Here is a 57,671-nt window from a genome sequence, read left to right as displayed (position 1 = left end):
TTCACCAGCCGGCTCAACAACGACATGACCACCGGTGCCGCGACCTTGAGCAGGCTGCCGCCATTGGCGCTGCCGCCACCGAGCGCTGCAGACACCAGCTCGCCGACGCGGCCGGCCTTGCTGCCGAAAATACCGTCCAGCATATTGGCGCCGCTTTTCTGCAGGGCGCCCATCTGTTCCGGATCTTTGAAGATATCGGTGATGGAGGAGAAATCTACAACGCCACTGTCGCTGATCATGTTGAACAGGCCGGCCATGCCGGTCTTGCTGCTGCCCTTGTTCAACATGCCGGCCAGCACGGAAGAGAGACCGGTATTTACCGCGGGTTCGCCGCGGTCGGCCGGCAGGCCGAGGGCGCCGGCCAGCGCGCCAATACCGTCAGAGCCCAGCTGGCGTATTGCCATGTCCAGTAGATTGTCCGCCATAGAAGACCTCGTCGTTTAATACCTCTAAACGTCTCCAATGAGTGTATGGCAGCAAAGTCGGCGGATTAGTTTGATTCCGAATAACCAGTAACCGGAAACCGCCGGTGTCTTTATGGTCACCCGCTGTCACCGGCGTCATCGTCCGTGGCGTCTTTCATCATTGCACCAGCGGCGGGCGCAACTAAGGTAATAACCACGAAATAATAAAGAGGCCTGAACCGTGCCGACAGAAGCTTTTATCTACGATGCCATCCGCACGCCCCGGGGCAAAGGCAAACCCGGCGGTGCCCTGTACGAAGTCAAACCGGTCACCCTGCTCGCCAACCTGCTGCGCGAGCTGCAGCAGCGCACGCAACTGGACACGCAGAGAGTCGATGACGTGGTCATGGGCTGTGTCACGCCGATCGGCGACCAGGGCGCCGATATCGCCAAGACCGCGGCTTTAGTAGCAGGCTGGGACTGGGATATCGGCGGCGTCACCCTGAACCGCTTTTGCGCCTCCGGTGCCTCGGCGGTGAATTTCGCCGCCGCCAAGGTGCGCTCTGGCTGGGAACAGCTGGTCGTCGCCGGCGGCGTCGAGTCCATGTCGCGGGTGCCGATGGGCAGCGACGGCGGCGCCTGGGCGGCGGATCCGCGCACCGCGCTGGACACCGGTTTCGCCCCGCAGGGCATCGGCGCCGATTTGATCGCCACCCTCGGCGGCTTCACGCGCGAGGATGTGGATGCGTTCGCGCTGCAGTCCCAGGAGAAGGCAGCCGCCGCCTGGGCCCGCGGCGCCTTCGCCAAGTCCGTCGTACCGGTGCGCGATCAGAACGGCCTGCTGATCCTCGATTCCGATCAGCTGGTGCGCCCGGACACCACGATGGAAGGGCTGGGACAACTGAAGTCCTCCTTCGCCGGCCTCGGCGAACTGGGCTTCGACAGTGTTGCCCGCGCCCGCTATCCCCAGGTGGAACGCATCAACCACGTGCACACCGCCGGCAACTCCTCCGGCATCGTCGATGGTGCCGCGGCACTGCTGATTGGCAGCGAACAGGCCGGCCGCGATCTCGGCATAACACCGCGCGCGCGCATCGTCTCCGCCGCGGTGGTCGGTACCGATCCCACCATCATGCTCACCGGCCCGGCGCCGGCCACGCGCAAGGCGCTGAAGGTCGCCGGACTGACCGCGCAGGAAATCGACCTGTACGAGGTCAACGAGGCGTTCGCCGCGGTGGTCATGCGCTTCCAGCGCGAACTGGATATCGATCCGGAAAAAATCAATGTGAACGGTGGCTCCATCGCCATGGGCCATCCCCTCGGTGCCACCGGCGCCATGCTGGTCGGCACGGTACTGGACGAACTGGAACAGCGCGGCCAGCGCTACGGCCTGGTCACCCTGTGCGTCGGTGGCGGCATGGGTGTGGCAACCATTATCGAACGTCTGGGTTAACGGGGGGGCTACAACATGAAATCCATTCGCCTGGAAAAAGACAGCGACAACATCATTCACCTGATCCTGGACAACCCCAACGCATCCGCGAATGTGATGGACCGGGATTTCGCCGTATCGCTGCGCGAGGCCGCCGAGCGCCTGAAGAAGGACGACTACGTTGGCATTATCGTGCGCTCGGCCAAGAAAACCTTTTTTGCCGGTGGCGACCTCAACTGGCTCTACGCCGCCGACCGCGAAGAGGCCGCGGAATTTTTTGCCTACTGCGAGGCGCTGAAAGCGGAACTGCGCTGGCTGGAATCCCACGGCAAGCCGGTGGTGGCGGCGATCAACGGCGCCGCGCTCGGCGGCGGCTGGGAACTGGCGCTGAGCTGCCATCACCGCATCGCGATCGACAGCCCGGCAGTAAAAATCGGTCTGCCGGAAGTCACCCTCGGTCTGCTGCCCGGCGGCGGCGGTTGCGTGCGCATGCCGCGCCTGCTCGGTATGCAGAATGCCCTGCCGTATCTGCTCGAAGGCAAACAGGTGGGCCCGCAACAGGCGCTGGAGGCGGGCCTGATTCACCAGACCGCAAAAGACGCCGACGAACTGCTCGAGCACGCCCGCGCCTTCGTGCTCGCCAACGCCGACACCGAAGTGCAGCAACCCTGGGATCAGCCCGGCTATCGCATGCCCGGCGGCGATGCCAGGAACCCGAAGAATGCGCAGCTGCTGGTCGTCGCACCGGCAATGCTGCAACAGAAGACCAAGGGCTGTTTCCCGGCGCCGGAAGCCATACTCGCCACCGTGGTCGAGGGCTCCCAGGTGGATTTCGATACGGCTAGCCGCATCGAGTCGCGCTACTTCGTCGAACTGGCCTGCGGCCAGGTGGCGAAGAATATGATCGGCACCCTCTGGTTCGGTCTCAACGCGATCAAGTCCGGCGCCTCGCTGCCCGAGGCTGCGCGCAGCTCTTTAAGCAAGAACGACGGGGAAACTACACCGCTCAGAAGGATCGGTATTCTCGGGGCCGGCATGATGGGTGCCGGCATCGCCTACGCCTGTGCGAGCAAGGGTGTCGAAGTGGTTCTAAAGGATGTCTCGCTGGAAGCCGCCGAGAAGGGCAAGGGCTACGCCGAGAAATCCCTGCAGAAACGGCTGCAGCGCGGGCGCATCGACGAACCCCGCATGCAGGCCATATTGTCCCGCATCCAGCCGACCGACAGCGCCGCCGAGCTGGAAGGCTGCGAGCTGGTTATCGAGGCGGTATTCGAGGACCGCGAGCTGAAGGCCAAGGTCACCGCGGAGGCCGAGGAACAGCTCGCCGACAGCGCCGTCTTCGCCTCCAACACCTCGACCCTGCCGATCACCGGCCTCGCCAAAGCCTCACAGCGGCCGAAAAATTTTATCGGCCTGCACTTCTTCTCGCCGGCCGACAAGATGCCACTGGTGGAAATCATCTGCGGCGAGCAGACCAGCGACGAGACCCTCGCGCGCGCCTTCGCCTTCGTGCTGCAGATCGGCAAGACGCCGATCGTCGTCAACGACAGCCGCGGCTTTTTTACCTCGCGGGTATTCGGTTGCTTTACCAACGAGGGTATTGCCATGCTCGGCGAGGGGGTTGATCCGGCCACCATCGAAAGTGCCGCGGCACTGGCCGGTTTTCCGGTCGGCCCGCTGGCGGTGAGCGATGAGGTGTCGCTGACATTGATGAGCAAAATCCGCCAGCAGACCATCAACGACCTGCAGCGCGAGGGCCAACCGGTGCCGTCGCACCCGGCGGACAAGGTCATCGACCATATGCTGGAACTGGGCCGCGCCGGCAAGGCCGCCGGTGGTGGTTTCTACAGCTACCCGGAAGATGCAAAGAAACACTTGTGGCAGGGACTGGCGAAGGAATTCCCCGCGGGTGAGCAACCGCCGTTCGAGGATGTGAAGGAGCGGCTGCTGTTTATCATGGCGATCGAGACGCTGCGCTGTTACGAGGAGCAGGTACTGCGCAGCGTGCGCGATGCCAATATCGGTTCCATCTTCGGCATCGGCTTCCCGCCGTGGACCGGCGGCGCGCTGCAGTACATCAACCAGTACGGCCCCGAAGCATTCGCACAGCGCGCGCGGGAACTGGCCGAGCAATACGGCGACCGTTTCGCGCCGCCGCAGACGCTGGTACAAATGGCCGAGGCCAACCTGCCCCTGACTGATCAATAATACGAATAATATTGCGGAGAAAAGCGATGATCCCGAGAACAGTCTTCAACGAAGATCACGAACAGTTTCGCAACACCGTGCGCAAATTCCTGGAAAACGAGGCCGCGCCCTATCACCACCAGTGGGAGAAGGACGGCCAGGTGGATCGCGAGCTGTGGACCAAGGCCGGCCAGATGGGTTTCCTATGCCCGCAGATCCCGGAGGAGTACGGCGGTCTGGGGCTGGACTTCGGCTACAACGCCATTGTCGCCGAGGAGATTTCCCGCGCCAATCTCACCGGTATCGGCTGGGGCCTGCACTCGGACATCGCCGTACCCTATATCGTCAACTACGGCAGCGAGGAGCAGAAACAGAAATACCTGCCCAAGTGCATTAGCGGCGAGATCATCACTGCGATTGCGATGACCGAACCGGGTACCGGTTCCGACCTGCAGAATGTGCGCACCACCGCGATCAGGAACGGCGATCACTATGTGCTGAATGGCTCCAAGACCTTTATCACCAACGGCCAGCTGGCCGACCTGGTGATCATAGTCGCGAAGACCAATCCGGACGAGGGCGCGGCCGGTGTCAGCCTGCTGCTCGTAGAGACCGCCAGCCCCGGGTTTAAGAAGGGCACCAACCTGGAAAAGGTCGGTATGAAGGCCCAGGACACCTCCGAGTTGTTTTTCGACGACGTCAAGGTGCCGGCGGAAAACCTGCTCGGCGGCGAGGGCCAGGGCTTTATCTACCTGATGCAGGAACTGGCACAGGAGCGCCTCGGTGTCGCCATCGGTGCGATTGCCAACGCGGAGGCGGGACTGCGCTGGACCGTCGACTATGTGCGCGAGCGCAAGGCCTTCGGCAAACCCATCGCCGCCTTCCAGAACACCCAGTTCAAGCTGGCGGAACTGGCCAGCGAGCTGACCGCGCTGCGCGTGTTCGTCGACCGCTGCATGGAACTGCACTACGAGAAGAAGCTGGACGCCAGCACCGCCGCCAAGGCCAAACTGCTGGCCACCGACTTCCAGTGCAAGCTGCTCGACGAATGCGTACAGCTGCACGGTGGCTACGGCTATATGTGGGAATACCCGATCGCCCGCGCCTGGGCCGACGCGCGCGTGCAGCGCATCTACGCCGGCACCAATGAAATCATGAAGCTGATCATTTCCCGCGATCTATTGAAGGACTGACAGCGAGCCCCGGGGCTCTCGTAGGATGGGCAAAGCGCAGCGTGCCCATCAGCCGCCACTTGATGGGCACGCTGCGCTTTGCCCATCCTACACAGCTGACAGCGAGCGACCCTCGTAGGAGCCTGCTTGCAGGCGAAAACAATGCACCATCGTCATTCCGGCCCAGGCCGGTATGACGACAACAAACACCCATGAAAATAATCAGCATATGCAGAACATTAACGGCCCACTAAAAGGCCTGAAAATCCTCGACTTCTCCACCCTGCTGCCCGGCCCCTACGCCACCATGTTGCTGGCGGATATGGGCGCGGAGGTGCTGCGCATCGAATCGCCGACGCGCCCGGATATGCTGCGCGGCCTGCCGCCGATGGTCGGCGGCGAACACCCCGTCTCCGCCGTCCACGCCACCATCAACCGCAACAAACAAGCCCTGGCCCTGGACTTGAAAGACCCGCGCGCCAAAGAAATTGTGCGGCGCCTGCTGGTGGAGTACGACATCATCGTCGAGCAGTTCCGCCCCGGTGTGATGGACAGGCTCGGCCTCAGCTATCACGCACTGCGCGAAACCCGCAAGGACCTTATCTACTGCTCCATCACCGGTTACGGCCAGACGGGTCCGCTCAAACAGCGCGCCGGCCACGATATCAACTACCTGGCCCTGTCCGGCCTCGCCAGCTATTCCGGCCGCGAACAGAGCGGCCCGAGTCTCAGCGGCACCCAGGTCGCCGATATCGCCGGCGGCTCGCATCACGCGGTAATGGGCATTCTCGCCGCCGTATACCAGCGCCAGCAGAGCGGCAGGGGCAGCCACATCGATATCAGCATGACCGACTGCGCCTTCGCGCTGAACGCCGTCAGCGGTGCCAATGCGCTGGCCGGCGCCGGCGACCCGATGCCCGAGCAGGAATTGCTGAATGGCGGCAGCTATTACGATTACTACCGCACCGCGGACAACCGCTACCTGTCCGTCGGCAGCCTGGAACCGCAATTCGCGGAGCAGTTTTTCACGGCCATCGGCCACCCCGAGTGGCTGCAGCGGGTACTGGAACCGGACCAGCAACAGCTCAAACAGGATATTGCCGCGGCCATTGCCATGGCCAAGCTCGATGACTGGATGCGCGTATTCGAAGCCTGCGATGCCTGCATCGAACCAGTGCTGAATTTCTCCGAGGCAACCGAGAGCGTGCTGATCAAAGAGCGGCAGATGTTGTGCGAAGCGGTACTCGCTAACGGCGATATCCAGCAACAGATCAATACACCGCTGACGTTCGATGGCCACAAGCCACGGCGCCACACCGCCGGCGCGCCGCTTGGCCAGCACACCCACGAACTGCTCAACGAACTCGGCTATACCCAGGAGGAAATCGAGCAGATGCAAGCGCAAGGAGTGGTTGCCTGACGAGGTAAAGCTGCGGCGCGCGCCCGCGCCGCCATGCCACACCGATCAGCCGCTATCCGCCGCCCCGCTAGGCGGGCCTGCAGGCTGGCGCAGCGCAAAGCGCAGCACGCCATAGCCGACGACGCCAGACAGGATGGAGCCAATCAGAATACCCACCCGCTCGTCGAAGAAACGGTCGACACCGGTTTCCTCGAACGCCAGCGAGCCGATAAACAGACTCATAGTGAAACCGATACCGCAGATCACCGCGACGCCGTACATGACCAACCAGGACATCCCCTTCGGCAGCTTCACGAGCCCGAGGCGCACGCCCAGCCAGCACAGGGAGAAGATGCCGACCTGGTTGCCGACAAACAGGCCCAGCGCGATTCCCAGCGGTACGTCGTGCAGGAAATAGCGCTCGTCCGCGCTGGCAAAATCCACGCCGGCGTTGGCAAATGCAAACAGCGGCAGTATCAGGTAGGTGACCGTAGGATGCAGGTCACGCTCCAGTTTCTTCAGCGGAGAAAATTCCGGATCGCGCCGTGTATACATCGGGATAAAAAACGCCAGCACCACCCCCGCCAGAGTCGCGTGGACGCCGCTTTTCAGCAGTGACGCCCACATCACCATTCCCACGGCAAAATAGGCGCGACGATGCTCGACGCCGGCCACCTTCATGATCGACAACACCAATACACAGCCCGTCGCCATCGACAGCGCGAACATTGAGATATTGTCGGTGTAGAAAAAGGCGATGATCAGGATGGCACCGATATCATCGAAAATAGCCAGGGACGTCAGGAATACCTTGGCGGAGCGCGGCACGCGGGAACCGAGCAGTGACAGCACGCCCAGCGCAAAGGCGATGTCCGTGGCCGCGGGGATCGCCCAGCCTTTCAGGGCCTCTGGATCATCCCAGTTGAATGCGACATAGATCAGCGCCGGCACTATCATGCCGCCGATCGCACCCAGCCCCGGCAGTATCACCTGCGAGCGCTGCGACAGCTCGCCCTCGATCAGCTCGCGCTTCAACTCCAGGCCGATCAGGAAGAAGAACACCGCCATCAGGCCGTCGTTGATCCACAGCAGCAGTGGCTTGTCGATCGAGAAATCGCCGACACTGATCTCCATCGGCGTCTGCAGCAACAGTGCGTAGATGTGTTCCAGTGGCGAGTTGGCCATCAGCAGCGCCAGCGCTGCCGCCAGAATCAACAGAATCCCACCCGCAGACTCAAGCTGGAAAAAGCGGCGTATAAAGCCCGTGTCCGGCCCCGGCATGGACCCTCCATGATTTATCGCGAACTTATATCTACGATAGCTCCCCGACTTCGGCTCACAGCGCTGCGTCGTTTTCTCCATCGCGGCTGGGCTAGGCTGTGCGTAACCACATCAACCCGCTGCGGCGCGAGCGACGGCGGCACGCGACAGGTGACGACCCGTGAAAACCCTGAGGCTGATTCTCGGCGACCAGCTCAATCACAAGCACTCCTGGTATCGCAATGACGACGAGGACACCCTGTACTTCATCGCCGAGATGCGCCAGGAAACCGACTACGTCAAACACCATATCCAGAAGGTGGTGGCCTTTTTCGAGGCCATGGCGGACTTCGCCGACTGGCTGCGCGCTCGTGGCAAAAATGTTATCCACTGGCGGCTCGACGATGCGGACAACACGCAGCACCTCGGCAAGAACATCGCCAAGTTGATCCAGCAGCACGGGATCGAAAAATTCGAATACCAGCTGCCCGACGAATACCGCCTCGACCAGCAACTCCAACAACTTGCCGACGATCTCAGCATCGACTGCGAGGCCTGCGACAGCGAGCACTTCCTCACCAGCCGCGGCGAACTGGCAGAATTCTTCGCCGGCAAACAATCGCTGCTGATGGAGAGCTTCTATCGCCATATGCGCAGGAAGCACGACATCCTGATGACCAGGGACGGAAGGCCCGAGAGCGACCAGTGGAATTTCGACCAGAGCAACCGCAACAAGTGGAAGGGCCAGCCGCAGATTCCCCACGAAAAAGGTTTCCGCAAGGATGTGCGCGCGACACTACAGCGCATTGAAGATGCCGGAGTGCAAACGTTCGGCGAAATTGACCCGCAACACTTCAACTGGCCCACCAGCCGCGAAGATGGACTGAAGGTACTGCGCTACTTCTGCGAACAGTTATTGGTCCACTTCGGCGATTACCAGGATGCGATGGACCCGCAGCAGGTCTACCTGTTCCACAGCCGCTTGAGTTTCGCGATGAACAGCAAGCTGCTGCACCCGCGCGAAGTCATCGATGCGGTCATCGAGCACTGGCAACAGAACAAAGACTCCATATCGATCAACGAGGTAGAGGGCTTCGTGCGGCAGATCCTCGGCTGGCGTGAATATATGCGCGGCGTCTACTGGCGGGAGATGCCGAACTACGCCCGCTGCAACCGCCTCGGCAACCGCAACGACCTGCCGCAGTTCTACTGGACAGCAGACACCAAAATGAACTGCCTGCACCACGCGATCAAAAACAGCCTGGAGCACGCCTTCGCCCACCATATCCAGCGGCTAATGATCACCGGCAATTTCGCCCTGCTGACCCAGGTGCACCCGGACCAGGTAGACGCCTGGTACCTGGGGATCTATATCGACGCGATCGAATGGGTCGAGATCACCAACACCCGCGGCATGAGCCAGTTTGCCGACGGCGGCCTGGTGGCGACCAAGCCGTATATCAGCAGCGGCAGTTACATTCACAAGATGAGCAATTACTGCGAGGGCTGCCATTACAAAGTGCAGGAAAAAATCGGGGACGACGCCTGCCCGTTCAACAGTCTGTACTGGAATTTCCTGGCGGAGAAGCGCGAGCGCTTCGAGCACAATCCGCGCATGGCGATGATGCTGAGCCTGCTGGACAAGCTACCGGCTGACGAGCTGCAGGCGCTGCGCACGCGGGCGCAACAGATTATCCGCAACCCCGATAATTACTAAATTCAAATGGCAAAACGATGACCGCGATGTGGCAATGCACTCGATGAAACAGCTCTAGAAAAACGCTTTCTCGCTATCGATCATTGGCCGCATGAGAAATTTTCCCGAGCGGGCCAACACTGCGTTAAAGTCGCCGGTCAGAGCACTTCAGACATCAACCTCCAAAAAGTGAGGCCTTCATGGCAAACAAGGAAATCAGTGAGATCAAGCGCATTTTCACCACAAGACTCGATACGCTCGATCACATTCTGTCGGTAGGCGAACAACATTTCCCGGATATGGACGCGATCATGCAGGAGCGTCTCGCCGAGGATATGTACCCGTTCGGCGCCCAGATCGCTTTCGTCTGCAATCAGCCCCTGGGATTTGCCCAGTGGTGCGCCGGCCAGCCGATAGAAAACCTCAGCAAAGAAGTGGACTCTCTGGCAACCGCGCGCCTATACATAGCGCAGTCCCGCGAGCAGGTTGGAGCCATTGCCGCGGATGACAGCAAGCTCGAAGAAATCAAGCGTATCGGTCTCGGGCCAGGTAGACACTGCGAGCTGCCGGCGCGACAGTATCTGAACGATTTCTTGATGCCTAACCTGTATTTTCATATCAGCATCGCCTACGCGATTCTGCGCAAGCTCGGCGCCCCCATCGGTAAGCTCGACTTCATGACTTATCTAGCGCCCCACGTCGTCGTGGAAGAAGCCTGATAAAGGCAGAAACGCGTGATTCTGTAGGATGGACAAGCACAGCGTGCCCATCGGAGATCCCGCTGATGGGCACGCTGCGCTTTGCCCATCCTACCGAAGAAAATTGCTTCACTTGGCGGCATGCGGGCCCGGAATTTTCCGGGTCCGCGCAGCGTTCAACTCGCTGCAGACTCCTCCGCCTGCCACGTCAGCGTCTCGCCATCCAGCAACTTCGGCTCACCCAGGCCCAGTTCCTGCAGGCGGCTGAACTGAGTCGCGCGATCGCCCACTACCACCCAGATCATCGAATCCGGCTGCATGTAGTTACCGGCAATGGCTTTCACCTTATCCACCGTCATGGCTTTGGTGATGGCCTCGCGCTCACGCACGTAGTCGGCGGGCCAGTCGTAGCGGCTCATATTTTCCAGCAGGCCGAGCTTGGCGGACGCGGTTTCAAAGGCGCGCGTGTTGCTGCGGATCAGGAAGGAGCGCGAGTTGTCCAGATCCTGCTCGCTATAGGTGGGCGCGTAGTCTTCGAGCATGTTGCGGATCAGCTGCACCGACTCCGCGGTGACGTTGGCACGCACGCCGCTGGCGATCCCGAAGTCGCCGCCGCTTTTGCCGGCGTCTATATCGGAATAGATGCCGTAGGTGTAGCCTTTGCCCTCGCGCAGCTGCTGCATCAGACGCGAGGCAAAGCCGCCACCGCCGAGAATGTAGTTGGTGAATACTGCCGGATAGTAATCCTCGGACAGCGCGGACATGGCCGGGCGGCCGATGCGCAGTACCGACTGCTTGGCCCCCGGCACGTCCACAAAGTAGATGCCCGGCGCCGCCACGACGGATAGCGGCTCGGGGATTTTCACTTCCCTCGCCGGCCAGCGCTTCGCCAGTGACTCAGTCGCCTTGAGGAAATCCTCGCGGCTGATATCCCCCACCACATGGGTGCGGCTCACCGACGGCGACAGGTAATCGCGGTGGAAGGCCTTGAGGTCGTCCATGGTTATCGCCGCGACAGATTCTTTGGTGCCGAGCAAACTGTAACCGCGGATGCTGTCCTTGCCGTGCAGCAGCCGCGCGAAGGCCTTGCCGGCAATCGCATTGGGCTCGGCCGCGGCGCGCTTGATCTGGCTGGTGACATTCTTCTTCGCCAGCACCAGTTCATTCGCATCCCAGCGCGGCTCCAGCAGCATCTCCTCCAGCAGCGCGAACACCGGCTCGAAGTTGCGCGCCAGCGTCGTGACATCGAAGCGGATCGCCTCCTCGTCGGCCGACACCTCGATGCTGGCCCCCAGTTTCTGGATCGCCGTTTCCAGTTCTTCCGGGGTGCGCTTGGCGGTGCCGCGCTCCATCAGCATCGCGGTCAGGTTGGCCACGCCTGTCCTGTCGAGTTGCTCATGCAGCTGGCCGCCGTCGATCACCAGGCTGAAGGTGACTGTCGGCACCTCGTCGCTCTCGATACCGGACACCTGCAGGCCGTTGGCGAGCTGCTGCTGCCACACCTGCGGCACCGCGGTTTCTGCCGGGTCGCCGTAGGAGGGCTCCACACTGCGGTCGAAGCTGGAAGGGGTCTGTTCATAGTCCGCCTGGGCCGAAGCATCGAACTGCTCCTCGGCGCCGTTGACGATCTGCTCTTCCACCACCTCCGCGACGCTGGAATCCGCCAGCGCCAGTTCTTTCTCACCGCGCGGCACGAAGCTCGCCGCCACGTAGGGCTTGTCCTTGAGGTACTTGTTGTACACCCGCTCGACATCCTCGGCGGTCACCGCCAACAGGCGCTGGATATCCTCGCTCACATAGCCGGCATCGCCCTGGTACACCTGGTACTGGGCCAGCTGGAAGCCCTTGCCCAGCACGCTGGCGAGGCCGTTGTAGAACTCAACCTCCTGGCCCGCCTTGATCCGCTCCAGGTCCTCCTCGGCGATGCCCTCCTGCTCGAACAGCGCGAAGGCCTCTTCGATACCGGCATAGACATCGTCCAGGTCGCGGCCCTCGAAGGCGTGCACCTGCAGCTGCACCTGGCCGGCCAGCTCGGATTCGTAACTGTCCATGGACACGTCCGCGGTCAGCTGCTCGTCTTCCACCAGCACCCGGTACAGGGGCGCGCGCTTGCCGTCGGACAGGTATTCCAGCAGCACCGCCAGCGGGTAGCTGTCCGGGTGGTAGCGCTCCACGGTCGGCCAGGCCAGCGTCAGCGCCGGCTCGCGGGCGAAGTTGTCCTCGTGGTAGCGGCGCACTGACTCTTTCAATACCGCCGGCTGCTTGGGCGCGTGCTCGATGGCCTCGCCCACCGGTACCTCGCCGAAGTACTTCTGCACCCACGCCTTGGCCTGCTCCGGATCGAAATCCCCGGCCACCACCAAAGTCACGTTGTTGGGCACATACCAGTGGCGGAAGAACTCCTTCACATCGGCAAGGGTCGCGTTCTGCAGGTCTTCCAGCGAACCGATCACCTGCCAGCTGTAGGGGTGGCCCGCCGGGTAGAGGTTGCGGTCGATCACGTACTGGGTGTGGCCATAGGGACGGTTGTCGTAGCTCTGGCGCTTCTCGTTCTTCACCACCTGCTTTTCCTTCGCCAGCACCGGCTCGGTCACGGTGTTGATAAACCAGCCCAGCTTGTCCGCCTCGGCCCACAGCATCTTTTCCAGCGCGTCCTTCGGTACCGTCTGGTAGTAGTTGGTGACATCGCGGGAGGTGGAACCGTTGGCCCCGGAACCGCCGATGCGCGCACTCATCGCATCCAGCCCACCCTTGCCCAGGTTCTCGGACTCCAGAAATAGCAGGTGCTCGAACAGATGCGCAAAGCCGGTGCGGCCTTCCTTCTCCCGCGCCGAACCGACATGGGCCGTCAGCGACACCGCCACCACCGGATCGGAGCGGTCGATATGGAACAGCACATTGAGGCCGTTCGGCAGCTGGAACTGCTGGTAGTCGATGGCGAACTGGGACGCGTGTTCCGGCTGCAGCTTGGATTCGGGTTTGGAGCGATCGCAGCCGATCAGGCCGAGCGCCGGGATGGACGCGGCGGCCAGCAGGGCCACGGAGGCCGTAAGGTTCCTGAGCATGGGGGGTCCTGTGCATTGCTATGGGCAGGAAGATAGCAGGAGTGGTGGGATTGGGCGACTAGTGGCTAAAGACGTATAGCTGACTTTACCCTTAATAGAGTAAACCTGAAGACAGCCTAGGGCAGTCCACACCCACTTGACCACTACAGGCCAGCCCATGGGCGAACTCTATTTTTGAAACCGGTAATGCCAGACCTGTCAACGCGTTAAAATACCCAACGAGCGTGCCTTTACTACAAGCGAGATCGAATTGAGAGAAGAGCAGGATATAGACGAGTTCCGCTATCTGGGATTCCGCCGATTTTTGCCGGTGGGCGCCCTCAGCCACAGAGTAGAGTGTTACTGGTCTACGGGGAGTATTTTGTCCCCCCAGACAGTCTTCACGGAAACGCTGTATCCGGACGGGGGCGCCAGTCTTTCGATTGATCTCGGAAGCCCGGATCGCAGCTCCTGCTTTCAGTTCAACTCTGCTATTTCCCGTTCTCAATTTTCCTCCAGCAGCCTCATACTGAGTATCCGATTCAGGCCCGGCGCCCTTTTCCATCTGTTTGGTATAAGCCCCCAGGACTGCAACGACATTGTAGTGCCAGTGCAACACCTGCTGACGCCAATACAACTATCACGGTTTTTTGCGCTAGTTGACAGCCTGACCCCCTCAGACGTCATATCGTCACTGACGAAAATTGAAGAGTGGCTGTTGGAAATAGAGCTCAGTACGGAAAGAAGCACAGGTCGAGTCGAACGTGCACTAGCCCAACTTGCACCCACCGACACCGTCGAGAGCATGGCGGAAGCGGCCGGAACCAGCGTCAGGACACTGGAGCGGCAGTTCAGGCTTGAAGTCGGCATGACCCCGTCACAGGTATTGCAATACCGCCGGATGAAGCTAGCTCGCGCACAACTGTCCCTATCAAATACCCATTTGGCAAAAGTAGCACTGATTTGTGGCTTTTACGATCAGGCACATTTCACTCGAACTTTTACCCGCTTTGTAGGGGAGACCCCTAGCACCTACCGGTCACGTAAATTGTCGGATATTTACAAGACCTAACATCCTTCAGCAGAGATACTTTGGCCCACCAACAGCCGAGGGCAAATCAATGACTGCCAGAATGTCAGCTTCCGACTTATACCAATCCTCCCCCGACATACCCAATGCATTGGAAATGCTCAGTAACTTTGCAGCCCAAGAGGGCACAATTGATGCCGGCCTCGGCCATTTGACCAGGCTGCGCGTTTCCCAGATCAACAATTGCTGCTATTGCCAGCGTTTACATGCAGAAGATGCGCGCAAAAGTGGTGTCCCCCAAGCTCATCTCGATGTTCTGCAGGCCTGGAGAGAAGCCAAATGTTTTAGTGCACGTGAAAAATTGGCGTTTCGCTGGGCTGAAGCGCTAACCTGCTTGCTCCCTGACGGCGTTACTGACACCCTATACCAGGCAGTGGAGCAAGAATTCGGCCGTCAAGGATTGCTTGCTTTGACGGCGTTGATACTGGAGATCAACAGCTGGAACCGGGTATCGATCAGCTTGGCATTACAGCCCGACTTCTAAATTTAGAATTGAGTATTAATTGGACACAGTGTCCATCAATGTTCTTACAACATGAGCAACACGGACAGACCGCGCGCCCGTGAATTTGGATCAGGAATCTGTTAATGATTAAGCGAATAGTCCATATGGTTTTGATGATTTTCGCCAGCGTGTTTTTCCTGGTAGGCAGCATTCTATTCCTGCCCAACTTCGCCGACCACTCCGTGACTGGCGTCTGGTGTTTTGCCACCGGATCTTTTATCCTGCTGATCACTTCGGTGACAGATTTAATTGAGGAAATATTCTTCAAAACTTAATAGCTCAAGATGAGCCGGCTGCGGCAGTGGCATCAGACTGCACACTGGCAGCCGGCCTAGCTAATTATTCAAACCTTGTCATGGATCAAGAAGTCAGCCGCCCAATAAATTGATCCTTTGGGTCAATTATCGATATAACAATATTAACGATATGAACTTCGATCCACTTATAAATCAAGCACTATCGGTTGCATATTGGCTTCTACCAATTGCATTGATTGCCGCCATCTTGAAAAACCCCTGGTTCAAGGGGATTTTTGGCGAAGCATTGGTAACTTTCTTTGGCTGGCTTCTCCTGCCAACCAATGTATATCAACGAATACACAATGTTACCCTGCAGACCCAGGACGGGACTACACAAATAGATCACATCTTCGTTTCCCGTTTCGGCATCTTCGTGGTGGAAACCAAAAATATGCAGGGTTGGATACTTGGCGGGGAACACCAGGCGCAGTGGACGCAGCGGATCTACAAAAAATCCTTCAAGTTCCAGAATCCACTTCGGCAGAATTACAAGCACGTAAAATCGCTGCAAGCAATATTGAACGTACCACAGGACACGATTCACTCCGTGGTAGTCTTTGCCGGCAACAGCACTTTCAAGACACCGATGCCCGCCAACGTCACCAAAGCTGGCGGCTATATCCGTTATATCAAATCCTTTCAGATCCCCGTGCTGACAGAAAGCCAGGTCCAGGCAGCGGTAAGTCAGATCCAATCCGGTCGCCTAGCGCCCACGCGAGAAACGCACCGGCAGCACGTACAGCAGCTAGAAGCTCGCAACAATCCCAATGCGGAAAGACTCTGCCCCAAATGCGGCAATCAGATGATCAAGCGCACTAGCAAACGAGGATCGAAAGCGGGCAAACAATTCTGGGGTTGTTCGGCATTCCCGCAATGCAAGACGATTCAGCCAATCAACTGAGCAAGTGGGGGGGGGACATACATGAGATCTCCCATTTATAAATAGGTTTATATTTTTCAGCAATGCCAAGCAAAACGGCTGTACGGAGTGTACTTTTTCACGAAGAAATACGGCTCACCTCACAGCAGCATTCAAACTAGCAATACATTTACGAGTGATTAACGATTATGAGATATGAGTATAAAAGCGAAGCTTCCGCAATTATCACATTCGACGCCAAGGGAACATCGGGATTAGCGGAGAACGTAGAGCTAAAATTCAGCACCGTCCATATTCGCCTGTATAAGTCAGAGGACAAGCCTGGTTTTTTCAGTGGGGCCCTGGCAGTTGCTGCCCACAAGGACGATGAGGGCTATGTTTTGGAACTCTCCTTGAATGACTCGCTTAGAAGTAGGAACTGGGAGCACGAAGAGATTCCGAGCTTTGACTATGATTTTGATACAGGAGAGCCAAGCGGATTTTACTACGAGACCCAACTCAACGACCATGATTTCAACAGCATAACCAATGCCGTGCGCTGCCACTTCAGCGAAAAAATTGAGGACGGCCGTCACCTACTGTTTTTTGATGTGAAAATCGATGGTACGTCGTTTCGGGGTCACGCACTGATCGACGAGGAGCTATACCACATAAAAAGCAAAGAAATTAGCGGGAGATAATTGATCTTAAACCAGATCGGCGGCAATAAACAAAACGCTTTAATTTCATTCTGTCAAATATATGATACTAGATGAAGGTTCTGGCATTACACGCACTCCAACAAATTAAAGTTATAAAATTTATCTAACCCCGATAAAGCAATTGAAATCAGAGTAAAATTTCGGCAGGTAACTCACCCAGAGAACCTGCAGTAAGCGTTCTAGCAACACTCTTCTCTATTGACCCCAAGCTTGAATACTGGAAGAGTGGTGTAAACCTCATAAAACCATCATACAAGCAGAACAGGGAAATTTAGAGTGAAAAAGATAATACCTTTTGCAATTGCACTAAGCGCATTTATTTCTGGATGCAACTCCGCACATGTTAAAGAGCAGAGTGATGGCAGCTTGCATGGCGGCATTATCACTATAAAAGGACAGAGTAAGGTATATGCAGAAGTCACGATCAATGAAGGCAAGATCGTAGACGTTACCCAAGTAGAGAGTGTTCTAAACCCAGAGAAAACTGTCGCTTTTGAGTTCAGTGAGACCGAGAACGGAACCATGCTGTCCGTTAAAAATCCTTTCGAACTGCCCATCAAATACCATATCAACATGGTTGATTACTCTGGGAACTTCCATAAGACAAGCAGCTGTCCGGTTATGGCTGGCGGAGGTGCTTTTGAAAGCTGGCCTCACCCCATACCACAACTGGTGATATCCAATTTCCGCTTTCTGGGAGAAAACCAGGCTTTTACTTGCACTTATTAGCCCAAACGCCTCCTGTAGCAGAACGCAGAGCTTTCGATCCAACTCTTGGCATATAAGTACTTCTACAGGATTTATCCACGCCTAGGAAAATCCCTCTAAGACGGATTCTTGAAGAAGACTCAGAACCCAAGTAGCTGGGCGGCCAAAGAAGGCCGCCCTAACGGTTACAGATGGCGGGTTTCCGCCGGTGTGTTCCACCAGTTGTCGTTACGCCCGTCGAAGTATTTAACCGGCGTATCGATCAGCTCCTGCGGAGTGATATTGTCCAGCGCAGACAAATAGACGGCGACATAATCGCCACCAAGTTCCTCCACATGTCCCTTGCCGAACGAGCGCACACCGCAGTGCTTGCAGAACAGGTGGTGTGCCTGCTTGCTGCCAAACTGATAGTTGCTGAGCGCCTCCTCGCCCCGCAGCAGGCGGAAGTCGCCCGGCTTGATCAGCGCACCCCATTCGCGGGTCTTGGTGCAAATGGAACAATTGCATTTGCCGGTGCCGGCGCTCAGGTCGATATCCGCCTCATATTGCACCGCGCCGCAGTGGCAGCTGCCCTGGTAGGTCTTTTTCATCAGACCGTTGCCTCAAGTGCGTCATCTTTTTCCGTGGCGCGGCGATAGGCATCGCGCGCCGTAACCCGCTTCGCGTAGTCGATGAATTCGATGCGCTTTTCGATGGTGCCGAATTCCAACCCCCAGGCGATCTGGGATCCCACGTAGACATCGGCGGCGGTAAAGCGCTCGCCCGTTACGTAGGTGTGGCCCATAAACCAGTTGGAAAGGTTGTCCAGCGCTGCCGCGTAGCTGCCGTAGCCGACCGTCATTTGCTTCTCTGCATCCGGCTTCACCCCGAATATCTTGAAGTCGGTAATCGCCGCCTCCAGTGGTCCGGCGGCAAAGATCAGCCAGCGGTAGTAGCTGGCGCGCTCTTCGGGCAGCGGTGCCAGTCCCGCTTGCGGGAAAGCTTCCGCCAGATAGGCACAGATGGCCGCGCCCTCGGTCACCACCTGGTCGCGGTGCACGATGGCCGGCACCTTGCCCATCGGGTTGATCTTGAGATAAGCGGGCGCCTTCATGCTGCCGCCGTATTCGAGAATCTCCGTGCGATAGGGCGCACTCACCTCTTCCAGCATCCAGCGCGTTGTGCGACCGCGGGACTGCGGGTTGGTATAGAACATCACTTCATCTTGCATAGCAGCTCTCCGTTGCTCTTCATTTCTCTTCGGTTGTTAGTGCCTGTGAAAGGAACGGGAGCACTGTATTTGTTAAATAGGCTATATTCCGCCCTAATAAATTTTGCGGGATGCAAGTCATGTCGAATCCGACGACACGGGTGCTGGCACTGCTGGAGCTGCTGCAGATCCACGACAACGCCAGCGGTAGCGAACTGGCGCAGATGCTCGGCGTGGACGGCCGCACGCTGCGTCGCTACATCGCCACCCTCGAGGAGATCGGTATTCCGTTGACGGCCGAGCGCGGGCGCTATGGCGGTTACCGACTGGTGTCTGGCTACAAGCTGCCGCCGATGATGTTCACCAACGAGGAGACGCTGGCCATTTCCCTGGGCCTGCTGGCGGCGCGCAGCCTCAGTGTGGGCGAGGTCTCCACCGCCGTCGCCAGTGCTCAGGCCAAGCTCGAGCGGGTCATGCCGCAGAAACTGAAACAGCAACTGCGCGCACTCGGTGACAGTGTCACCCTGGATCTGGTGCCGTCGTCGGCACCGGACAGTGTCACGCTGGCAACCCTGGCCGCCGCCACCCAGAATAGATGCCGCACGGTGTTCGACTACACCGGCGGTAGCGGTAACGGCAAGGGTGATGGGAGTGCGACGCGGCGCGAATTCGACCCCTATGGTTTGGTGTTCCGCCGCGGTCGCTGGTACGCGGTGGGACACTGCCATTTGCGCGCAGATCTGCGCACCTTCCGTCTCGACCGTATGCAGCAGTTGCGCCGGCTGGAAATTCCTTTTCAGCGGCCGCAGGATTTCGATGCCGCCGCTTATCTCACCAGCAGTTTTGCCAGCATGGACTCAGGCATTGAAGTGGAGCTGTTGCTGCATACGGACCTGGCGAATGCCAGCGCCGTGCTCGGCGACGAGCTGGGCCTGCTGACACCCAAAGGCGACGCGGTGCTGTGGCGCGCGCACACCGGCTGCCTGAACTGGTTTGCCACGCAACTGGTGCGACTGCCATTTACCTTCGAGATTCTCACGCCGTCGGAGCTCAGGGGTGAGTTGCGCCGCCAGGCCGAGAAACTCCTCGGCATCGCGATGGCTTAATTGATATGAATGTCGACGAGTGCGGCGACCGAAATAGTCCCGCCACTGCTACTTAGAAAATTCCCAGTTCAATACAAATCCGCCCCGATGAGCATGGATTGCATTCGCGTCAAGTTCTGCTTAAATAGCCAGCACGAACAACAATAAATACCATTTCGAACTTTTGCGTAATAGGTTCACTCCACAGGTTCTCTTTGCCAACTGGAAGCTCGCCCATGCCGACCAGCAGCACTAAGCCCGACCTTCTCGGCATCGATTCCCACACGTTCAAAGATCTGGAAATCTTGGAAGCCGATACGGGTGATGCGAGCCTGTTCGACTTCTGTAATCGGACGCGCTCCGCCGGCGGCGCGGCGGCACTGCGGCGGCGCATGCAGAATCCCTGGGCCAGCGCGAAACGTATTGATGCTACCCAGCAAGCCATTCGCTTTATCACCGAGCAGCGCGCGCTCTTCAAAGAAATGCCCTCCGTGTATGCCATCGAAGGCACACAGGCTTACCTGCATGAAATTCTGCCAAGCCTGGATTTCCGCAACCAACTGGAGTTTGCGTTAGGCGCCCTTCAGGTCTGGATCAACCAGGACAGCCACTATTTCAGCATTGTGCGCGGCGCCCAATCCGCCTGTCGATTGATCCGGGGACTGCGCAATTTTGTCGTACTGCCACACCTACAAAAGGCCACGGGTGAACTGGGCCCGCTGCTGCGCCAGTTGCGCGTGCTGTTGACGCGCCCGAACTTCCGCCTGGTGCCGGATTTTGATATTGGGAGCCAGAGCACCTGGAGAATCCTGAGGCTCGACCAGGACCTGCGCGTCAAAGAAAAGGACACGCTCAACCGCCTGCTGACACTGGTCTATGAACTGGATGCACTGGTATCGATGGCCGATGCCAGCGCCGAACACGGCTTTGTCACGCCGGAAATCTGCACCGGCCCGATGCAGGTTAAGGCCGAGGGCCTCTACCATCCGTATCTCACCAATCCCGTCGCCAATCCCGTGTCGCTCAACCAGCAGCACCGCATTCTATTTCTCACCGGCCCCAATATGGCCGGCAAGACCACCTACCTGCGCGCATTTGCCACCGCGCTGTACCTCGCCCACCTGGGCATGGGTGTACCGGCGCAGTCTTTCCGGTTTGTGCCGGTGCAATGGCTGTTCAGTTCCATTTCGCTGGCCGACGACCTGCGGCGCGGTGTGAGCTACTTCCGCGCGGAGGCGCTGCGCGTAAAGACGGTGGCCGAGGCCGTCGCGCAGGGTGAACGGGTGCTGGCGCTGATGGACGAACCATTCAAGGGTACCAACGTCAAAGATGCGTTCGAGGCATCGCTGGCCATCCTCGAGCGCTTCTCTACTCGCGAGAACTGCCTGTTTATGTTTTCTTCCCACCAGATCGAACTCAGCGATCACCTGCACCGCCTGCACAACCAGGTGGACTGCCGCTACTTCGAGGCCGTGGAGAGTGGCGAACGGCTGCACTTCGATTACCAGTTGCGTGCCGGTATTTCCGACCAGAGACTGGGAATGCGGGTACTGCGAGAAGAGGGAATATTTGACCTGCTGGATCGGGAAGTAAACCAGATCGCAGACTCCTCACAGACAGAACCGCTTGAGAACAGTTAGTTTTTTATTTTCCAGTACCAGAATTTGAGTGGCACACACTTTGCGCCAGCCCTGAACTCCCGCACAATTCACCTACTTAATTGATACCGGGCTCAATGTATGTCCGCACAATCAGCGTCCGCCGGAAGCCGCGTAAAGGGCAAGATCAGCAATTGGAACGACGACAAGGGATTCGGCTTTGTTGAGCCAATGCCTGGGGGTAAGCGGGTCTTTATCCATATCAAGGCGTTTACCAATCGTCAGCGTCGACCGGAGACGGGCGAGGTGGTGACTTACGAGCTGTCTGCCGACCGGCAGGGGCGCCCTTGTGCGAGCAAGGCCGTGCTGGCCGGGGATAAGCCGCGCAACCGGCGTAAGCGTGGTGGATCGGGGGCAGCGCTGTTCGGTCTGATATTTTTCGGGCTGGTCGGCGCCTCGGTAGCGTTCGGGAAATTACCCCCGCTGGTGCCGATGCTCTACGCGGGCATGAGCCTGCTGACCTACCTGTTCTATTACGTGGACAAGTCCGCCGCGCGCAGCGGTGACTGGCGCACCAAGGAAAGCACACTCCATCTTATGGCCCTGCTGGGCGGCTGGCCCGGTGCCTTGCTGGCGCAGCAGAGGCTGCGGCACAAATCCCGCAAGCAGCCGTTCCGGTTCATATTCTGGCTGACGGTGCTCGGCAATCTGGGCGCTCTGGCCTGGCTCCACACGGCGGAGGGTTCCGCTTACCTGCGCATGCTACTGGGCAGCTACAGCAGCTTTCCTTTTTGAGAGATTCGCGAACCCATGAAAGCTTTTTTGATGGGCCTTGCCTTTATCACTACCAGCAGTCTCGCCTTGGCAGAAGCAGCGGCAACTGCTGGCTATGTCATTGAGAATGAGGCGGCGATCGCCGAACAGCAGCCCGGCCCACACAAGGGCGGCGGCGAAACTACCGGCTACCCATTCTTCGCCGACGTCCCCGCCATGGACCTGGTGTTCAAGAAGCGCGTACTCCATCCTGGATCGGCTATCGGCTATCACGAGCAGCACAAGGACGAGATTTACTATGTGGTCAGCGGCACCGGGGAACTGACCATGAACGGTGAAAGGTCCAAGGTCGGGCCGGGGACGGCGATTCTTACACGCCCGGGCAATTCCCACGGTCTACGGCAGATCGGGAACGAAGACCTGGTTATCTTCATTGTCTACAGGAAAGATGCACAACAGTAGGCGGTTCTTATACTTCGCTCCCGAGCTGTACAAGTGTTATACACTGCCCTCGACACTCCGTACCCATCGTTCGACCACCTCGGGACCAACCAGTTATGTCCGCAATGTTTGAAGAAATTGATAGTCAGCCCTCTCCCCTGGGGGAGATCTCCTTGCGCAGACGGCGTATTCCCGCGCTTGGTGACAGAGATATCTACGAAGTAAAGCTGGGCGAAGAATTCTTGATGTCGAGTATGTTTGTCGAGGCTGAAGAGGCCTTGTCTACTCTTGGCCTGGCTGCAGTGCAGGGCGATAAGCTCAATGTTGTCGTTGGCGGATTGGGCCTGGGTTATACCGCGGTGGCCGCATTAAAGGACGAGCGCATTGCCGAGCTGCTGGTCGTCGAAGCCCTGGATACGGTTATCGGCTGGCATAAAGATGAGCTTGTTCCCCTGGGCAAAACTCTGAACGCTGATGTACGCAATCGCTATGTGCATGGCAGCTTCTTCGATCTGGCCACAGCCCCGGATGCGGGCTTTGACCCAGACAGCGCAGGCAAAAAGTTTGATGCCATTCTATTGGATATCGACCACTCCCCGACCGAATATCTGAATGCGGGCAATGCGAGCTTTTATACCACCGAAAACCTGGCGCTTATGGCAGAGCAGCTTAAACCCGGAGGTGTCTTTGCCATGTGGTCGCAAAACCTGCCGGAGGAACGTTTTGAGGCTTTACTGAAAACGGTGTTTGAAGCTGTCGACTCACATGTGATCTCTTTCTATAACCCGTTTCTAAATGGCGAATCTACGAATTCTGTTTATGTTTGCGTAAAGGGGACCGCCTGACTAACCTGCTCAGCAGCCTCCGGGGCTTTCCCTCTGCTGGCCCCAGCGGCCCCGAGCCGGAGTAGGCTGCGCATACGTCGCCGCCTCAAGCTGTACGATTCTTATACAATTCACTCGACACCCAGCCTGCAAGCCCTTATAGTGCGCGGCCCGCCGTACGCCAGCGCGCTGGCGGACCGCACTGAAATACCGCCACCTCCAAGCTCCCGGGAATACGCTCTTGATCACCACCGCGAACATCACCATGCAGTTCGGTGCCCAGCCGCTGTTTGAAAACATCTCTGCCAAGTTCGGCAACGGCAACCGCTACGGCCTGATCGGGGCCAATGGCTGTGGCAAGTCCACCTTTATGAAGATCCTCAGCGGGGCGCTGGCGCCGACCGCCGGCAATGTGTCCATGGCCCCCGGCACCACCCTGGGTATCCTCAGCCAGGACCAGTTTGCGTTCGAGGACTACACCGTGGTCGACGCGGTGATCATGGGCGATACGCGCCTGTGGGAGATCAAGCAGGAGCGCGACCGCATCTACTCGCTGCCGGAGATGAGCGAGGAAGACGGCATGCGCGTGGCGGAGCTGGAGGTGCAGTTCGCGGAGCTGGACGGCTACAGCGCCGAGAGCCGCGCGGGCGAGATTCTGCTGGAGGCGGGTATCGAGGAATCCCTGCACTTCGGCCTGATGAAACAGGTAGCGCCTGGCTGGAAGTTGCGGGTACTGCTGGCGCAGGCGCTGTTTGCGGACCCGGACATACTGCTGCTGGACGAGCCCACCAACAACCTGGATATCCACACCATCCACTGGCTGGCGGAAGTGCTGAACCAGCGCCGCAGCACCATGATCATCATCTCCCACGACCGCCACTTCCTGAACCAGGTGTGCACGCACATGGCGGATATCGATTACGGTGAGCTGCGCATCTTCCCCGGCAACTACGACGATTTCGTCGCGGCCTCCACGCTGATCCAGGATCAGCTGCACGCGGAGAACGCGAAGAAGACGGCCGAGCTGGAGGAGCTGCAGTCCTTCGTAAACCGCTTCTCCGCCAACGCCTCCAAGGCCAAGCAGGCCAGCTCGCGGGCGAAGAAGATGGAGAAGATCAAGCTGGCGGAGGTCAAGCCGTCCAGCCGCGTGCGCCCCTACATCACCTACCAGCAGTGCAAGAAGCTGCACCGGCAGGCACTGACGCTGGAAGACCTGTCCCACGGCTTTGACGGCGAATCGCTGTTTGCCGGTGGCGAGATGATTCTGGAAGCCGGCGCGCGCCTGGCGGTGATCGGCGAGAACGGCGTGGGCAAGACCACCTTCCTGCGCTGCCTGGTGGACGAGCTGCAGGCCAACAGCGGCGTGGTGAAATGGTCGGAGAACGCGGCCATCGGTTACTGCCCGCAGGACAGCAGCGCGGACTTCGACAACGACCTCACCATCTTCGAGTGGATGTCTCAGTGGCGCACGCCCAAGCACGACGACCTGACCGTGCGCGGCATGCTCGGCCGCCTGCTGTTTACCGCAGACGACGCCAACAAGAAGGCGCGCGTGTGTTCCGGTGGTGAGAAGAACCGCCTGCTGTTCGGCAAGCTGATGATGATGGACACCAACGTGCTGATCATGGACGAGCCCACCAACCACCTGGATATGGAATCCATCGAGGCGCTGAACAAGGCGCTGTCGCAGTACGAGGGCACCCTGATCTTCGTCAGCCACGACCGCCAGTTCGTATCCTCACTGGCCACTCGCGTACTGGAGATCAAGGACAACAAGCTGATCGACTTCCAGGGTACCTACGACGAGTACCTGGCGGACCGCGCGAGGGCGGAAGCCCGCGCAGCCTGATTGCGCTGGCCTGGCGCAGATCTCCGGTTTATGCCACGATCTGCGCCAGGCAATAATTGAACAATTTATAGACAGGGCGATCACTTCTCTGTAGAGTGACATCTGCTAGAAAGAAAGACTTTTATTGATACCTCCATTTCGCTGTTTTACTCGTAATACCTCGTCCTGCAGTTTTCAAGAGCCTTTACCTCAAGCACCACCCGCCTCTCGTAGGCTCTAATCTGTTTAAATTTCAGGAATTATTTATGTCTAAGACAGTGACAGGAACCGTTAAGTGGTTCGACGAATCCAAAGGTTTTGGTTTTATTGAGCAGCAGTCCGGTCCGGACGTTTTTGCGCACTTCAGCGCTATCGAAAGCGCAGGTTTCAAAACCCTGGTTGAAGGCCAGACCGTTGAGTTCACCGTAACTCAAGGTAAAAAAGGCCCCCAGGCCGAAAACATCGTAGTGGCTTGATAGCCCTGCGCATGTGAAAACGGGCCCTCAGGGGCCCGTTTTTTTATTTGTGGTCTGCGTGAATATCCACTGGATATTCAAACTCCAGCCGTTATTCCACAAGCGGCTTCTGCCTCTCTGAATCCTGAAACTGCAACTCCGCCAGACGCTTGTAGAGGGGTGAGATCTCTATAAGTTCTGCGTGCTTGCCCTGCGCGACCAGCTGCCCCTGATCCAGCACCGCAATGCTGTCGGCGTGCAGGATCGTCGCCAGCCGGTGGGCAATGATGATGGTGGTGCGGCCTTTCATCAGTTTCTGCAGTGCCTGCTGCACGTGATATTCACTCTCGGCATCCAGCGCGCTGGTGGCTTCATCCAGCAACAGTATCTTCGGGTCTTTCAGGATCGCGCGGGCGATGGCCAAGCGCTGTTTCTGCCCACCGGACAGGCGCGTGCCCTGCTCGCCCAGGTGACTGTTGTAGCCGTCCGGCAATTGCTCAATAAATTCGTGCGCGTGGGCCGCCCTGGCGGCGGCGATGACTTCCTCATCGCTCGCGCCGGGTTTGCCGTAGCGGATGTTGTACCAGACATCCGCGGTGAACAGCGCCGGCTGCTGCGGCACTACCGCCATCTGTTTGCGCAGCGTGCCGGTGTCCATCTCGCGGATGTCCACACCGTCCAGCGTGATGCGCCCGTCCTGCGGGTCGTAGAAGCGCTGCAAAAGTTCCAGCAGTGTCGACTTGCCGGCACCGGACGGCCCGACCAGGGCCAGGCTCCTGCCTTCGGCAACCAGCAGGCTCAATCCCCGAATGGCGCACTGATCGGGACGTGACGGGTAGCTGAAATCCACTGCCTCGAAGGCCACCTGGGCTTTAGCATCGTGCAGGGTTTTTACGGACTGGTCTTCGCCGGTACTCTCGGGAATATCCGCTTCCACATTCAGCAGGTCCACCAGCCGCTCGGTTGCACCCGTCGCGCGCTGCAGTTCGCCATAGACTTCGGAAATGGTCGCCACCGCAGAACCCATCAGCATGGCGTAGAACACGAAGGCGGCCAGGTCGCCGGCGCTCATGCGCCCGGCAATCATGTCGTTACCGCCAACCCACAGCAGGCCGCTGACGGCGCCGAACATCAGCAGTATCACCGTGGCGATCAGCAGTGAGCGCTGGCGTATGCGCCGCTTGGCCACCTGGAATGCGGTTTCCACTTCCCGGCCAAAAGCCTGCTTCTCGTGGTTCTCGCGGGTGTAACTCTGCACGGTCTTGATGTGCTGGATAATCTCGCCGGCGTAACTGCCGACATCGGCAATCGAGTCCTGGCTGGCCTTGGACAAGCGGCGCACCCGGCGGCCGTAGAGCACGATCGGCAGCAGCACCAGCGGCACACCGACGAGCACCGTCAGGCTCAGCTTGAGATTGGTGAATAACAACAGGGCCAGCGCCCCGACAAACATCAGCGCACTGCGCAGCGCCATCGAGAAGGATGTGCCGATGATATGTTGCAGCAGGGTGGTGTCGGTGGTGAGGCGAGACATGATCTCGCCGCTGCGGTTGATCTCGAAATAACTGGGGTGCAGCGTCACGATATGGTCGAATACCGCTTTGCGCAGGTCCGCCACCACCCGCTCGCCCAGCCAGGACACCAGGTAATGACGCGCGTAGGTGCCCACCGCCATCAGCAGGGCCAGCGCCATCAAAACCAGCACCGCGTTACCCAGGGCCGCACTGGAACCCGCCATAAAACCCCGATCAACCAGCAGCCTTATCCCCTGGCCGATGGACAGGGTGATACCCGCCGTAAATACCAGCGCCACTCCCGCCGCCAGCAGGACCTTTTTGTAGGGCCGCATAAACCGCCAGAGCTCCGCCATCATTTCGCGCGCACTCATACTTGCGGCGGCAGTGGCAGGCCGATCCAGCGGCGCGCTAGCGGTGGATTCGGGCGCATTCGACATAAAGTTCTACCTGTAAATGGGTGGCGAATACATCAATGGGGGCAGAGGAACGTTTTGAAAAGAGTATATTCGCGTACCGATCGACGGAAATGATTCGACTCCATCTCCCTTCCGGAGCAAATGAGGCCAGATCAACATTCTGACGTCTATTCGAACTTACTGCCTCCCTCATAAATTACAATCTGCTCATCACCGAAATGACTCGTTGATGGACAGATTCTCTCGTCTAAATCCTATCGGCATTTTCAGCATATTGCTTAGAGTGTAAATATCAGAGAGGCCTGCTTTTGCTCTGAGCAAATGTTGACGGTATTCGAACGATGATCGAAGCAATGCGCATATAGACTTTAAATACTGACGCGCGCAGGAATCTTAACGACCAATCACGTTCATCTTCTGATTTCCATGAAACCTGAAAATGGCGTAAGCAGAAAAGATGTGCGCGACTCGAAGAATTTATACGCGGCATTTGAATATAGAGTATCGCCGTTCTGAAGTTTTCGAGAAATAATTCCGTTTTTATCGCGCAAAATACGGAATATCCTTCGCCAGACCGAGACTCTAAACATCAATGCGAAAGATACAGTTTTCTATTCTCGGACCACCTGAATAGTTTCAAGGCTGATCAGATTCTCCGCTTAAATACGTCGGCTATAGGGGGGGGGGATGTTACTGAGTGGTAAGAGGCTTAATGATATCGGAGCCCGGCTTGCAAGAAAGACAAATAACTCCGCTGGAGATGCCACAGAAAGAGGGGCGGCAAGCTCAGATGCCATGGCTCATTCTTGACCTGACCCATTAAACAATCGAGTCGATAGAAAAACGCATGAAAAAATTAACTGAATGGATAGGGAGAATCGTGTATGGACTCATCGGTTTAAGTTTATGCCTTATCAGTGTCGCTATGATGGGCGTAGCCATGTGGGGCATTTGGATCTCAGTACACGAAAAATCTTTACTCGTAAGCGCCCTTCTTAATGCCATCGGTTTAATTGTAATTGGCATGGCAGTATTTGATGTTGCCAAATTTTTACTGGAGGAAGAAGTCCTCAGCAGCAGTCGCGGGAAATCACTCTTAGAGCAAAGAGCGACTTTACTAAAATTTCTGGTAATTATAATTATAGCGGTTAGCCTGGAAGCCCTGGTGTTCGTTTTTGATGCCGCGAAACAAGATATTAAAAACTTGATTTATCCAACTTTTCTGTTGATCTCCGCTGGCCTGGTCGTGATCGGACTTGGAATGTATCAAAAGTTAACTTTCAATGAAGGCGAAAATAATGAGTCAAACTAGGATAAAGTGGGCGAGCAAATGGGACCAGATCGGCATTGAACATCTCGATCCAGCGCCAGACGGCTGAGCTAGGCCTCGCGCGCTCCTAACAAGACAATTTTTGTCAACGCTCCCTGCGTCATTGGCTAGGATTTCTTAAAGGGTTGCACGCTTTCAGTCTGCCTAAGTGCCGGGCTTTACCTGCTGTGAGGGTATCCCATGAACACGTTTTTTCGCCTGCTCGGCGGACTATTCCTTATGATGGTTACCCAAGTTGCTGCAGGCGCTTCGTCGCCCGATGTCATTTATTACAACGCTACCGTGTTGACGATGAATGACGAGCAGCCCACCGCCGAGGCGGTGGCGGTTAAGGAAGGCAAGATCAGTGCGGTGGGCAAGAGTACTGACTTGCTGCCTTCCGCTGGGAAGGGCACCAAAAAGGTTGATCTGGGCGGCAGGACGCTATTACCGGGCTTTGTCGATTCGCACGGGCACGCCTGGATGATCGGATTACAGGCCCTCACCGCGAACCTGCTGCCACCGCCCGATGGCACCGGCAAAGACATCGATTCCCTGGTGCAGCTGCTGCAGGACTGGGCCAAGGCCAAGCCGGAGGCAATCGAAGAGATTGGCTGGATTGTCGGCTTTGGTTACGACAACTCGCAGCTGGCCGAGCAGCGCCACCCCACCCGTCAGGACCTGGACCGGGTATCGAAGAATATTCCCATCCTCATCATCCACCAGTCGGGTCACCTCGGCGTCGCCAATACCAAGGCGTTGGAGATTGCCGGTATTACCGCGGCCACTAAAAACCCCGAAGGTGGCGTCTTCCAGCGCGAAGCGGACGGCAAGACCCCGAATGGCGTGGCAGAGGAATACGCGTTTTTCCAGCTGGTAACCGCCTTTGGCAAGTCATTGAACAAGGCAGTGAACGACCTGTTCGCGGTCGAGGGGGCGAAGATGTTGGCCTCCTATGGCTACACAACCGGACAGGAGGGCCGGGCGACCTCGGCTTCTCTGGCATCACTGCAGCGCGTGGCGGATGCTGGCGACTTTAAGATCGACGTCGTCGCCTACCCCGATATTCTGGAGATCGACGCTATCCGCCCGAGCCGCGATTACACCAATCGCTTTCGCGTTGGTGGCGCCAAGCTGACTATCGATGGCTCTCCCCAGGGCAAGACCGCCTGGCTCACGAAACCCTATTACGTGCCGCCGCCGGGCCGGGACAAGGATTATGCAGGTTATCCGGCGATCACCGAGCAACAGCGATGGACGCCGTCGAAAAGGCGTACGCCAACAATTGGCAAATTCTTGTGCATGCGAATGGTGACGCCGCCATGGACCTGCTGATCAGGGCGGTAAAGTCGGCGAAGGCCAGGTACCCAAATGTGGACAACCGGCCTGTGCTGGTCCACGGCCAAACACTGCGCAAGGATCAGGTGGGCAAACTCAAGGCGCTGGATATCTTCCCGTCGCTGTTCCCGATGCATACGTTTTACTGGGGTGATTACCACCGCGACTCGGTACTGGGGCCAGCGCGGGCGGAGAATATTTCCCCCACCGGCTGGGTGCTGGCGGAGGGAATGATATTCGGCACCCACCACGACGCCCCGGTGGCGCTGCCCGACTCCATGCGCATCCTGTCCGCTACCGTCACCCGCCGTACCCGCAGCGGCCGCGTACTGGGCCCCGAACATCGTGTGCCGGTGGCAACGGCGCTCAAGGCGATGACACTGTGGCCCGCCTGGCAGCACTTTGAGGAGGATCGCAAAGGGTCCATCGAAGTCGGCAAGCTGGCGGACTTTGTGGTGCTGTCCGACAACCCGATGAAAGTGCCGGAAGACCAGCTCGACGACTTGCAGGTATTGGAAACGATCAAGGAGGGCGTGTCCATCTACCGGCGGTCAGACGCAGACGCCCGCGCACCGTCCGCCGCGATGTTTGGGGTGACGCTGGACGAGGCACACGATCTCCCCCTCGGAGGCCAGCACGCGCACGGCGATGGCTGCTTCAATCACGGCCTGAGTGTATTGATCCATGCCGTAGTGAATGCGCACGATGCGGATTAGGTTTAGATGGTGCCCCGTCCTAATTAGGATTACGTTTTTCCACTAGGCCAGCTCGCGTGTCGAGCTGGTTTTTTATGTTGGCCTCCAGTTACCGGAACATCAGCTCCGGATTCACCATCGTCTTCATCTCCAACACATTGCCATCGAGGACTTTGATGAATAAGGTCTACTGTCCATACTCGTCACCCACAATGCGGCGGTAGGCGTGTCCCGATACTTGGCGGCGAGCCGGCTAATGACCCTCACCCGGCTGCCGACGCGCTGTCAGTCAACATAAACAGGGGAAGCCCAATTGACGAAGAAACTCCAAGATAAAATGTTCCTGGAAATGGAAAGCAAGGACATTTTCCGACAGGCCCAGCAACACGCATTTGGCTATGCCGATGGCGTGCGCGAGCGCCACGTATTCCCCACTCCGGAGGCCATCGCCGACCTGGAGCAGTTTACCGAACGGCTACCGGGTTCAATCGGTAATGCCGGCGACGTAATCGAGCAATTACATCGTTACGGCTCACCAGCGAGCGTTGCACAGACAGGCGGCAGGTATTTCGGCTTCGTCAACGGCGGCACCCTGCCGGTGTCCCTGGCGGCCCGTTGGCTGGGCGATTTCTGGGACCAAAATTCCGCTCTCCATGTTATGTCGCCAGTGGCAGCCAAGCTGGAGGAAATAACCGAGGGGTGGTTGCGAGAGCTGCTCGGGCTACCGGAGCAAGTGGTTGCCGGGTTTGTCAGCGGGACCTCAATGTCAATATTCTGCGGTCTGGCGGCAGCCCGTTACCGGATATTCCAGAACAAGAACTGGGACATTAACCAGCGCGGCTTTCGCGGAGCGCCACCGGTCAGGATCATAACCGGGCGTCATGCGCATGGCACCGTCGTCAAGGCAATCAGCCTGTTGGGTTTCGGTACCGATAACATCGAGTGGATAGATTGTGACGACCAGGGAAGGATCATTCCGTCCGCATTGCCAGAGCTGGATGACAGCACCATTCTGATCCTGCAGGCCGGAAACGTCAGCTCCGGTGCCTTCGATCCGCTCGAAGAGATCTGTGACAGAGCCAGTAAGGCAAAGGCCTGGGTGCATGTTGATGGCGCCTTTGGCCTCTGGGCCGCGGCATCGAGTGAGCTGGCGCATCTCACCAGAGGGATGGGCAAGGCAAATTCTTTCTCCGTGGATGCCCATAAGACACTCAATACGCCCTACGACAGCGGCATAGTGCTGTGTAGTGATAAGGAAGCGCTGATAAATGCGCTGCAGGCCTCGGGCTCCTATATCAGTTACAGCGAGAACCGCGACGGTATGCTGCTGACGCCAGAGATGTCCCGGCGCGCACGTGTGATCGAACTCTGGGCAGCGCTGAAATACCTCGGCAAGGCGGGCGTGGACGAGCTGATAACCCAACTGCACAAGCGGGCACTGCAAATTGCAGAGGAACTAAGGGCCGAAAACTTCACCATCCTGAACGATGTGGTGTTCAACCAGGTCCTTGTCGCATGCGACAACGACACCCTGACAAACCAAACCATGAGTCACATCCAGGCGTCCGGCGAATGCTGGGCAGGGGGCGCCAATTGGAAGGGCCGTTCGGTTATCCGCGTTAGCGTCTGCTCTTGGGCGACGACGAAAGAGGATATTAGCCGCACCACCCGCGCCTTTGTTGCGGCAAGGGACAAAGCGATCGGCGATCAAAGGGTGGCTAGTGTCCTCGGAGAAATGCCTGCCGACGGAACGGATCTGAACGGTCAGTAAGCCAACTTGGTGGACTCTGGAGGAGTCAGGACTTGTTCTGCTAGGTTTGATATTACGGGAGTGTTAGTTCGTTTTCTCCATTCCACTCCCGAGGTCAGCTGGCTACGGCACAAAAAAGCCACCTGTAAGGTGGCCTTAGATTGTTGATAAACACCGCATTCCGTTCTGAGCTGGTGCGGTGGCGGCCAAGCACTAGGACGAGCATTTCGAAACGCTGTGAATACATCCCTGTAAGCTCCGGCGGCGACGTCCTGTCGCCGACGGTTCGAAATACTCGTCCTAGCACTTTGCCTTAAATTTTGACTCCGTAACTTTGTCAGCAACCTGAGGCCACCTGTAAGGTGGCCTTTTTGCTTCAGCCTGATTACCGGAACATCAGCTCCGGATTCACCATCGTCTTCATCTCCAGCACATTGCCATTCGGATCTTTGATGAAGAAGGTCTCCTGCTCATACTCGTTACCGACAAAGCGACGGTAGGGCTTGTCCAGGTACTCCAGGCCCGCCGCTTCGATACGGCGTTTCAACGCCTGGAACTCATCTTCCGGCAAGTGAATGCCGAAATGCGGCACGGCCACTTCGCCCATATCCACCTTGTGGCGCACATTGGGCAGCTGTTCCTCGCTCTGGTGCAGGGTTAACTCGTTGCCCCAGAAGTCTATATCGACCCAGCGCCCCTCTTCGCTATTGCCGGTTTTGCAACCCAGCACTTCGCAATAGAAGGTCATCGCTTTTGTAAGATCCCCGGCGGGGATCGCGAGATGTAGACAATTAGACTTCATGTTGCCTCCAGCAATTCACTATTCTTGAAATAATCCTGTTAATACTAAGATTTTTGCGCAATATTAATCCTCAAAAATTGCGCGTTTACAGCAAGAACCCATCAAAATTTAATACATCGCCCAACTATTCGTTCGCCCGGGGAATTGCGTGCCAGACACTGTCACCCTGAAACGTTCGCTGTCGCTGCCGGTAACCAGCTTTTACGGCATCGGTACCATTATCGGCGCCGGTATCTATGTGCTGATCGGCAAGGTAAGCGCGGTGGCGGGGCTGTTTCTGCCCTATGCATTCCTGCTGGCGGGGATCATTGCCGCATTGACCGCGCTGTCCTACGCGGAACTGTCTTCGCGCTTTCCGCACAGTGCCGGGTCCGCCGCCTATATCCACAATGCGTGGCAGCGGCGCTGGCTGGCGCAACTGGTCGGCTTCCTGGTTGCGGTCACCGGCATCGTCTCGGCGGCGACCATCGCCAACGGCTTCGTCGGCTACCTCGAACTCTTTGTCCAGATCCCGGATTACCTCGCCATCACCCTGCTGATTGCGCTGCTGACGCTGATTGCGCTGTGGGGCATCAACGAGTCCGCGCTGACGGTGACGATCGTGACGCTGATCGAGGTGGGCGGCCTGCTGTTTGTTATCGCCGTCAGCTGCCAGGCACCCGCGGTGCAGGAATGGAGCGAGATTTTTGCGGTTCCAGAAATCGACGCCTGGGCGGGCGTGCTGGTGGGCAGCTTTCTGGCCTTCTATGCGTTTATCGGTTTCGAGGACATGGTCAATCTTGCCGAGGAGGTCAGGAACCCGCGCAGGACACTGCCGCGGGCGATACTGATCGCCATTGCCGTATCGACACTGCTGTATATGGTCGTCGCCGCGCTGGCGGTGCGCACGCTGCCGGTGCCCGAACTGGCGCAGAGTTCGGCACCGCTGGCCAGCATGGTCACCAGTGCCGGCCATTCGACCACATTTATCGGCATTATCAGTATGTTTGCGGTGGTGAACGGTGCGCTGGTGCAGATCATTATGGCGTCGCGGCTGCTGTACGGTATGGCGAAGCGGGAACTGGCCCCGCGAATCTTTGCCGGTGTCAGTGCCAGGACCCAGACACCGGTGGTTGCCACGCTACTGGTCGGAACGATAATCCTGGTGTTCGCCCTGTGGCTGCCGCTCACCGTGCTGGCGAAAATCACCGCCTTTATCATGCTGGTGATTTTCTCGCTGGTTAACCTGTCCCTGTTTGCGATCAAATTTCGCGGCGCCGAGACCGAAGCCGGCGTGGTCCGCTATCCGATCGGATTTCCGGCGCTGGCTTTTGTGCTGTGTGTTGCGCTGATTGTTTTTCAGTTCTTTGCCTGAGTGACGAAATACTTTCGACGGCGAGTTTCTGGTCGGGGCGGCAAGGTCTAGTATTTTCCCATCGAACACACACGGAGAAACACCATGAAAGCCGTGGGCTACCGCCAGTCCCTGCCAATCACCGATCCCAATTCCCTGATGGATATCGAGCTGCCGCAGCCGGTCGCCACTGGTCACGACCTGCTGGTGAAGGTCAGGGCGATAGCGGTCAACCCGGTGGACTTCAAGGTTCGCCAGCGGGCGGTCCCTGCTGACGGCGAGTACAAGGTGCTCGGCTGGGATGCCGTGGGCGAGGTGGTCGCCACCGGCGACAAGGTAACGCTGTTCCGGCCCGGCGATGTGGTGTTTTACGCCGGCGACCTGAACCGGCAGGGCAGCAACGCCGAGTTCCAGCTGGTGGACGAGCGTATCGTCGGCCGCAAACCCCAGAGCCTGTCCGACGCGGAGGCAGCAGCGCTGCCGCTGACTGCGATCACGGCCTGGGAAATGCTGTTCGAGCACCTGGGCATCCGGCAGCAGGATGCGGGCTCCGCCGAGCAATCCGGTGAGGTGATGTTGGTGATCGGCGCGGCTGGCGGCGTAGGCTCTATTCTGCTGCAACTGGCCCGCGCATTGACCGGCGCCACGCTGATTGCAACCGCCTCGCGGCAGAGCTCCAGCGACTGGGTAAAGAAACTAGGCGCGCACCACGTGGTCGATCACACGAAAGCGCTGCAGCCGCAGATCGAGGCACTGGGCATAGGCCCCGTTACCCACGTCGCCAGCCTGCACCGCACCGACAGTTACTTCGAGACGTTTATCGAACTGCTGGCGCCCTTCGGCAGGATCGCCATGATCGATGATCCGGCAGCGCCGCTCGAGGTGATGAAGATGAAACCCAAGAGCCTGTCGCTGCATATCGAATTCATGTTCGCGCGCTCGATGTTCCAGGCCGCGGATATGGATGAACAGGGAAAGCTGCTGAACCGCCTGTCGGACCTGGTCGACCAGGGCCTGGTGCAGACCACCATCGGCAAGAACCTCGGCACCATCAACGCAGAGCACCTGTGCACCGCCCACGAGGAACTGGAGTCCGGGCGTGCTATCGGCAAGATTGTGCTGGAAGGCTTTTAAGCGGCAGCATCAGGTATTGATATGGCGAGATTCCAACAAGCCGGCTAGTCGATCATCTTCCGCAAGGATTGCTCAATCTGACCACCGCAATAGCCGTTCCCGTACTGTCCTCTTTGCGCGTCCAGAAATCCTTTGATCGCCGGGCGCGCTTCGACTCTCTGGCAGAGACTGGCGATATGCGGGGCGTTTTCCTGCAGGTCTTCATTCAGTTGCGGAAATGAATAAACCATGGTTCCGAACAGGGCCGCGGTGGCGATATCGGCAATTGAAAGCGTGGAGCCGAGCATAAACCCCTTGCCGTCCTTGAGGCCGTGCTCGAGGCCGGTCTTTTCAAAAATCTTCATCCAGTCCGGCAAACGCGAGTAGCGGAATTCCTCCCAGTTGCTCTTCTGCCACATCGCCATGCCGTTGAAGTTGGTGATCTCCATCAGCACGTCGTTGCAGTCGAGGATGGTTTTCAGGGCCAGCGTGTGGGTTTCCGCGCGCTTGGGCAGGTAGTCATACTCTCGGCCCAGGTGCATCAGGATGGCGGGCATCTGCGCGAAATAGGTTTTGCTCTTGCACTCGTACAGGTATGGCGGCGCCATGCCGGGATTCTTGATTTTCAGGCTGCGCTCCGGATAGAGGTCGCTGGCGCCATGCCGCTCGTATTTCGCCCCCACCTCTTCCAGTAACAGCAGGATAAAGTTACCGCGAAAGGGTAGATCCCAGTAGTAGAGCTTGTAGTCCAACATAGTCTCCCTCGGCCATTCCAAGTTGAGAAGGCGACAGCCATATTCCAGCGCCACAGCGCCGCGGCGCGGGTTATGGAGCAGGTTAGCAGAAGCGCATTGTGGCGAGGGTTCATGGATGGCGGGACAGGGATTTCCGGCTGAGTATGGCGGCTTATGTCTTCAGGGGCGGACGATCGCCCGGGGCGCGCCACCAGTGAGACTGAACAATTAATAGACAACCCACCGATTTATCTATAGAGTGGGTAGCCGCTAGAAAGAAAGTCTTTTATTTGAAATCTACATTTCGCTGTTTTGGTCGTAACAGCGCGTCCTGCAGTTTCTAAGTTTCAGCCTTCATTTCCAAGCAACACCTCAGCATTCGAAGATATTAGTATTTTTTAGTTTCAGGATATTTTTATGTCTAATACCGTAAAGGGAACCGTCAAGTGGTTTGACGAAGCCAAAGGATTTGGTTTTATTACCCAGCAATCTGGCCCGGACGTTTTTGCACACTTCAGCGCAATCGCCAGTTCAGGCTTTAAAACATTGGTGGAAGGCCAGAGCGTCGAATTTACCGTGACACAAGGTAAAAAAGGCCCTCAAGCAGAAAATATCGTAGTTGTGTAACGCCGCTACCGATTTCAAAAAAAGCGGATCCTGCCGGGTCCGCTTTTTTTTTGGCTCTATCACCGGTCACTTCAAACATTTAACGCGGTGAGGCGCACCGCCCGGCAATATCACCTCGAGCCCACCTGTGCACCCGCTCTCGGGACGACAACAACCCGCTTTTCAGCCGCCGCTGCCCACTGCCCGGCTTGCCCAAGGCGCCATTCCTAGATCAATTTTTCTCGAATCCCGCCATCTACCTCGCCCTGGGAGCACAATGTTTCCTGCAGGCAATCTTTCTTGGCATGTTCACACTGAAACCGCTTTATTCCGCCCAGCCCGTTATTTGAAATAAATTGGAAAACCGGTCGCGAATCCGGTAAATTCCGCGCTCATTTTTTGACCAGCCGCCGCCGGCCGCACCTTCCTAGAGCCCGCGCGGGAGCCCTGTCCGCTGAATCGCTGTTACCGAGGTATCCGTGAACCTGTCCAAGTCCCTGCTCTTTATGACCGCCGGCCTGGCGTCGGTAGCGGTAAAAGCCGAAGTGCTCTGGCAGGACAACAGCCTGAGCCTGCTGAGCGGCGGCGACTACAAGGTCGATTACAGCCTGGGTACCGACGACTCCAGCCGCACAGTGGTGACCTTCGAGCACGTCAGCGGCCACAGCTGGGGCGACTTCTTTATGTTCGCCGATTACCTGACCTCCAGCGCGGATTCCAAGGAGCTGTACACCGAGGTGTCCCCCCGCCTGAGCCTGGGCAAGCTCAGCGGCCGCGAGCTGGCCTTCGGGCCGGTGAAGGACGTGCTGCTGGCCTCCACGCTGGAATTCGGCAATATGGACGACCCGAACCACCTGACCGCGACCGGCCCGCACTTCACCAACAAGCTGGCCGGCGTCGGTTTTGACCTGGCGGTACCGGGCTTCTCGTTTGTGCAGGCCAACGTCTACCACCGCAACAACGACGACAAGGCCGATAACGAGCAGCTGACCCTGGTGTGGGGCCTGCCGTTTACCCTGAGCGGCCTGGACTTTCTCTACGACGGCTTTATCGACTGGAGCAGTGCCTCAGAGGATGCGCACCCGAGCATGAATTTCACCTCCCAGCTGAAGTGGGATGTGGGCGCCCAGTGGGGCCAGCCGAAGAGCCTGTATGCCGGTATCGAGTACGCGCACTGGGATGACAAGTTCGGTATCAAGGACGGCACCTTCGGTATCGATTCCGATGAGCGCAATGTGAACCTGCTGGTCAAGTATCACTTCTGATCCCTGCTTTCTTAATTAGGGTACGCACATGACTGACACCAACCCCTCGGCAAACATCTCGGCCGCTCCGCCATCGATTGAGCGGCCCACCTTGCTGGAGCGATTCTTCAAGCTGTCGGAGCGCGACACCACTGTGCGCCGGGAAGTGATCGCGGGGGTGACCACCTTCCTGACCATGGCCTACATCATTTTCGTGAACCCGAACATCATGGCCGCGGCCGGGATGGACAAGGGGGCGGTGTTCACGGCGACCTGCCTGGCCGCAGCGATCGGCTGCCTGATCATGGGGATCTACGCGAACTACCCGTTCGCACTGGCGCCGGGCATGGGGCTGAATGCCTTTTTCAGCTTTGTCGTTGTCGGGGAGATGGGGTACAGCTGGCAGGTAGCCCTGGGGGCGGTGTTTATCTCCGGGGTGGTGTTCCTGTTGCTCAGCATCTTCCGCATACGGGAGTGGATCATCGACTCCATCCCAATGTCGCTGCGGCAGGCACTGGCGGCGGGCGTGGGCCTGTTCCTCGCCATTATCGCGCTGAAGAGCGCGGGTATCGTGGTGGCCAGCCCGGCCACGCTGGTGACCCTCGGCGACCTGACTTCCAGCGATGCCGCCCTGGCCGCGCTGGGCTTCTTCCTGATCGCCGCGCTGGCCCACCGCCGCATGCTCGGCGCGGTGATGATCGGTATTCTCGTAGTCACCGTGATCGCGCTGCTGATGGGCAAGGTAGAATACGCCGGCCTGGTGTCCGCGCCGCCGAGCATGGCGCCGACGTTTATGCAGCTGGATATCGCCGGCGCTTTCGAGGTGGGCATGATCAGCGTGATCTTCGCCTTCCTGTTTGTGGACCTGTTCGATACCGCCGGCACCCTGCTGAGTACCGCCGACCGTGCCAAACTGCTGGACAAGAAGGGCCAGCTGCCCGGTATGGGCAAGGCGCTGATGGCCGACAGCTCCGCCTCGGCGGTCGGCTCACTGCTGGGTTCCTCGACCACCACCACCTACGTGGAGAGTACCGCAGGCGTTGCCGCCGGCGGCCGCACCGGCCTGACGGCGGTGGTGTGTGCCGGCCTGTTCCTGCTGGCCCTGTTCTTCTCGCCGCTGGTGGGCATGGTACCCGCCTACGCGACCGCCGGTGCACTGATGTATGTGGCGGTGCTGATGACTTCCGGCCTGTCGTCCATCGACTGGGACGACATCACCGAGGCCGCGCCCGCGGTGGTGGCGGCAGTGATGATGCCGCTGTCCTTCTCCATCGCCAACGGCATTGCCCTGGGCTTTATCGCCTACGCCGTGATCAAGACCCTGAGCGGCCGCAGCAAGGATGTCAGCATCAGCGTGTACCTGTTAGCGGCCCTGTTCATTGCCAAATTCATTTTCTTCTGAGGACTTCTTCTGGTGAGTAGCAACTTGAAAAAGCACTTTGTCAGCGCGCAACAACTCCTGACGGACTCCTATGCGCTCGCGGAACAGGTCTTCCAGAGCGGTTTTCGCCCCAACTACATCGTCGGCGTCTGGCGCGGCGGTGCGCCGGTGGGCATCGCGGTGCAGGAGCTGCTGCACGTGATGGGTGTCGACGCGGACCATATCGCCATCCGCACCTCGTCCTACTCCGGTATCGACCAGCGTGACAAGCACGTGCGCGTGCACGGCCTGACCTACCTGATCAAGCGCCTGGAGTCTCACGACAACCTGCTGATCGTCGACGACGTGCACGACTCCGGTCTCAGCATCGACCAGACCATCAAGGATCTGCACAAGGCCTGTAAGAAGAACACGCCGGAAATCCGCGTCGCCACGCCCTACTACAAGCCGGACAACAACAAGACCGAGCGCGAGCCGGATTACTACCTGCACAAGACCAGCGAGTGGCTGGTATTCCCGCACGAGATCGACGGCCTGTCCCGCGAGGAAATTCTCGAGCACAAGCCGGAGCTGGCCCCCTACATTGACCGGATCAAGACTGCAGAACCTGCCACCGAGCCGGCCTGATCGCTCCACCTGCCCGGGTCCGGCCGCAGGCCGTGCCCGGTGTTCGCCCACCAACGTCCCCTTCACCGCTTAACGCAATTGCAGCGTTTCTCCGTTCCACAGCGTGCGCTAATTGGTTTATCTCACCGAGGCAGAACGGTATCCTTGCCGCCCGTAGGCAAAATGAAAACGCCGGGGCCGACTGCTTATAAAACCGACGCCCCGGCCATTGGCAGGCAAGCCAGGCGATATGAACCACTCCGACATGCACATTCCCGGTTATACCGTGCACGGCCAGATCGGCCACGGCGGTATGGCATCGGTCTACCTGGCCACCCAGGAATCCCTGAACAGGAAGGTGGCCATCAAGGTACTGCGCAACAGCGCCGAGCAGGGTATCAGTGAGCGCTTCGTCAAAGAGGCGCACTTTATCGCCAGCCTCTCAAATCCGCACGTCATCACCATTTACGATATTTCCACGCTGGCAAACGGCGATCACTACATCGCCATGGAGTATGTCGACGGCGGAGACCTGACCGATAACCAGCACCGGTTTCAGCAGCCCGATGCGGCCCTGCGTCTCATCCGGCAGATCGCCGACGGACTGGCGGTGGTGCACGACAAAGGCATCATCCATCGCGACGTCAAGCCGGCCAATATCCTGTTCCGCAAAGACGGCAGCGCGGTTCTGACCGATTTCGGTATCGCCAAGGATGTCGACAACAACTCCGACCTGACCCAGGCCGGCTTCAGCCTGGGTAGCCCGTCCTACAGCAGCCCGGAGCAGGCCCAGGGACAGCCGCTGGATATCACCACCGATATTTATGGCTTGGGCGTGATCCTGCTGGAACTGTTGCTCGGCTATAACCCCTTCAAGGGAGATAGCCACACTTCCACTGCGATCAACCATATCCAGCAACCGGTTCCGGCCCTGCCCGCCAAATTGCAGTATCTGTCTCCCTTGCTCGCGCGCATGCTGGCGAAACAGTCCTCGACACGCTTCCAGTCCTGCCGGGAGCTGGCGGATGCCATCGAGCCATTGCTCGAGCCCACCGCGAAAAGGGCAGTCGGTCAAAAGACAGCACCGATTGTCTCGCGGCTTGGCTCAATCCGACTGGGCGACAAAACCTATCCCCTGCTGCTGCCCGCGCTGGGGCTTGTTGCCGCAGTCGCCCTGGTTTTCGCGCTGACTTATGAAAGCGAAACCGACCGGCAAATCCGCCAGCTGCTGGAGCAGGCGGAACTGAGCCTGGACGAGGGGCGCTATATATTCCCCGAGCACGATAATGCCCGCTATTACTACCGCCAGGTTCTGCTGCTGGACACCGACAACCGCACGGCAACCGACGGCCTCGAGACAGTGACACAAAAGCTGATCGAGGATTACGTTGCCCGGGGTGCCGAAGCGCTGGAAAACGGCCGCCTCAATCGCCCCAAGGGAGACAATGCGCTGCACTATTACCGCAAGGCTCTGGCGCTGGATACCGAAAGCCCGCAGGCCAATGCGGGTATGGAGCAATTAGCCGCGGAATTTACACAGAGAGCACGGGCCGATCTCCTCGTGGAGGATCTCAAGGGAGCCGATTACAACGTAGTGCGCGGCTTGCGTATCCAGCCAGAAAATGAAGAGCTGCTCGCCCTGCGCACTGAGATCGACCAGAAAATGCCGGCGGCAAAAAAACTGATTCGCAATGTGTTCGGCAAAATTCGCGAATCAATCGACGGCAAGAAGTGATCCGATGCGAGCCGGATGACTAGTTCCACAAGGCCAGTGAATGGCTGTTCCTCCCCCAAGGGCTCGACCATCCGTCTCGCGAGGAAGTCTGCGAGCCCAGCTCGGAGTTGGCACACTGCCTACTTTTCTACGGCACCTCGGAAATAGCATGCGAACCTTTTTGGCCGCAATGACACTTCTTCTGTTAGTTGGATGTGACAGGCACACCGTCCTTTATTATGAATTTCAGACAGATCTTGTCGAAACCGAATACGGCGAGCTCGACGCGGTTATATCCGGCGAATTTTCTGAGGCCAGCCGCTTCCCCAGAATTACACATTTCGGCAACCCGTACACGCTGCTGATCTCATTTAGCCCTTCCAGCGAGGAGCACACACCCCTTGCCATAAGCGACATCACGATTCGAGCGATTGATGGTACAACCCTGTACAGCTTCCCCGGTGGAGAAATGGAAACCACCTGGCCGGACTATAATGAAGACTGGTATAGCTCCTGGACGCAACAGGACTTACAGCTTGACCACAAAATCCTCCAACTGGATTTTCAATTGACCTTTTCCGTAGACGGCAAGGTATTGAAGAAAGACTTTTCTTTTAGCTTCAAGCCAACCTACGAAGAATCCCACCACAGTAGCCAGTAATTTTCCTCCGAACTTAACTCCTCCGGAATCTAGCAGGCAGGTATAGACGGTTCCGGCTGTAATTCGCTATCTCCCTTAAAATTTCAAAAAATAAATTCCACTCTGGCACCATTTTTAGACGGCTTATATTTCGGCAATTTCAATAGAAATGAAAAGCGAAATTTATAGCTAAAAAATCTAATATTTTCGACTTATTAAAGGCGCCTGGATGTTGATGTACTCACTGATATTTTTGCGCTAGAGTCTCTCTCGCATCAGCTATGCGGCTCAGGTACAGGATTGAAATGCCTGAGTAGACTCAGAGAAGCTTTGATAGGGATCAATCAATGAATAATGCGCCTGCAACCGTCAGCTATTCCGGCCTCAAGCCCTATGGGCAAAGTAGCAACGGCCGCACATTGCTTGTCAATGCACAGCAGCAACAACTGCTCGATGGTTTTAGGCAATTGAGTAATGTTCCCAGTAGCCAGGGCTACCATGCCCAATCTATCACCAAAGCCATCGACGGACTTCGCGGCTGCACCGCTCCGGTAAATTCATTCATGAAAAACGGCAATCCCAACCGCCGTTGTATCGTTTTTTCCGGTTTTGAAATTGAATACGAGACAAGCAGCTATTATGGCGGCCCACAAACTGATGTGGTTATCGTGGATATCCGCCTTACCGGAGAGCAAGCTAAAGGCGAAAGGCGAGCCGCTCTATGGCAGGTAAATGTGAATAAAAACGGTCGCTGGGAGACCCAAGATCAGCCCGACTCAACGCTGGAAGGAAATCCAAGAGTTCCCGGCAACGAGGATCATCCCATAAAAGTTGGCATCAACGGCCACAGTGATGGCTTGGAACATGCAGCAGGAATGCTTCCTGATCATATAGCTAGAGGCGAACAGAGAGTTCAGGGAAAGCTAAAGAAAACCGGGTATCAGCTTTTCTATGTACCACAGAGTGGCTCAACTCTTAAAGCAGGTTGGAGCTTCCTACGTGACTTGGGTCGCCCCGCCAGTCCTGCCGACCTGGAGGCGGCGCGGATTCTTTCTCATCATATGAAAGAAGCCCACGATCAAGGCCTCTATGTCGAGTGGACCAGTCATCGAGGCGGTTCCAAGGTACTGACTCAGGCAATGAAGTTGTTGGCCCAAAAGCAGGTTAACCTTGGTGGCAAACAGAGGATTTTCCTAAGCGATCACACCTCCAGTCACTTCGCAGCCGATGTTGCTCGTCGTGCGATAGGCATGGATACACGGGATAGCAAGTGGTATAACGCCAGAAAGGGTGTGGCGCAGTTGATAGGTGGACATAGCCTGGGGGCCGCCAGCCTAGCCTGCTCAGTTAACGAGCTTGTATACCATACCAAGCGCGAGGAAACCGCGGGCAAGATCGTGAAGAGCGGTGTATCTGTGGGCACAGTCGCCTACGGTGTTTACGAGTCGGCCCCCAAAATTGCGAAACTTGTTGCTGACTTTGGCATAAACCCCGCCTATGCAGGCGCTGTGTTAAGCGCGATCGGGAAATTAACTGTTCTAGGAGTGGTAGCAGCTAGTGTGCCCAGCCTTAACGAGGAATATAGCAAAGGCGCGATGGATTCTATCGAGAAGCTGGCTAATAAGGCTTCCAACCGTCTGTGGCCAGTAAAAAAATAGGATATTGTCGTGCTGATAGGAAGTGAAAAAAAGCCTAAAGCGCCCAGCTTCAAAAAAGCCAGAGCCATAGAAAAAGATCTAGCTGGTACCAAGCTGCGATTTATGGCGCCTCCCCACAGAGATCCACTTTCTAATCTGAATCGGTGGGAGGAGGAGCCAGACTCTCTGGATATCTTCGATTCTAAAATTTTCCAACCTCTTGAAGTGCTTGATAAAACAGGGGAACGGAGAATTTTTGATTCACGACATGTACTTCGAGCATATTCGAGCATATGGGAATTCCGCGGCCTACCATTGTTCCAGGGTTACTGTGGCGATCTTGTACTTATGATCGAGATCAATGCACTTGAAGATTTACCGGTTAACGAGAGCCTATTTGACAACCGTGTTCTGGCACGGGAAGTCTACAAGCAATTCGAACTTACTAAGTTGCTAGACTTACACCGCGGTCGATCAGACGATCCTCTAGATATTACCCCCTACCGCTGGCCTAGTTACATTGGCCCAATAAATTGTCAGTGGCTTTCCTTACAAGGCGCAGATTGGCTCTACCTTGAAGATCAGCCTCTATTAAAAATAGAGCAGACCATCAACTGGAATATCGCTATTGATGATAAGCGCTATCTAACATTCCGCTTTTCGTTTACCCGTTCAGCCCGCAACGCCGGCAACCCCTACCGCATAGAACATCGTGTACCTAAGGATAACTTCCTCGGCCTGATGCACCAGATCATGAATTCCCTCAATCTTGAGCTATCTCCGGAGGCCGCCGCCCGCCGCGCTCAGATACAGGCTCAGCCCGGTGCCAGTGACAAGCCGCTGCTCGGCTGCACCCCCGAGCAAGTAAAAGAGGCCAAACACACACTCTATATGTGGAGCGGACGTGGGTATCAAGAGGAGGGGAAGGATCGGGACGACGACCACCGCGCAAACCCTGAAGACGTAGCAGCCTTTATCGATGAACGCATCAAACCGCGCCCACTACCCAACAGTTATCCGCCGGGCGAATTGCTGAAGCTCTCACCACAATCGTTTATCGAAGACACACAAATTGTCCAATAACGAACCCGAGATGCCCCCCCGCCCATTCTCCTGAATAGTGGGGCCCAATAGCCTTACCGCGACCTGCACGAGACAGTACAATTCTCATTCTGTAGACGCGGGCTCTTTCCCCGAGCAGTCCGCGGTTCTACATCTTGGGCACGACCGACCTCCCGCAGTCTAATAAATTTCCGTCGCAGAACCCTATAGACAATCACTCTGCTACTGGAAAGGTAACACTACTCGGCTTCGTAGCGGCCAACATACCCAGTCTTAGCGATGGCTATAACGCTGGAATTAACGACCCCTTGAAGAATCTTGGTAATGAAGCTGGCAACCGACTACTCGCTCCTAAGAAATAGGAAACCATCGTGTTGATAGGAACCGAAAATAACCCGAAGGGACCAAGTTTTCACAAAGCTAGGGCAATTGAAAAAAACCTATCTGGTAGCCGGCTGGTTTTTAATGCTCCCCCACACAGGGATCCATTTTCTAAGCTCGAACGCTGGGAAGATGAAGCACCAAGTGTGGATATATTTGATGAGTCTATATTCAAACCGCTCAAGACTTCAAATAGCCTACACCCCGAGTCCAGGGACTGGTCTCGAGTCTATTCAAGCATCTGGGAATTTCGCGGATTACCTCTAATTCATGGTTATTGCGGAAGCCTAACTATGCTAGTCAACATTAATCGCGTGAAAGACCTGTCAATTAATGAGAGCTTGTTTGATAATCGTGTGTTATCTCGCGAAGCGTACCTTCAACTCTTATCTTCTAAGCTGCACGATTTTCACGAAGGTCACTCAGATGACCCCTTGGACCTTACCCCCTATCGCTGGCCGAGCTATCTAGGCCCCATTAATTGCCAGTGGCTAGCACATAATGGAAATGACTGGCTCTATTTCGAGAGCCAACCACTTGTTAGCGGCGGTGAAATCGTAAGCTGGCAGACTGCAATTGATGACAGACATTACCTAAGCTGCCGCTTTGTTATTACCCGCTCAGCCCGTAACGCCGGCAACCCCTACCGCATAGAGCACCGTGTATCGAAGAAAAACTTCCTCTGCCTGATGCACCAGATCATGAATTCCCTCAATCTTGAGCTATCTCCGGAGGCCGCCGCCCGCCGCGCTCAAATACAGGCTCAGCCCGGTGCCAGTGACAAGCCGCTACTCGGCTGCACCCCCGAGCAAATAAAAGAGGCCAAACACGTACTCTATATGTGGAGCGGACGTGGGTATCAAGAAGAGGGGAAGAATCGGGAGGACGACCACCGCGCAAACCCTGAAGACGTAGTAGCCTTTATCGATGAACGCATCAAGCCACGCCCGCTGCCCAACAGCTACCCCCCGGGCGAAGTGCTGAAGCTCTCACCTAAATCGTTTAACGAAGAAATACAAACTGCCCAATAACGAACCTACGGTGCGCGCCTACCCTTCGTAGTTATAGAGTAAGTAGTCTTGCCGGGGCCAACATGAGGCAGTGCTAACCCCCCACTTTCAACTTCAGTTAAAAATGGGGGATTCCCGTTAAACTACAGCCAATACGAGCTACTAGAAAAGCTCGTCAGATTAGCAGAATAACATGCTGTGGATTCAGGGTACTCGCGCAGAACCCTGCTTAGGCTGCCCTGCAGTAGTTCTGACAAAGAGAAAATCTGCCGGCAGCTCCCTACATTCCGATCTCAGTTTGGCGTCGCTGCTGGCGCAGCCTGGCCATGAATAGCGACTCTTCCGGGAGAGAAACCTCCTCCAGCAGAGTGTGAACAAATTTATCGGGACTCTCTGCTGTGGCGCTCCCCTCCTGTACGGGAAAAATAGCGCGAATCCGGACGAACTTGTCTCCCTTGGTGAATACATATGTGGCCGTGCGTACCTGCTGGCCCTCTACGTCCGTCAGGGTATTCGAGTAGAAACTGCCGAATATTTCTTTGCCGCCGACCTTCCAGTTCAAGGGTTCCACACTATCCAACACCACCTCTTTGAACTGACCTTCCCGCTGCATCAGTTTCAGATCCCGGCGAAGGTTTTCCGCCTCGCCTTGAGTGATTGTCGCTGTGTCGGTCCAGTCCGTACTACGAATCGGGTAGATATATACTTCGGCGCGATCGAACGCAAACTGGCGATGCTGAAAAGTCAGTAACGCTCCGAAGAATGGATTGTTGTGGATGTATTTCTCATCGAACAGATAATCCTCGATGGTTTCCGGCACACTGAGATCATTTTCGTAGTCGCTGGCTTGAAGAGCCGCCATCAAGTAAGCGCCGGCAAAAACATTCTCCTGCTCGAGGTCGGACAGCAATTTCTCCGCAATATGTGCCGCTATAGAATCGTCGTAGCTACCGGCATTGAAAATGGACGCCGAGTATTCAAAAGGGATGGTGTAGTCGTAGCGCTTGATCGGCACTTCCTTCCAGGTGACCACGATCTCAGCGCGAATGGTCTTCTCCATGACGATCGGCAGCATCATCAGAGTGGCACCGGATAGAGCCGCATTGCCTATTTCGCCACCGGTCTCCTCGTCTAGCACGGCGATCGAGGCCAGCAACTGATAATCCTGCTCTTTCTGCCCGAGGGCCACCTGCAGGAAGCTTCCCGACCGGGACAGGGCGTGTTTCAGGCTGGTGAGATCGAACTGGTTGTCCACACAGTGATGTAACACAGACCTGGAACTAAACTGATTGCACTCCAGCCGCAGCTCCTCGCTCAGATACTTGTAAAACAGCGAAACCGGCGGATATTCGGGGCCACCCGGGCGCCTGCCCTGTTCATTCGGCTGGTTTGCCGCACAGGCGGATAGCAGAATGGCGAAGCCGGTGATCAACAGAATGCGCATGAAGCGGGCTCTCCAAGGTGGGTCAGGAAAAAGGCAAAAATATACGGATATGCAATCGGTATATCTAGCCGTACGAGAGCGATCCACAGGCGTACCAGATCTGAACAAGCTTGTGATATGACGGCTTCCAAATAGCCACACCTTTACACCTTTGGCAGCCGTATTATTCGTGCACCTCTGCCAGGCAATCCCACAACGTCTGCACAATCCGTGAAGGCTGCGGCGATACCCGCTGAATCGCCACGAAATCACACTCATACTGATAGCGCTGCGGGCAGATCGCGCGGATCTCGCCTTTTTTCAAAAATGTCTCCGCATAGTGATCCGGAAGGTAGCCGATATAGCGGCCGGACTGCAGGCAGTGGACGATGGCCTCCTGGTCGTTGACCGTGATATCCCGCTCCAGCCCCAGGCGGTTGCCGACCTCCATATTCGGCGAGTGATAGCCGAGGCCCGCGTACTTGCAGTTGCGGATGGCATCGTCGTCGATAGCGATATCGGCGGTGTCGAACAGCGGGTGGCGGTAGCCGCAGTAGAGGTACATCTGCTCGTAGAACAGGTGCTGGTAATCGAGGCTCGGCGACGCTCGATGGGCGGGGATCACACCGAGCTGGAAGCGCCCTTCCATCACGCCGCGCTCGATCTCGTTGATCGGCTCGATATGGATATCCAGGCTGACCTCCGGCGCCAGGTCGTCGAACCTGCGCAGCGCCTCGCCGATATGGGCGGCCGGATTGGTGACCATCTTGTCGAACAGGGCAATGGCGATATGGCCGGTCATGCGCTTGTGCACGTCGGCCACCTCGCCGCGAAAGGTATCGAGGGAAGCCAGCAGGCGAATCGTCGCCTGGTAGATCTGCCGCCCCTCGTCGGTCAGCGCGAAGCCGCCGCGCCCCCGCCGGCACAGACTCACCCCCAGGCGCACTTCCAGATCCTTGATATGGCGGCTGATAGTGGAGCGCCCCACGTTGAGCTCCAGCTCCGCCGCCGAGAAGCCACCCGCCTCCGCCACCGCGCGGAAGACCCGCAGTAGCCGCAGGTCGATATCGCTTAACTGCCCCAGCAGCGCCGCCTGTTTACGCCCCATGATGTTCCACCCGGTTAATAGCGGCACACGGATGTGCCGCCGCCGGCGATCGGCCGGCGCGAGACCGCGAATAGCCAGCAGACCCACGCGTCTGCGCCAGCTATTTGCGGGCGACGATCAAGTTGATCAGGGATGAGCAACTCGATCACGAGCTAGATAGTTTCAGCTATATGAAACTAAACGTGGATAAATTGCAATTTATGCAACTTTAATCCTCGCCTAAAGTCCGGGCATCACACGATCAAACCGAGTATTTCCGGGAGAATAACAATGAGTGACAAGTTTGCTGGGCTGACCCAGGCGCAGCTGGATGCCCACTGGATGGCCTATACGGGCAACCGCCAGTTCAAGCAGGATCCGCGCATTATCACCGGCGCCGAAGGCTGCTATTACACCAGCGCCGACGGCCGCCGCATCTTCGATGGCCTGTCCGGCCTGTGGACCTGTGGCGCCGGCCACAATCGCACGGAGATTGCCGATGCGGTCAGCGAGCAGCTGCGCACCCTCGACTATTCCCCGGCATTCCAGTTCGGCCACCCGAAGGCATTCGAGCTGGCCGAGCGCATCACCCAGTTCATGCCGGCAGGCCTGAACCGCGTCTTCTTTACCGGTTCCGGCTCCGAGTCCGCCGAGACCTCCCTGAAGATCGCCCGCGCCTATTGGCGCAAGAAGGGCATGCCGTCCAAGACCAAACTGATCGGCCGCGCCAAGGGCTACCACGGCGTGAACTTCGGCGGTATCAGCGTCGGCGGTATCGGCGCCAACCGCGCCCTCTACGGCACCGCCGTGGATGCCGACCACCTAGCCCACACGGTGCTGCCGGAGAACCGCTTCAGCAAGGGCATGCCCGAGGAAGGCGCGCACTTGGCGGACGAATTGCTGGAGCTGGTGGCCCTGCACGATGCGTCCAATATCGCCGCGGTAATCGTCGAGCCGATGGCCGGTTCCGCCGGCGTGCTGCCGCCACCCGTGGGTTACCTGCAACGCCTTAGAGAAATCTGCGACCAGCACGACATCCTGCTGATCTTCGACGAAGTGATCACTGCCTTCGGCCGCATGGGCGCCGCCACCGGAGCCGAGGCCTTTGGCGTGACGCCGGACATCATCAACACCGCCAAACAGCTGACCAACGGCGCCGTGCCGATGGGTGCGGTGATCGCCAAGCAGGAGATCTACGACACCTTTATGGAACAGGGCGGCCCCGAGTACCTGCTGGAACTGCCGCACGGTTACACCTACTCCGCGCATCCGGTGGCCTGCGCCGCGGCGCTGGCGTCGCTGGATATCCTCGAACGGGACAACCTGTTCGCCCGCGCCGGCGAACTGGCCACGGTGCTGGAAGAGCGCGTGCACCAGCTGAAGGGCACGCCGCTGATTACCGATATCCGCAACTGCGGCGTGGCCGCCGGCTTCACCATCGAGGCGGCCCCGGGCGCACCGCTGCTGCGCCCATACCAGATTGCGATGAAGATGTGGGAGAAGGGTTTCTACGTGCGCTACGGCGGCGACACCATCCAGCTGGGTATGCCGTTTGTCGCCCAGCCGGAGGAAGTCGACACGCTGGTCAGCGCGCTGGGCGATTCAATCAGCGAAGTTGCCGCCGGCTAACACCAGTGTCGTCATCCCGGCGCAGGCCGGGATCCAGTCCGGAGCCTAGCGAGGCCAGAAAGCCCCGTGGCCACTGGATACCGGCCTGCGCCGGTATGACGAATTGATTAAGAAAAAGATTTTCAGAATTCGAAAAATAGAGAGGTTTACTCATGAAGATTGTGGGTCACTACATCAACGGTCAGGTCAGTGAAGCCGCCGAGCGCACCCAGGACGTGTACAACCCGGCTACCGGCGAAGTCACCAAGCAGGTCGCCATTGCCGCGAAGGAAACCGTCGAGGAAGCCATCGCCGCGGCCCAGGCCGCTTTCCCGGCCTGGCGCAACACGCCGCCGGCCAAGCGCGCCAAGATCATGTTCCGCTTCAAGCAGCTGCTGGAGGAAAACGCCGAGCAGATCTGCGCGATGATCGGCGAGGAACACGGCAAGATTTCCCACGACGCCATGGGCGAACTGACCCGCGGCATCGAGAACGTCGACTTCGCCTGCTACGGCCCGCAGCTACTGAAAGGCGAGCACAGCCGCAACGTCGGTCCGAATATCGATTCCTGGAGCGAGATGCAGCCGCTGGGTGTGGTGGCCGGCATCACCCCGTTCAACTTCCCGGCCATGGTACCGCTGTGGATGTTCCCGCTGGCGATCGTGTGCGGCAACACCTTCGTGCTGAAGCCGTCCGAGCGCGACCCGTCCTGCGCCCTGTACCTGGCGCAACTGCTGCAGGAAGCCGGCCTGCCGGACGGCGTGCTGAACGTCGTCAATGGTGACAAGGTCGCCGTGGACACGCTGCTGACAGCGCCGGAGGTACAGGCGGTGAGCTTCGTCGGCTCCACCCCGATCGCCGAGTACGTCTACTCCACCGCATCCGCCCACGGCAAGCGCTGCCAAGCCCTCGGCGGCGCCAAGAACCACGCGATCATCATGCCCGACGCCGACATGGACAACGCCGTGGCCGCGCTGACCGGCGCCGCCTTCGGCTCCTCCGGTGAGCGCTGTATGGCCCTGTCCGTTGCCGTCTGTGTGGGCGATGAGGCTGCCGACACCTTTATCGAGAAGATGAGCGGCGAAATGCAGAAGCTGAAAGTGGGCGCTTACACCGACAGCAGCAACGACTTCGGCCCGGTGATCACCGAGGCGCACAAGAACAAGGTGAATGGCTATATCGCCAGCGCCGCGGAGCAGGGCGCGACCATCGTCGTCGACGGCCGCAATCCGCAAGTGCAGGGCTACGATAACGGCTTCTTTGTCGGCGGTACCCTGATCGACAACGTGAAGCCGGGTATGACCTGCTATGAGGAGGAAATCTTCGGCCCGGTACTGCTGGTGGTGCGCGCCAACAGCATGGAAGAGGCCATGCGGATGATCAACGATCACGAGTACGGCAACGGCACCTGCATCTTCACCCGCGACGGCGAGGCGGCGCGCTACTTCAGTGACAATATCCTCGTCGGCATGGTCGGCATCAACGTACCGCTGCCGGTACCGGTGTCCTACCACAGCTTCGGCGGCTGGAAGCGCTCCCTGTTCGGCTGCCTGTCCGCCTACGGACCGGATGGCGTGCGCTTCTACACCAACCGCAAGACCATCACCCAGCGCTGGCCGTCCAGCGGCGTGCGCGAGGGCGCCCAGTTCTCCTTCCCGAGCAACTGATCCCCGCCCGCCTTACCGCCCGCCCGGAGCCTCCACGGCCCGGGCGGGCCCCGATCAAGCCGCACAACTTTCTAAAAATCCCCGCCTGCACAGTCGATAATCCCGCAAATCACAGCTTATCCACAGAATCAACTGGCGCGCGACAACCTGCGCCCTCGGCGCGACGAAGTGACCGCCAGCCCCGACCCAACGTGCTATAAGGGACGACTGATTTTGCGCCAGCCTGCCCGAGATACTCGGGCGGCCCGATTAATTCATCCCGCGGGGTACATATGAACAAGACCGGAAAATTTGCCGCGACGCTGCTGTGCAGTGCCATCCTGGCCGCCTGCAGCCAGGAGCCCGGCAACCAGCACGCCACCGAATCCAGCGCCGCTGCGGCAGCAGTAGCCCGTGCCGACGCGCCGGGGCTGTCCGAAACCTACGCCAAGCTGCGCAAACAGCAGATCGCCCAGGTGGACTACGAACTGTCCGTCACCATCGACAAGACCGGTGACAGCTTTTCCGGCCAGGCAATCGCCAACACCCGCTTCAACGGCCAGCTCAAACAGCCGCTGACCATCGATTTCGCCGGCGGCACCGTGGATTCCGTCAGCGTCGACGACAAGGAAGTGCCCTTCGAATACAATGGCCACTTCATCACCATTGCGGCGGAGCAGCTTCCGGGCGCCGAACACGCGATTGCCGTGAAATACCAGCACCCCTATTCCACCGATGGTTCCGGCCTGCACCGTTTCGAAGATCCGGAAGACGGCGAAGTCTATATGTACACCGACTTCGAGCCCTACGATGCGAACCGCCTGTTCCCGCATTTCGACCAGCCGAACCTGAAGGCGCACTACACCCTGAACGTGACCGCGCCGAAGGGCTGGACCATCGTCAGCTCGGTGCGTGAAGACAAGGTGGATCAGGACGGCGAGGTGACTCACTGGCACTTCCCGCAGTCGAAGAAATTCTCTTCCTATATCTTCTCCCTGCACGCCGGTCCCTTCCATGTGTGGGAGGACGATGCCGACGGTATTCCGCTGCGCGTAATGGCGCGCCAGAGCCTGGCCCAGTATGTGAAACCGGACGACTGGTTCACCTTCACCAAGCAATCCTTCGCCTTCTTCCAGAAGTATTTCGAAGTGGACTACCCCTTCGTGAAATACGATCAGGTAATCGTGCCCGACTTCAACGCCGGCGCGATGGAGAACGTGGCCGCGGTAACCTTCAACGAGGCCTATGTTTCCCGCGGTGAAAAAACCCAGGCCCAGCGCATGCGCCTGGCCAACGTGATCGCTCACGAGATGGCGCACATGTGGTTCGGCGACCTGGTGACCATGAACTGGTGGGACGACCTGTGGCTGAACGAGAGCTTCGCCACCTACATGGCCAACCTGTCCCTGGCCGAAAACAGCGAATTCGACAACGCCTGGGAAAACTTCTACCTGGGTACCAAGCAGTGGGCCTACCGCTCCGACCTGCTGCCGACCACCCACGCGATCCAGCTGCCGGTGAAAAACACCGACGAGGCCTTCGCCAACTTCGATGGCATCACCTACGGCAAGGGCGGTTCCATCCTCAAGCAGCTGCCCTACTACCTGGGCAAGGAGGAGTTCCGCAAGGGCGTGAGCAACTACCTGAAGGATCTCTCCTACCAGAACTCCACCCTGGACGACTTTATGGGTCACCTGGGCAAGGCCGCTGGCAAGGATCTGGACCAGTGGCAGCAGCAGTGGCTGTACCAGGCCGGCCTGAACACCATCGAAGCCAGCTTCCAGTGTGAAAACGACCAGGTCACCAGCCTGACCCTGACCCAGTCCGCACCGGAGGAGTACCCGACCCTGCGCGACCAGCGCACCCAGCTCGGCTTCTACCGCATGGACGGCGGCAGCATGCAGCGCGTTGCCACCCTGCCGGTGATGTACAGCGGTGCCACCACCAAAGTGGCGGAAGCCGTCGGCCAGCCCTGCCCGCAGATCCTGTACCCGAACGAGGGCGACTGGGCCTTTGCCAAGGTCAACCTGGATGCGGTATCCGTTGAAAACATGTCCAAGCACATCAACGATATCCAACAGCCGTTTGCCCGCCTGATGCTTTGGCAGAGCCTGTACGACAGCGTCTACGACGCCAAGCTGCCGCTGGACGAGTACGTGAGCTTCGTACTGACCAACGCCGGCAGCGAGCGCGATATCAACGTGATCCGCATGGTGTCTCGCCACCTGGGTTATGCCTACGGCTACTTGAACCAGGTTGCCATGGAAGATGCCGAGCGCGACGAACTGCAACTGGCGATCGAAAACTTCGTCTGGCAACAGCTGCAGCAGGCCGAAGCCGGCAGTGACGGACAGAAAACCTGGTTCGCGGCCTTCACCGGTGTGGCCCACTCCGACGATGCGCTGGCCAATGCCAAGCAACTGCTGCAGGGCGAGCTGGACATCGGCGGACTGACTCTGGACCCCGATATGCGCTGGGACCTGATCGCACTGCAGAACCAACATCTGTACGGCGATTACGAGCAAGCCATCGAACGTGAACTGGCCAAGGACAACTCCGACCGCTCGCAGCTGAACGCCATCTCTGCGGAAGCCGTGCGCCCGCTGGCCGAGAGCAAGACCAAGTGGCTGGAGAACATCCTGCAGCACCGCGATAACTTCAAGCTGAGCCAGCTGAAGTCCGCCGCCTATTACATGTTCCCGACCGAGCAGGGCGAGCTGTACGAAGTGAACGTGGACAGCATCGTCGCCGCGCTGGACGACGTCAACGCCAGCGACGCACCGGAATTCGTCGGCACCTACGCGAAGCTCTTCCCGCTGAACTGCAGCGAGAAAGGTGTACAGCAGGTGAGCGAAATTCTGGACAGCGGCAAGGCACTGAATCCGCTGCTGGAAAAAGCCCTGAAGAACCGCCGCTATGAAAACCAGCGCTGCCTGAACATGGCCGCAGCCATGACTGGGCGCAACGCCGGTTAATCACCGCACGCTGTAAAAAAAGAAAGGGCCCCTCGGGGCCCTTTTTCATTTTCACGACGACTCACCGACACTACAGCGATAAGCTAGCATCAAAATTTATAGATGCCGGATTCATCAGCAAGACCCTGTGATCATGCGCACTGGTGGTTGCCGTGTTATAACCATGGCAAATAATACGCCGCCGGCGCAGCTATTTGCGCCAATGCCGCAACTCGGAGAATTCGATGAAGAACTTCAGGAAATTCGCTGCCACACTCCTGTGTGGAACGCTACTTGCCAGCTGCGGGCCGAAAACGCCGCCGTCAGACAAGCCTGTCGAAACCGAAACCGCTGCCCCGGCAAAAACTGAAGCGGTACCGCGCGTCGCGCGCCCCGATGTTCCCGGGCTCACTGCCGCCTACGCAGCGCTGCGCAAGCTGCAGATCGCGGATGTGGATTACAAAATTTCCCTGGACCTGGACAGCGAATCCGAAAGCTTCTCCGGCCGGTTGATTGCGGAAACCGAGATCGCGCGGCCGCTGCAGCAGGCGCTGACGATTGATTTTACCGGCGGCGAGGTGCAGTCGGTCAGCGTAAACGGCCAGGAAATCCCGTTCGAATACAATGGCTACTTCATCCGCATTGCACCGGAACAACTGCAGCTGGGACCGAACAGCATCGCCGTCGACTACACGCACCCCTATTCCACGGACGGTTCCGGTCTGCACCGCTTTAAAGATCCCCAGGACGGCAACGTCTATCTCTATACTCACTTCGAACCCTACAAAGCCAATCGCTTCGCGCCGATGTTTGACCAGCCCGACCTGAAGGCCAGCTATACCATCGATGTAAAGGCGCCGGCGGACTGGCAAGTGGTGACGACCACTCGCGAGGACAATATTGAGGATCTCGCAGACGGCCGCAAACACTGGCACTTTCCCGCCACCAAGAAATTCTCCACTTATATCCTGCCGCTGCACGCGGGTCCCTTTGTGGTATGGGAGAGCAAAGCCGGCGATATTCCGCTGCGCCTGATGGCTCGCAAGACGCTGGCTCCCAATGTGAAACCGCAGGACTGGTTTACCTTTACCCAGCAGTCCTTCGATTTCTTCCAGAAGTACTACGGCATCGAATACCCGTTCGGCAAGTACGATCAACTGATCGTGCCGGACTTCACCATCGGCGCCATGGAAAATGTCGCGGCGGTGACCTTCAACGAGGCCTATGTCTCCCGTGGCGAAAAGACCCAGGCACAGCGACAGAAGCTCGCCAACGTTATCGCCCACGAAATGGCGCATATGTGGTTCGGCGACCTGGTGACGATGAAATGGTGGAATGGCCTGTGGCTGAAAGAGAGTTTCGCCACCTACATGGCCAGCCTCGCATTGGCCACCAACAGCGAGTTCGACGATGTCTGGGAAAACTTTTACCTGCGTTCAAAACAGTCCGCCTACCAGGCCGACCAGCTGCCGACCACCCATCCGATCGAAGTACCGGTTCCCAATACCGCCGAGGCCTTCTCCAATTTCGACAGCATCACATACGGCAAGGGCGGCTCGGTCCTGGAGCAACTGCCGCACTATCTGGGCAAGGAGGGTTTCCGCCAGGGCGTCAGCAGCTATCTGACGGAATTTTCCTACGGTAATGCCGAGCTAAAGGACTTTATGGAGCACCTGGGCAAAGCCGCCAACAAAGACATGGAACAGTGGACACAGAACTGGCTGTACAAGGCCGGGGTAAACACCATCTCCGCCACCTTTATGTGCACCGATGACAAGATTACCCAGCTGACCATCATGCAGACGGCACCGAAGGAGCACCCGACTCTGCGCGAGCAGAAGATACAGCTCGGTATCTACCGCCTGCAGGACAACATCATGACTCGCGTAGCCGCGGTACCGGTCACCTACAGCGGCGCCAGAACTCCGGTGAAGGAAGCCAAGGGGCTGCCCTGCCCGCAAATACTGAACCTGAATGACGAAGACTGGGCCTACGT

The 57,671-nt window shown here is 57.9% G+C and carries 48 protein-coding genes (2 of these 48 only partly in view); 38 read left to right on the top strand and 10 right to left on the bottom strand.

Going from position 1 to position 57,671, the window contains the following annotated elements:
* A protein-coding gene (locus BUC36_RS14970; protein WP_073276572.1) for an OmpA family protein crosses the window boundary here: on the bottom strand, positions 1-425 show its 5' portion. It extends 805 nt beyond the left edge of the window; the window shows 425 of its 1,230 coding nt (coding positions 1-425); its start codon is at positions 423-425; its stop codon lies off the left edge, out of view.
* A 220-nt stretch (positions 426-645) separates the two neighbouring features.
* On the opposite strand from BUC36_RS14970, the gene BUC36_RS14965 reads away from it, so the two are divergent.
* From BUC36_RS14965 to BUC36_RS14950, 4 genes are all read left to right on the top strand, one after another.
* Positions 646-1,857 (top strand): acetyl-CoA C-acetyltransferase, encoded by a 1,212-nt coding sequence (locus tag BUC36_RS14965; RefSeq protein ID WP_073276570.1) that lies wholly within the window; start codon positions 646-648, stop codon positions 1,855-1,857.
* A 15-nt stretch (positions 1,858-1,872) separates the two neighbouring features.
* Positions 1,873-4,044 carry a 3-hydroxyacyl-CoA dehydrogenase NAD-binding domain-containing protein gene (locus BUC36_RS14960; RefSeq protein WP_073276568.1) on the top strand — a complete coding sequence of 724 codons (2,172 nt, stop codon included), beginning with the start codon at positions 1,873-1,875 and terminating at the stop codon, positions 4,042-4,044.
* 26 nt (positions 4,045-4,070) lie between these two features.
* A complete protein-coding gene (locus tag BUC36_RS14955) occupies positions 4,071-5,216 on the top strand; it encodes an acyl-CoA dehydrogenase family protein (RefSeq protein ID WP_073276566.1) in 1,146 nt (381 codons plus the stop codon).
* A 172-nt stretch (positions 5,217-5,388) separates the two neighbouring features.
* A complete protein-coding gene (locus tag BUC36_RS14950) occupies positions 5,389-6,615 on the top strand; it encodes a CaiB/BaiF CoA transferase family protein (RefSeq protein ID WP_234995016.1) in 1,227 nt (408 codons plus the stop codon).
* A 45-nt stretch (positions 6,616-6,660) separates the two neighbouring features.
* Here BUC36_RS14950 and nhaA read toward each other — a convergent pair whose 3' ends face one another.
* The gene (gene nhaA / locus BUC36_RS14945; RefSeq protein WP_073276564.1) at positions 6,661-7,875 is read right to left on the bottom strand and encodes a Na+/H+ antiporter NhaA; all 1,215 of its coding nucleotides are present in this window, start codon (positions 7,873-7,875) and stop codon (positions 6,661-6,663) included.
* A gap of 160 nt (positions 7,876-8,035) precedes the next feature.
* Between nhaA and BUC36_RS14940 the strand changes: the two genes are divergently transcribed.
* On the top strand, positions 8,036-9,571 hold the full coding sequence (locus BUC36_RS14940; protein WP_073276562.1) for a cryptochrome/photolyase family protein: 1,536 nt from the start codon (positions 8,036-8,038) through the stop codon (positions 9,569-9,571).
* Positions 9,572-9,750: 179 nt separating this feature from the next.
* Positions 9,751-10,269 (top strand): DUF1993 domain-containing protein, encoded by a 519-nt coding sequence (locus BUC36_RS14935; protein WP_073276560.1) that lies wholly within the window; start codon positions 9,751-9,753, stop codon positions 10,267-10,269.
* A 155-nt stretch (positions 10,270-10,424) separates the two neighbouring features.
* On the opposite strand, the gene BUC36_RS14930 is transcribed toward BUC36_RS14935, so the two are convergent.
* Positions 10,425-13,313, bottom strand: a complete 2,889-nt coding sequence (locus tag BUC36_RS14930) for a M16 family metallopeptidase (protein WP_084536112.1) — start codon at positions 13,311-13,313, stop codon at positions 10,425-10,427.
* A gap of 250 nt (positions 13,314-13,563) precedes the next feature.
* On the opposite strand from BUC36_RS14930, the gene BUC36_RS14925 reads away from it, so the two are divergent.
* From BUC36_RS14925 to BUC36_RS14900, 6 genes are all read left to right on the top strand, one after another.
* Complete coding sequence (locus BUC36_RS14925; protein WP_073276558.1) at positions 13,564-14,364, top strand: helix-turn-helix transcriptional regulator; 801 nt, start codon at positions 13,564-13,566, stop codon at positions 14,362-14,364.
* A gap of 49 nt (positions 14,365-14,413) precedes the next feature.
* Positions 14,414-14,866 (top strand): carboxymuconolactone decarboxylase family protein, encoded by a 453-nt coding sequence (locus BUC36_RS14920; RefSeq protein WP_073276556.1) that lies wholly within the window; start codon positions 14,414-14,416, stop codon positions 14,864-14,866.
* A gap of 104 nt (positions 14,867-14,970) precedes the next feature.
* Complete coding sequence (locus tag BUC36_RS14915; RefSeq protein ID WP_084536110.1) at positions 14,971-15,162, top strand: YrhK family protein; 192 nt, start codon at positions 14,971-14,973, stop codon at positions 15,160-15,162.
* A gap of 151 nt (positions 15,163-15,313) precedes the next feature.
* Complete coding sequence (locus tag BUC36_RS14910; RefSeq protein WP_073276552.1) at positions 15,314-16,087, top strand: nuclease-related domain-containing protein; 774 nt, start codon at positions 15,314-15,316, stop codon at positions 16,085-16,087.
* Between the two features lie 167 nt (positions 16,088-16,254).
* Complete coding sequence (locus BUC36_RS14905; protein ID WP_073276550.1) at positions 16,255-16,746, top strand: hypothetical protein; 492 nt, start codon at positions 16,255-16,257, stop codon at positions 16,744-16,746.
* A 297-nt stretch (positions 16,747-17,043) separates the two neighbouring features.
* Positions 17,044-17,496: a hypothetical protein gene (locus tag BUC36_RS14900; protein ID WP_073276548.1), complete on the top strand. Its 453-nt coding sequence runs from the start codon at positions 17,044-17,046 to the stop codon at positions 17,494-17,496.
* A gap of 164 nt (positions 17,497-17,660) precedes the next feature.
* Here BUC36_RS14900 and BUC36_RS14895 read toward each other — a convergent pair whose 3' ends face one another.
* A complete protein-coding gene (locus BUC36_RS14895; protein WP_073276545.1) occupies positions 17,661-18,065 on the bottom strand; it encodes a GFA family protein in 405 nt (134 codons plus the stop codon).
* Entirely contained in the window at positions 18,065-18,685 is a 621-nt protein-coding gene (locus tag BUC36_RS14890) for a glutathione S-transferase family protein (RefSeq protein ID WP_073276543.1), read from the bottom strand. The genes BUC36_RS14895 and BUC36_RS14890 overlap by 1 nt, the downstream gene beginning before the upstream one ends.
* A 119-nt stretch (positions 18,686-18,804) precedes the next feature.
* On the opposite strand from BUC36_RS14890, the gene BUC36_RS14885 reads away from it, so the two are divergent.
* The 7 genes from BUC36_RS14885 to BUC36_RS14855 all read left to right on the top strand — a co-directional run bounded on the left by BUC36_RS14885 (position 18,805) and on the right by BUC36_RS14855 (position 25,690).
* Positions 18,805-19,770 carry a helix-turn-helix transcriptional regulator gene (locus tag BUC36_RS14885; RefSeq protein WP_073276541.1) on the top strand — a complete coding sequence of 322 codons (966 nt, stop codon included), beginning with the start codon at positions 18,805-18,807 and terminating at the stop codon, positions 19,768-19,770.
* 215 nt (positions 19,771-19,985) lie between these two features.
* Positions 19,986-21,389 (top strand): MutS-related protein, encoded by a 1,404-nt coding sequence (locus BUC36_RS14880; protein ID WP_073276539.1) that lies wholly within the window; start codon positions 19,986-19,988, stop codon positions 21,387-21,389.
* Positions 21,390-21,488: 99 nt separating this feature from the next.
* The gene (locus tag BUC36_RS14875) at positions 21,489-22,142 is read left to right on the top strand and encodes a DUF1294 domain-containing protein (RefSeq protein WP_073276537.1); all 654 of its coding nucleotides are present in this window, start codon (positions 21,489-21,491) and stop codon (positions 22,140-22,142) included.
* Between the two features lie 15 nt (positions 22,143-22,157).
* Entirely contained in the window at positions 22,158-22,583 is a 426-nt protein-coding gene (locus tag BUC36_RS14870; RefSeq protein ID WP_073276535.1) for a cupin domain-containing protein, read from the top strand.
* Positions 22,584-22,687: 104 nt separating this feature from the next.
* Positions 22,688-23,407, top strand: a complete 720-nt coding sequence (locus tag BUC36_RS14865) for a spermidine synthase family protein (RefSeq protein ID WP_234995015.1) — start codon at positions 22,688-22,690, stop codon at positions 23,405-23,407.
* Between the two features lie 220 nt (positions 23,408-23,627).
* Positions 23,628-25,235 (top strand): ABC-F family ATPase, encoded by a 1,608-nt coding sequence (locus BUC36_RS14860; protein ID WP_073276531.1) that lies wholly within the window; start codon positions 23,628-23,630, stop codon positions 25,233-25,235.
* 245 nt (positions 25,236-25,480) lie between these two features.
* A complete protein-coding gene (locus tag BUC36_RS14855) occupies positions 25,481-25,690 on the top strand; it encodes a cold-shock protein (protein ID WP_073276529.1) in 210 nt (69 codons plus the stop codon).
* Positions 25,691-25,781: 91 nt separating this feature from the next.
* On the opposite strand, the gene BUC36_RS14850 is transcribed toward BUC36_RS14855, so the two are convergent.
* Positions 25,782-27,623 (bottom strand): ABC transporter transmembrane domain-containing protein, encoded by a 1,842-nt coding sequence (locus tag BUC36_RS14850; RefSeq protein ID WP_084536108.1) that lies wholly within the window; start codon positions 27,621-27,623, stop codon positions 25,782-25,784.
* Between the two features lie 826 nt (positions 27,624-28,449).
* Between BUC36_RS14850 and BUC36_RS19075 the strand changes: the two genes are divergently transcribed.
* The 4 genes from BUC36_RS19075 (at position 28,450) to BUC36_RS14830 (ending at position 32,715) form a co-directional block, all read left to right on the top strand.
* Complete coding sequence (locus BUC36_RS19075; protein ID WP_200797290.1) at positions 28,450-28,914, top strand: general glycosylation pathway protein; 465 nt, start codon at positions 28,450-28,452, stop codon at positions 28,912-28,914.
* Between the two features lie 198 nt (positions 28,915-29,112).
* Complete coding sequence (locus BUC36_RS19330) at positions 29,113-30,246, top strand: amidohydrolase (protein WP_073276527.1); 1,134 nt, start codon at positions 29,113-29,115, stop codon at positions 30,244-30,246.
* Entirely contained in the window at positions 30,165-30,965 is an 801-nt protein-coding gene (locus tag BUC36_RS19325) for an amidohydrolase (protein WP_073276525.1), read from the top strand. Before BUC36_RS19330 ends, BUC36_RS19325 begins: the two co-directional genes overlap by 82 nt.
* A 292-nt stretch (positions 30,966-31,257) precedes the next feature.
* Complete coding sequence (locus BUC36_RS14830) at positions 31,258-32,715, top strand: pyridoxal phosphate-dependent decarboxylase family protein (RefSeq protein WP_234995014.1); 1,458 nt, start codon at positions 31,258-31,260, stop codon at positions 32,713-32,715.
* Positions 32,716-33,079: 364 nt separating this feature from the next.
* Here the strand turns inward: BUC36_RS14830 and BUC36_RS14825 are convergent, their stop codons facing one another.
* Complete coding sequence (locus BUC36_RS14825) at positions 33,080-33,496, bottom strand: VOC family protein (protein ID WP_073276523.1); 417 nt, start codon at positions 33,494-33,496, stop codon at positions 33,080-33,082.
* A 148-nt stretch (positions 33,497-33,644) separates the two neighbouring features.
* On the opposite strand from BUC36_RS14825, the gene BUC36_RS14820 reads away from it, so the two are divergent.
* Together BUC36_RS14820 and BUC36_RS14815 are read left to right on the top strand one after the other, a co-directional pair.
* Positions 33,645-34,850: an APC family permease gene (locus BUC36_RS14820; protein WP_073276521.1), complete on the top strand. Its 1,206-nt coding sequence runs from the start codon at positions 33,645-33,647 to the stop codon at positions 34,848-34,850.
* Positions 34,851-34,934: 84 nt separating this feature from the next.
* On the top strand, positions 34,935-35,963 hold the full coding sequence (locus tag BUC36_RS14815) for a zinc-binding alcohol dehydrogenase family protein (RefSeq protein WP_073276519.1): 1,029 nt from the start codon (positions 34,935-34,937) through the stop codon (positions 35,961-35,963).
* A gap of 44 nt (positions 35,964-36,007) precedes the next feature.
* On the opposite strand, the gene BUC36_RS14810 is transcribed toward BUC36_RS14815, so the two are convergent.
* On the bottom strand, positions 36,008-36,697 hold the full coding sequence (locus BUC36_RS14810; RefSeq protein WP_073276517.1) for a glutathione S-transferase: 690 nt from the start codon (positions 36,695-36,697) through the stop codon (positions 36,008-36,010).
* Between the two features lie 396 nt (positions 36,698-37,093).
* Here BUC36_RS14810 and BUC36_RS14805 point away from each other — a divergent pair, with 396 nt between their 5' ends.
* The 9 genes from BUC36_RS14805 (at position 37,094) to BUC36_RS14765 (ending at position 46,978) form a co-directional block, all read left to right on the top strand.
* Complete coding sequence (locus BUC36_RS14805) at positions 37,094-37,303, top strand: cold-shock protein (protein WP_073276515.1); 210 nt, start codon at positions 37,094-37,096, stop codon at positions 37,301-37,303.
* 458 nt (positions 37,304-37,761) lie between these two features.
* Positions 37,762-38,547: an outer membrane protein OmpK gene (locus tag BUC36_RS14800; protein ID WP_143187008.1), complete on the top strand. Its 786-nt coding sequence runs from the start codon at positions 37,762-37,764 to the stop codon at positions 38,545-38,547.
* A 28-nt stretch (positions 38,548-38,575) separates the two neighbouring features.
* Positions 38,576-39,928 (top strand): NCS2 family permease, encoded by a 1,353-nt coding sequence (locus BUC36_RS14795; protein WP_234995013.1) that lies wholly within the window; start codon positions 38,576-38,578, stop codon positions 39,926-39,928.
* Positions 39,929-39,952: 24 nt separating this feature from the next.
* On the top strand, positions 39,953-40,534 hold the full coding sequence (locus BUC36_RS14790; protein ID WP_073276513.1) for a phosphoribosyltransferase: 582 nt from the start codon (positions 39,953-39,955) through the stop codon (positions 40,532-40,534).
* 229 nt (positions 40,535-40,763) lie between these two features.
* On the top strand, positions 40,764-42,248 hold the full coding sequence (locus BUC36_RS14785; protein WP_073276510.1) for a serine/threonine-protein kinase: 1,485 nt from the start codon (positions 40,764-40,766) through the stop codon (positions 42,246-42,248).
* Positions 42,249-42,396: 148 nt separating this feature from the next.
* On the top strand, positions 42,397-42,888 hold the full coding sequence (locus BUC36_RS14780; RefSeq protein ID WP_073276508.1) for a hypothetical protein: 492 nt from the start codon (positions 42,397-42,399) through the stop codon (positions 42,886-42,888).
* A gap of 326 nt (positions 42,889-43,214) precedes the next feature.
* Entirely contained in the window at positions 43,215-44,525 is a 1,311-nt protein-coding gene (locus BUC36_RS14775) for a hypothetical protein (protein WP_073276506.1), read from the top strand.
* Between the two features lie 9 nt (positions 44,526-44,534).
* Positions 44,535-45,587, top strand: coding sequence for a hypothetical protein (locus tag BUC36_RS14770; protein ID WP_143187007.1), 1,053 nt, complete (start codon positions 44,535-44,537; stop codon positions 45,585-45,587).
* 350 nt (positions 45,588-45,937) lie between these two features.
* Entirely contained in the window at positions 45,938-46,978 is a 1,041-nt protein-coding gene (locus BUC36_RS14765; RefSeq protein ID WP_143187006.1) for a hypothetical protein, read from the top strand.
* Between the two features lie 259 nt (positions 46,979-47,237).
* Here BUC36_RS14765 and BUC36_RS14760 read toward each other — a convergent pair whose 3' ends face one another.
* The gene (locus tag BUC36_RS14760; RefSeq protein WP_073276500.1) at positions 47,238-48,401 is read right to left on the bottom strand and encodes a hypothetical protein; all 1,164 of its coding nucleotides are present in this window, start codon (positions 48,399-48,401) and stop codon (positions 47,238-47,240) included.
* 163 nt (positions 48,402-48,564) lie between these two features.
* Positions 48,565-49,488 (bottom strand): LysR family transcriptional regulator, encoded by a 924-nt coding sequence (locus tag BUC36_RS14755; protein WP_073276633.1) that lies wholly within the window; start codon positions 49,486-49,488, stop codon positions 48,565-48,567.
* Positions 49,489-49,758: 270 nt separating this feature from the next.
* Here BUC36_RS14755 and BUC36_RS14750 point away from each other — a divergent pair, with 270 nt between their 5' ends.
* From BUC36_RS14750 to pepN (BUC36_RS14735), 4 genes are all read left to right on the top strand, one after another.
* A complete protein-coding gene (locus BUC36_RS14750; RefSeq protein WP_073276498.1) occupies positions 49,759-51,096 on the top strand; it encodes an omega-aminotransferase AptA in 1,338 nt (445 codons plus the stop codon).
* 152 nt (positions 51,097-51,248) lie between these two features.
* On the top strand, positions 51,249-52,742 hold the full coding sequence (locus BUC36_RS14745; RefSeq protein WP_073276496.1) for a CoA-acylating methylmalonate-semialdehyde dehydrogenase: 1,494 nt from the start codon (positions 51,249-51,251) through the stop codon (positions 52,740-52,742).
* Positions 52,743-53,014: 272 nt separating this feature from the next.
* Positions 53,015-55,696 (top strand): aminopeptidase N, encoded by a 2,682-nt coding sequence (gene pepN, locus BUC36_RS14740; protein ID WP_073276494.1) that lies wholly within the window; start codon positions 53,015-53,017, stop codon positions 55,694-55,696.
* Between the two features lie 224 nt (positions 55,697-55,920).
* Positions 55,921-57,671, top strand: the 5' portion of a protein-coding gene (gene pepN, locus BUC36_RS14735) for an aminopeptidase N (protein WP_084536104.1). 958 nt of this gene lie beyond the right edge of the window; the window shows 1,751 of its 2,709 coding nt (coding positions 1-1,751); it begins with the start codon at positions 55,921-55,923; its stop codon lies beyond the right edge, outside the window.

Source organism: Microbulbifer donghaiensis, assembly GCF_900129095.1.
In the GTDB taxonomy this organism is placed as follows: domain Bacteria; phylum Pseudomonadota; class Gammaproteobacteria; order Pseudomonadales; family Cellvibrionaceae; genus Microbulbifer; species Microbulbifer donghaiensis.
This window is presented reverse-complemented; position numbering and strand designations above follow the sequence as displayed.

Bases quoted from the DNA above. Each gene is read 5' to 3' on its own strand.
- BUC36_RS14960 (WP_073276568.1), top strand. From the start codon at position 1,873: ATGAAATCCATTCGCCTGGAAAAAGACAGCGACAACATCATTCACCTG.
- BUC36_RS14955 (WP_073276566.1), top strand. From the start codon at position 4,071: ATGATCCCGAGAACAGTCTTCAACGAAGATCACGAACAGTTTCGCAAC.
- BUC36_RS14950 (WP_234995016.1), top strand. From the start codon at position 5,389: ATGACGACAACAAACACCCATGAAAATAATCAGCATATGCAGAACATT.
- nhaA (WP_073276564.1), bottom strand. From the start codon at position 7,875: ATGCCGGGGCCGGACACGGGCTTTATACGCCGCTTTTTCCAGCTTGAG.
- BUC36_RS14935 (WP_073276560.1), top strand. From the start codon at position 9,751: ATGGCAAACAAGGAAATCAGTGAGATCAAGCGCATTTTCACCACAAGA.
- BUC36_RS14930 (WP_084536112.1), bottom strand. From the start codon at position 13,313: ATGCTCAGGAACCTTACGGCCTCCGTGGCCCTGCTGGCCGCCGCGTCC.
- BUC36_RS14920 (WP_073276556.1), top strand. From the start codon at position 14,414: ATGACTGCCAGAATGTCAGCTTCCGACTTATACCAATCCTCCCCCGAC.
- BUC36_RS14915 (WP_084536110.1), top strand. From the start codon at position 14,971: ATGATTAAGCGAATAGTCCATATGGTTTTGATGATTTTCGCCAGCGTG.
- BUC36_RS14910 (WP_073276552.1), top strand. From the start codon at position 15,314: ATGAACTTCGATCCACTTATAAATCAAGCACTATCGGTTGCATATTGG.
- BUC36_RS14905 (WP_073276550.1), top strand. From the start codon at position 16,255: ATGAGATATGAGTATAAAAGCGAAGCTTCCGCAATTATCACATTCGAC.
- BUC36_RS14895 (WP_073276545.1), bottom strand. From the start codon at position 18,065: ATGAAAAAGACCTACCAGGGCAGCTGCCACTGCGGCGCGGTGCAATAT.
- BUC36_RS14890 (WP_073276543.1), bottom strand. From the start codon at position 18,685: ATGCAAGATGAAGTGATGTTCTATACCAACCCGCAGTCCCGCGGTCGC.
- BUC36_RS14885 (WP_073276541.1), top strand. From the start codon at position 18,805: ATGTCGAATCCGACGACACGGGTGCTGGCACTGCTGGAGCTGCTGCAG.
- BUC36_RS14880 (WP_073276539.1), top strand. From the start codon at position 19,986: ATGCCGACCAGCAGCACTAAGCCCGACCTTCTCGGCATCGATTCCCAC.
- BUC36_RS14875 (WP_073276537.1), top strand. From the start codon at position 21,489: ATGTCCGCACAATCAGCGTCCGCCGGAAGCCGCGTAAAGGGCAAGATC.
- BUC36_RS14870 (WP_073276535.1), top strand. From the start codon at position 22,158: ATGAAAGCTTTTTTGATGGGCCTTGCCTTTATCACTACCAGCAGTCTC.
- BUC36_RS14865 (WP_234995015.1), top strand. From the start codon at position 22,688: ATGTTTGAAGAAATTGATAGTCAGCCCTCTCCCCTGGGGGAGATCTCC.
- BUC36_RS14855 (WP_073276529.1), top strand. From the start codon at position 25,481: ATGTCTAAGACAGTGACAGGAACCGTTAAGTGGTTCGACGAATCCAAA.
- BUC36_RS14850 (WP_084536108.1), bottom strand. From the start codon at position 27,623: ATGTCGAATGCGCCCGAATCCACCGCTAGCGCGCCGCTGGATCGGCCT.
- BUC36_RS19075 (WP_200797290.1), top strand. From the start codon at position 28,450: ATGAAAAAATTAACTGAATGGATAGGGAGAATCGTGTATGGACTCATC.
- BUC36_RS19330 (WP_073276527.1), top strand. From the start codon at position 29,113: ATGAACACGTTTTTTCGCCTGCTCGGCGGACTATTCCTTATGATGGTT.
- BUC36_RS19325 (WP_073276525.1), top strand. From the start codon at position 30,165: ATGGACGCCGTCGAAAAGGCGTACGCCAACAATTGGCAAATTCTTGTG.
- BUC36_RS14825 (WP_073276523.1), bottom strand. From the start codon at position 33,496: ATGAAGTCTAATTGTCTACATCTCGCGATCCCCGCCGGGGATCTTACA.
- BUC36_RS14815 (WP_073276519.1), top strand. From the start codon at position 34,935: ATGAAAGCCGTGGGCTACCGCCAGTCCCTGCCAATCACCGATCCCAAT.
- BUC36_RS14810 (WP_073276517.1), bottom strand. From the start codon at position 36,697: ATGTTGGACTACAAGCTCTACTACTGGGATCTACCCTTTCGCGGTAAC.
- BUC36_RS14805 (WP_073276515.1), top strand. From the start codon at position 37,094: ATGTCTAATACCGTAAAGGGAACCGTCAAGTGGTTTGACGAAGCCAAA.
- BUC36_RS14795 (WP_234995013.1), top strand. From the start codon at position 38,576: ATGACTGACACCAACCCCTCGGCAAACATCTCGGCCGCTCCGCCATCG.
- BUC36_RS14785 (WP_073276510.1), top strand. From the start codon at position 40,764: ATGAACCACTCCGACATGCACATTCCCGGTTATACCGTGCACGGCCAG.
- BUC36_RS14780 (WP_073276508.1), top strand. From the start codon at position 42,397: ATGCGAACCTTTTTGGCCGCAATGACACTTCTTCTGTTAGTTGGATGT.
- BUC36_RS14775 (WP_073276506.1), top strand. From the start codon at position 43,215: ATGAATAATGCGCCTGCAACCGTCAGCTATTCCGGCCTCAAGCCCTAT.
- BUC36_RS14760 (WP_073276500.1), bottom strand. From the start codon at position 48,401: ATGCGCATTCTGTTGATCACCGGCTTCGCCATTCTGCTATCCGCCTGT.
- BUC36_RS14755 (WP_073276633.1), bottom strand. From the start codon at position 49,488: ATGGGGCGTAAACAGGCGGCGCTGCTGGGGCAGTTAAGCGATATCGAC.
- BUC36_RS14750 (WP_073276498.1), top strand. From the start codon at position 49,759: ATGAGTGACAAGTTTGCTGGGCTGACCCAGGCGCAGCTGGATGCCCAC.
- BUC36_RS14745 (WP_073276496.1), top strand. From the start codon at position 51,249: ATGAAGATTGTGGGTCACTACATCAACGGTCAGGTCAGTGAAGCCGCC.
- pepN (WP_073276494.1), top strand. From the start codon at position 53,015: ATGAACAAGACCGGAAAATTTGCCGCGACGCTGCTGTGCAGTGCCATC.